The organism is Ruegeria sp. CDSC068 (assembly GCF_059610545.1).
Window position 1 is genome coordinate 850,971 of record NZ_JBXWNV010000001.1, and the last position, 57,671, is coordinate 908,641.

Annotated in this window: 50 protein-coding genes and 2 tRNA genes (2 of these 52 cut by a window edge); 25 read left to right on the forward strand and 27 right to left on the reverse strand. The window is 58.2% G+C overall.

All coding sequences use genetic code 11. The features are described 5' to 3' along the window. Together AC2FID_RS04130 and AC2FID_RS04135 are read right to left on the reverse strand one after the other, a co-directional pair. Nucleotides 1-257: the 5' portion of a hypothetical protein gene (locus AC2FID_RS04130; protein ID WP_058271760.1), read on the reverse strand. It extends 4 nt beyond the left edge of the window; 257 of the gene's 261 nt are visible here — the first part of the coding sequence; its start codon is at nt 255-257; its stop codon lies beyond the left edge, outside the window. Nucleotides 258-370: 113 nt separating this feature from the next. Then, nucleotides 371-1,690 (reverse strand): ATP-binding protein, encoded by a 1,320-nt coding sequence (locus AC2FID_RS04135; RefSeq protein WP_282118343.1) that lies wholly within the window; start codon nt 1,688-1,690, stop codon nt 371-373. Between the two features lie 44 nt (nt 1,691-1,734). Between AC2FID_RS04135 and AC2FID_RS04140 the strand changes: the two genes are divergently transcribed. The 3 genes from AC2FID_RS04140 (at nt 1,735) to AC2FID_RS04150 (ending at nt 3,006) form a co-directional block, all read left to right on the forward strand. After that, nucleotides 1,735-2,649 (forward strand): MBL fold metallo-hydrolase, encoded by a 915-nt coding sequence (locus AC2FID_RS04140; RefSeq protein WP_496835511.1) that lies wholly within the window; start codon nt 1,735-1,737, stop codon nt 2,647-2,649. Between the two features lie 77 nt (nt 2,650-2,726). Then, nucleotides 2,727-2,801, forward strand: a tRNA-Asn gene (locus AC2FID_RS04145). Nucleotides 2,802-2,931: 130 nt separating this feature from the next. Next, a tRNA-Asn gene (locus tag AC2FID_RS04150) sits at nt 2,932-3,006 on the forward strand. Between the two features lie 20 nt (nt 3,007-3,026). On the opposite strand, the gene AC2FID_RS04155 is transcribed toward AC2FID_RS04150, so the two are convergent. The 4 genes from AC2FID_RS04155 to zwf form a co-directional block, all read right to left on the reverse strand. Further along, nucleotides 3,027-4,646: a long-chain-fatty-acid--CoA ligase gene (locus AC2FID_RS04155; protein ID WP_496754199.1), complete on the reverse strand. Its 1,620-nt coding sequence runs from the start codon at nt 4,644-4,646 to the stop codon at nt 3,027-3,029. A 185-nt stretch (nt 4,647-4,831) separates the two neighbouring features. Further along, the gene (pgi, locus tag AC2FID_RS04160) at nt 4,832-6,445 is read right to left on the reverse strand and encodes a glucose-6-phosphate isomerase (protein ID WP_472723858.1); all 1,614 of its coding nucleotides are present in this window, start codon (nt 6,443-6,445) and stop codon (nt 4,832-4,834) included. A 5-nt stretch (nt 6,446-6,450) separates the two neighbouring features. Beyond that, nucleotides 6,451-7,122, reverse strand: a complete 672-nt coding sequence (gene pgl, locus AC2FID_RS04165; protein ID WP_496696534.1) for a 6-phosphogluconolactonase — start codon at nt 7,120-7,122, stop codon at nt 6,451-6,453. Continuing rightward, entirely contained in the window at nt 7,119-8,573 is a 1,455-nt protein-coding gene (zwf, locus tag AC2FID_RS04170) for a glucose-6-phosphate dehydrogenase (protein WP_496835512.1), read from the reverse strand. The genes pgl and zwf overlap by 4 nt, the downstream gene beginning before the upstream one ends. A 161-nt stretch (nt 8,574-8,734) precedes the next feature. On the opposite strand from zwf, the gene AC2FID_RS04175 reads away from it, so the two are divergent. Next, on the forward strand, nt 8,735-9,688 hold the full coding sequence (locus AC2FID_RS04175; protein ID WP_496835513.1) for a radical SAM protein: 954 nt from the start codon (nt 8,735-8,737) through the stop codon (nt 9,686-9,688). On the opposite strand, the gene AC2FID_RS04180 is transcribed toward AC2FID_RS04175, so the two are convergent. Beyond that, nucleotides 9,689-10,384: a lipid-binding SYLF domain-containing protein gene (locus AC2FID_RS04180; protein WP_282168214.1), complete on the reverse strand. Its 696-nt coding sequence runs from the start codon at nt 10,382-10,384 to the stop codon at nt 9,689-9,691. A 91-nt stretch (nt 10,385-10,475) separates the two neighbouring features. Then, a complete protein-coding gene (locus tag AC2FID_RS04185; protein ID WP_058271768.1) occupies nt 10,476-10,745 on the reverse strand; it encodes an usg protein in 270 nt (89 codons plus the stop codon). Nucleotides 10,746-10,938: 193 nt separating this feature from the next. On the opposite strand from AC2FID_RS04185, the gene gyrA reads away from it, so the two are divergent. After that, a complete protein-coding gene (gene gyrA, locus AC2FID_RS04190) occupies nt 10,939-13,668 on the forward strand; it encodes a DNA gyrase subunit A (protein ID WP_282118322.1) in 2,730 nt (909 codons plus the stop codon). A gap of 28 nt (nt 13,669-13,696) precedes the next feature. On the opposite strand, the gene AC2FID_RS04195 is transcribed toward gyrA, so the two are convergent. From AC2FID_RS04195 to AC2FID_RS04210, 4 genes are all read right to left on the reverse strand, one after another. Beyond that, nucleotides 13,697-14,896: a DsbA family protein gene (locus AC2FID_RS04195; protein WP_496835514.1), complete on the reverse strand. Its 1,200-nt coding sequence runs from the start codon at nt 14,894-14,896 to the stop codon at nt 13,697-13,699. A 174-nt stretch (nt 14,897-15,070) separates the two neighbouring features. Then, nucleotides 15,071-16,540, reverse strand: coding sequence for a carboxypeptidase M32 (locus tag AC2FID_RS04200; protein ID WP_496835515.1), 1,470 nt, complete (start codon nt 16,538-16,540; stop codon nt 15,071-15,073). A 5-nt stretch (nt 16,541-16,545) separates the two neighbouring features. Beyond that, on the reverse strand, nt 16,546-17,691 hold the full coding sequence (ctaA, locus tag AC2FID_RS04205; protein WP_058271772.1) for a heme A synthase: 1,146 nt from the start codon (nt 17,689-17,691) through the stop codon (nt 16,546-16,548). 62 nt (nt 17,692-17,753) lie between these two features. Next, complete coding sequence (locus tag AC2FID_RS04210) at nt 17,754-18,497, reverse strand: RNA methyltransferase (RefSeq protein WP_113790160.1); 744 nt, start codon at nt 18,495-18,497, stop codon at nt 17,754-17,756. 153 nt (nt 18,498-18,650) lie between these two features. Between AC2FID_RS04210 and AC2FID_RS04215 the strand changes: the two genes are divergently transcribed. The 4 genes from AC2FID_RS04215 to AC2FID_RS04230 all read left to right on the forward strand — a co-directional run bounded on the left by AC2FID_RS04215 (nt 18,651) and on the right by AC2FID_RS04230 (nt 21,875). Next, on the forward strand, nt 18,651-19,271 hold the full coding sequence (locus AC2FID_RS04215; protein ID WP_496835516.1) for a thiamine phosphate synthase: 621 nt from the start codon (nt 18,651-18,653) through the stop codon (nt 19,269-19,271). A gap of 54 nt (nt 19,272-19,325) precedes the next feature. Then, nucleotides 19,326-20,219, forward strand: coding sequence for a PfkB family carbohydrate kinase (locus AC2FID_RS04220; RefSeq protein WP_113790158.1), 894 nt, complete (start codon nt 19,326-19,328; stop codon nt 20,217-20,219). After that, on the forward strand, nt 20,216-21,130 hold the full coding sequence (locus AC2FID_RS04225) for a pseudouridine-5'-phosphate glycosidase (protein ID WP_496835517.1): 915 nt from the start codon (nt 20,216-20,218) through the stop codon (nt 21,128-21,130). The genes AC2FID_RS04220 and AC2FID_RS04225 overlap by 4 nt, the downstream gene beginning before the upstream one ends. A 67-nt stretch (nt 21,131-21,197) precedes the next feature. Further along, a complete protein-coding gene (locus AC2FID_RS04230; RefSeq protein ID WP_113790156.1) occupies nt 21,198-21,875 on the forward strand; it encodes a DUF502 domain-containing protein in 678 nt (225 codons plus the stop codon). Here AC2FID_RS04230 and AC2FID_RS04235 read toward each other — a convergent pair whose 3' ends face one another. Together AC2FID_RS04235 and AC2FID_RS04240 are read right to left on the reverse strand one after the other, a co-directional pair. Beyond that, entirely contained in the window at nt 21,876-22,901 is a 1,026-nt protein-coding gene (locus AC2FID_RS04235) for a patatin-like phospholipase family protein (protein ID WP_496835518.1), read from the reverse strand. Nucleotides 22,902-22,965: 64 nt separating this feature from the next. Continuing rightward, entirely contained in the window at nt 22,966-23,739 is a 774-nt protein-coding gene (locus AC2FID_RS04240; protein WP_472723868.1) for a 3-hydroxybutyrate dehydrogenase, read from the reverse strand. A gap of 293 nt (nt 23,740-24,032) precedes the next feature. Between AC2FID_RS04240 and AC2FID_RS04245 the strand changes: the two genes are divergently transcribed. Together AC2FID_RS04245 and AC2FID_RS04250 are read left to right on the forward strand one after the other, a co-directional pair. Then, nucleotides 24,033-25,847, forward strand: a complete 1,815-nt coding sequence (locus tag AC2FID_RS04245; RefSeq protein ID WP_496835520.1) for an extracellular solute-binding protein — start codon at nt 24,033-24,035, stop codon at nt 25,845-25,847. 469 nt (nt 25,848-26,316) lie between these two features. Then, a complete protein-coding gene (locus AC2FID_RS04250; protein WP_058271932.1) occupies nt 26,317-26,553 on the forward strand; it encodes a hypothetical protein in 237 nt (78 codons plus the stop codon). Here the strand turns inward: AC2FID_RS04250 and AC2FID_RS04255 are convergent. Continuing rightward, nucleotides 26,542-27,165, reverse strand: a complete 624-nt coding sequence (locus AC2FID_RS04255) for a helix-turn-helix domain-containing protein (RefSeq protein WP_058271780.1) — start codon at nt 27,163-27,165, stop codon at nt 26,542-26,544. The genes AC2FID_RS04250 and AC2FID_RS04255 overlap by 12 nt on opposite strands. 65 nt (nt 27,166-27,230) lie before the next feature. On the opposite strand from AC2FID_RS04255, the gene AC2FID_RS04260 reads away from it, so the two are divergent. The 5 genes from AC2FID_RS04260 to AC2FID_RS04280 all read left to right on the forward strand — a co-directional run bounded on the left by AC2FID_RS04260 (nt 27,231) and on the right by AC2FID_RS04280 (nt 33,063). Next, nucleotides 27,231-28,748: a class I adenylate-forming enzyme family protein gene (locus AC2FID_RS04260; RefSeq protein ID WP_496835523.1), complete on the forward strand. Its 1,518-nt coding sequence runs from the start codon at nt 27,231-27,233 to the stop codon at nt 28,746-28,748. Beyond that, the gene (locus AC2FID_RS04265; RefSeq protein WP_058271782.1) at nt 28,745-29,404 is read left to right on the forward strand and encodes a DsbA family oxidoreductase; all 660 of its coding nucleotides are present in this window, start codon (nt 28,745-28,747) and stop codon (nt 29,402-29,404) included. Before AC2FID_RS04260 ends, AC2FID_RS04265 begins: the two co-directional genes overlap by 4 nt. Nucleotides 29,405-29,479: 75 nt before the next feature. Next, nucleotides 29,480-30,688: an MFS transporter gene (locus tag AC2FID_RS04270; protein ID WP_496835525.1), complete on the forward strand. Its 1,209-nt coding sequence runs from the start codon at nt 29,480-29,482 to the stop codon at nt 30,686-30,688. A 57-nt stretch (nt 30,689-30,745) separates the two neighbouring features. Beyond that, nucleotides 30,746-32,410 (forward strand): tetratricopeptide repeat protein, encoded by a 1,665-nt coding sequence (locus AC2FID_RS04275; protein ID WP_496835527.1) that lies wholly within the window; start codon nt 30,746-30,748, stop codon nt 32,408-32,410. Then, the gene (locus AC2FID_RS04280) at nt 32,407-33,063 is read left to right on the forward strand and encodes an SH3 domain-containing protein (RefSeq protein ID WP_496835529.1); all 657 of its coding nucleotides are present in this window, start codon (nt 32,407-32,409) and stop codon (nt 33,061-33,063) included. Before AC2FID_RS04275 ends, AC2FID_RS04280 begins: the two co-directional genes overlap by 4 nt. On the opposite strand, the gene mfd is transcribed toward AC2FID_RS04280, so the two are convergent. Continuing rightward, a complete protein-coding gene (gene mfd / locus AC2FID_RS04285) occupies nt 33,060-36,518 on the reverse strand; it encodes a transcription-repair coupling factor (protein ID WP_496835531.1) in 3,459 nt (1,152 codons plus the stop codon). The genes AC2FID_RS04280 and mfd overlap by 4 nt on opposite strands. Before the next feature lie 19 nt (nt 36,519-36,537). Further along, on the reverse strand, nt 36,538-37,065 hold the full coding sequence (locus AC2FID_RS04290; protein WP_058278078.1) for a hypothetical protein: 528 nt from the start codon (nt 37,063-37,065) through the stop codon (nt 36,538-36,540). A gap of 119 nt (nt 37,066-37,184) precedes the next feature. On the opposite strand from AC2FID_RS04290, the gene hemB reads away from it, so the two are divergent. The 4 genes from hemB (at nt 37,185) to AC2FID_RS04310 (ending at nt 42,037) form a co-directional block, all read left to right on the forward strand. Further along, nucleotides 37,185-38,183, forward strand: coding sequence for a porphobilinogen synthase (gene hemB, locus AC2FID_RS04295; protein WP_496835532.1), 999 nt, complete (start codon nt 37,185-37,187; stop codon nt 38,181-38,183). A gap of 142 nt (nt 38,184-38,325) precedes the next feature. Then, nucleotides 38,326-38,898, forward strand: coding sequence for a lipid-binding SYLF domain-containing protein (locus AC2FID_RS04300; RefSeq protein WP_058278080.1), 573 nt, complete (start codon nt 38,326-38,328; stop codon nt 38,896-38,898). Between the two features lie 172 nt (nt 38,899-39,070). Beyond that, nucleotides 39,071-41,533 carry a penicillin acylase family protein gene (locus AC2FID_RS04305; RefSeq protein ID WP_496835534.1) on the forward strand — a complete coding sequence of 821 codons (2,463 nt, stop codon included), beginning with the start codon at nt 39,071-39,073 and terminating at the stop codon, nt 41,531-41,533. A 108-nt stretch (nt 41,534-41,641) separates the two neighbouring features. Then, nucleotides 41,642-42,037: a nuclear transport factor 2 family protein gene (locus AC2FID_RS04310; RefSeq protein ID WP_058278082.1), complete on the forward strand. Its 396-nt coding sequence runs from the start codon at nt 41,642-41,644 to the stop codon at nt 42,035-42,037. A gap of 12 nt (nt 42,038-42,049) precedes the next feature. Here the strand turns inward: AC2FID_RS04310 and AC2FID_RS04315 are convergent, their stop codons facing one another. The 5 genes from AC2FID_RS04315 to trkA form a co-directional block, all read right to left on the reverse strand. Further along, the gene (locus AC2FID_RS04315) at nt 42,050-42,334 is read right to left on the reverse strand and encodes a putative quinol monooxygenase (RefSeq protein WP_282168198.1); all 285 of its coding nucleotides are present in this window, start codon (nt 42,332-42,334) and stop codon (nt 42,050-42,052) included. An 18-nt stretch (nt 42,335-42,352) separates the two neighbouring features. Beyond that, entirely contained in the window at nt 42,353-43,624 is a 1,272-nt protein-coding gene (gene hflX / locus AC2FID_RS04320; protein ID WP_108858469.1) for a GTPase HflX, read from the reverse strand. Then, nucleotides 43,624-43,863, reverse strand: coding sequence for an RNA chaperone Hfq (gene hfq / locus AC2FID_RS04325; protein ID WP_005982826.1), 240 nt, complete (start codon nt 43,861-43,863; stop codon nt 43,624-43,626). Before hfq ends, hflX begins: the two co-directional genes overlap by 1 nt. Before the next feature lie 126 nt (nt 43,864-43,989). Then, nucleotides 43,990-45,528, reverse strand: a complete 1,539-nt coding sequence (locus tag AC2FID_RS04330; RefSeq protein WP_496754231.1) for a TrkH family potassium uptake protein — start codon at nt 45,526-45,528, stop codon at nt 43,990-43,992. After that, nucleotides 45,528-46,904: a Trk system potassium transporter TrkA gene (gene trkA / locus AC2FID_RS04335; RefSeq protein ID WP_109311769.1), complete on the reverse strand. Its 1,377-nt coding sequence runs from the start codon at nt 46,902-46,904 to the stop codon at nt 45,528-45,530. Before trkA ends, AC2FID_RS04330 begins: the two co-directional genes overlap by 1 nt. Nucleotides 46,905-47,000: 96 nt before the next feature. Here trkA and AC2FID_RS04340 point away from each other — a divergent pair, with 96 nt between their 5' ends. Continuing rightward, nucleotides 47,001-47,483 (forward strand): hypothetical protein, encoded by a 483-nt coding sequence (locus tag AC2FID_RS04340; RefSeq protein WP_113790140.1) that lies wholly within the window; start codon nt 47,001-47,003, stop codon nt 47,481-47,483. Nucleotides 47,484-47,495: 12 nt separating this feature from the next. Here AC2FID_RS04340 and ntrX read toward each other — a convergent pair whose 3' ends face one another. The 5 genes from ntrX to dusB all read right to left on the reverse strand — a co-directional run bounded on the left by ntrX (nt 47,496) and on the right by dusB (nt 54,740). Beyond that, nucleotides 47,496-48,905: a nitrogen assimilation response regulator NtrX gene (gene ntrX, locus AC2FID_RS04345; RefSeq protein ID WP_108858466.1), complete on the reverse strand. Its 1,410-nt coding sequence runs from the start codon at nt 48,903-48,905 to the stop codon at nt 47,496-47,498. Continuing rightward, complete coding sequence (locus tag AC2FID_RS04350; protein ID WP_496835539.1) at nt 48,902-51,190, reverse strand: sensor histidine kinase NtrY-like; 2,289 nt, start codon at nt 51,188-51,190, stop codon at nt 48,902-48,904. The genes ntrX and AC2FID_RS04350 overlap by 4 nt, the downstream gene beginning before the upstream one ends. A 99-nt stretch (nt 51,191-51,289) precedes the next feature. Beyond that, entirely contained in the window at nt 51,290-52,657 is a 1,368-nt protein-coding gene (locus tag AC2FID_RS04355) for a response regulator (protein ID WP_113790137.1), read from the reverse strand. A 38-nt stretch (nt 52,658-52,695) separates the two neighbouring features. After that, on the reverse strand, nt 52,696-53,760 hold the full coding sequence (locus AC2FID_RS04360) for a two-component system sensor histidine kinase NtrB (protein ID WP_496835541.1): 1,065 nt from the start codon (nt 53,758-53,760) through the stop codon (nt 52,696-52,698). Further along, the gene (gene dusB, locus AC2FID_RS04365; RefSeq protein ID WP_496733469.1) at nt 53,757-54,740 is read right to left on the reverse strand and encodes a tRNA dihydrouridine synthase DusB; all 984 of its coding nucleotides are present in this window, start codon (nt 54,738-54,740) and stop codon (nt 53,757-53,759) included. Before dusB ends, AC2FID_RS04360 begins: the two co-directional genes overlap by 4 nt. Nucleotides 54,741-54,924: 184 nt before the next feature. Here dusB and AC2FID_RS04370 point away from each other — a divergent pair, with 184 nt between their 5' ends. The 4 genes from AC2FID_RS04370 to AC2FID_RS04385 all read left to right on the forward strand — a co-directional run. After that, nucleotides 54,925-56,055, forward strand: a complete 1,131-nt coding sequence (locus AC2FID_RS04370; RefSeq protein WP_496835542.1) for a bifunctional 2-C-methyl-D-erythritol 4-phosphate cytidylyltransferase/2-C-methyl-D-erythritol 2,4-cyclodiphosphate synthase — start codon at nt 54,925-54,927, stop codon at nt 56,053-56,055. Continuing rightward, the gene (locus AC2FID_RS04375) at nt 56,052-56,549 is read left to right on the forward strand and encodes a phosphatidylglycerophosphatase A family protein (protein WP_496835543.1); all 498 of its coding nucleotides are present in this window, start codon (nt 56,052-56,054) and stop codon (nt 56,547-56,549) included. The genes AC2FID_RS04370 and AC2FID_RS04375 overlap by 4 nt, the downstream gene beginning before the upstream one ends. Beyond that, the gene (locus AC2FID_RS04380; RefSeq protein WP_496835545.1) at nt 56,546-57,022 is read left to right on the forward strand and encodes a CinA family protein; all 477 of its coding nucleotides are present in this window, start codon (nt 56,546-56,548) and stop codon (nt 57,020-57,022) included. The genes AC2FID_RS04375 and AC2FID_RS04380 overlap by 4 nt, the downstream gene beginning before the upstream one ends. A gap of 160 nt (nt 57,023-57,182) precedes the next feature. Then, nucleotides 57,183-57,671 carry the beginning of an ammonium transporter gene (locus AC2FID_RS04385; protein WP_496835547.1) on the forward strand. The gene runs 693 nt beyond the window's last position, so only the first 489 of its 1,182 coding nucleotides appear in the window; its start codon is at nt 57,183-57,185; its stop codon lies beyond the right edge, outside the window.

Sequence of the window (57,671 nt, forward strand, 5' to 3'; positions counted from 1 at the left end):
GCTTCAGGATCTGTCGCTTCAGCCTTTTGGAAAACTGCCAAGGTGACAAACAACCCGCCGATCAGCAGCAAATGGCCCAATGCGGTTACACCGAAAACAAAATAGCTACCAACCATCAGCGAGAAGATTGCGCTCCACATCCATGCCAACATCTGCATCAGCATGTGTGCTGTGGATAGCGAGTATTTTTTTAGTGGGTTTTTCGTTTCATCCATTACCGATACCCACGATGATTTTACGTCGAAACTATTGGTCATGACTTCCTCCCATTCTAAAGGTTGTACGGGGTGATCGGTGCTTTAGACCAAAGAAAAATCTTACGCGCCGCTTGTGGCTGCGACATAAATCATGAATTCCGGTCCTACCAAAATCATCGCCCAACAATGATATCTGCGCAAAGACCGCCCAGCCTTTCACTTTTACCAAGCCGCAGAACACCGCCATGTGCGCGGGCAATATCCGCAACAATCGCCAACCCAAGACCAACGCCACTGCCCTGATTCTGGTTGCGTGCAGGATCAAGACGCGAGAACGGTTTTACAGCCTCAGTGCGCTGCTCTACCGGAATGCCTGGTCCGTCATCTTCGACCCGGATGCGCGTGGTTTTGGGCGTCAGGGACAAGCTGACCTCGGCGCGGTTGCCGTATCGCACCGCATTGCCAATCAGGTTCTCGACCGCGCGGCGCATGGCCATGGGGCGCAGCATCGCCGTGCCGTCACCTTCGACTGAGACCAATTCAGCCTGATGACCTGCCCGTCGCGCGTCTTCGACGATCTGACGCAACAACACTGCGGGTTCGATCGCCTCGGCTGGCCCCTCGGCGACACCACGTGAGAAATCAAGGAACGCATCCAGCAGCAATTGCATTTCGTCCACGTCCTGTTTCAGCGGTGCCGCCTCATCCTCGGGCAACATGGAAAGTCCCAGCTTCAGGCGCGTCAGCGGTGTTCTCAGGTCGTGGCTTACACCCGACAGCATCATAGTACGCTGTTCCATCTGTCGCTCGATTCTAGCCCTCATTTCCAGAAACGCACTGCCAGCAGCGCGCACTTCAATTGCGCCCCCTGGCGTGTATGGCACCACCCTGCCCCGACCAAAGGCCTGCGCAGCGTCAGAAAGGCGGGTAATAGGCCGCAGCTGATTGCGCATATAGAGGAATGAGATCGTCGTCATCACAACGGCAAAGAACATCATGGTCACAATCAACTGATGCGGCGCCGTGGGCGACAGGCGGCGGCGATCTATCGTCAGCTGAAGCAGCCCCAGATCGGTTTCAAGGTACAACCGAGCTTCATCACCCGAAGGCAAAGCGACGGCGGCCAGATCGGGCAGCCCCGCACGCAAATGGGATTCGACCTGTGGTGCGATAAAATCGTACCACCGACGCCTGTCCGTCATCGGGTCTTCGTCGCCGTCAACAAAACGGGCTTTCATATCAAGAACCGATAAATCCAGGCGTATCGCTGCCAGCGCCTGCTGTTGGGTCTCGGCCTTTTTCATGGTTTCCAGCACCAACGTCACTTCGCGCGTGGCGGTCTTGGTCATCTGCGCGGTGACGTCCTCGAGATGCTTTTGCAAAAAGGCAATCCCCACCACCAACAGCAGCACGACAACAGGAAGAACCAGAATTAGTGCGGCCCGGGCATAAAGGCTGCGCGGCATATATTGTTTGAGCCATCGACTGAACATGCGCTAAACCTAACGGGCTGATCCGCCAAGAGAAAGAGCTCAGAATGCAGGCGCCTGACGATTTCAACCCGCCCCCCGGTCTGGCGATCGACTTACAACCCGGGCTGCGGCGGATACTGGCCCCGAATCCGTCCGCGATGACCTATCGCGGTACGAACACGTACCTTTTGGGAGAACGTAATTTGGCGGTCATTGATCCCGGTCCTTTGAGCGATGCTCATCTTGAAGCGATTCTGGATGCGGTGCGCCCCGGACAGCGGATCAGCCATATTATCGTCACGCACAGCCATCTGGACCACTCGCCGCTTGCGGCACCATTGGCAGCACGCACCGGCGCGCCAATTCTAGCCTTTGGCGGACCGCAGGCCGGACGCAGCGCAGTGATGACACAACTGGCGCGGCAGGGTCTGGCCGGAGGTGGCGAAGGAATCGACACCGCGTTCCGCCCGGATTTCGAGGTGGCAGATGGAGAGATGATCGAAGGCGATGACTGGCAGCTTGAGGTCATCCATACACCTGGTCACTTGGGCAATCATATCGCTTTGGGCTGGGGTGATGTTTGCTTTACTGCCGATCATGTCATGGGATGGGCCAGCTCGCTGGTTTCTCCACCGGATGGGGACCTGACAGACTTTATGCAAGCCTGCCACAGGTTGCGTGCGGGGGATTGGGCCGTGTTTCACGCGGGTCACGGTGCGCCGATCACCACCCCTTCTGAACGGTTGGACTGGCTGATCACTCACCGACTGTCCCGCGAAGCGCAGATACTGGCGGCGCTGGAGGAGCAGCCCGGAAACGCCCGCCAACTTGCCGAACGCGTCTATACCGACACGCCAGCCGCACTTTTGCCCGCGGCTGAACGCAACGTATTCGCACATCTAGTTGATCTTTATGGTAAATCTCAAGTTTACACTTCCGACGCACTTTCAGTCGATGCCATGTTTTCAAGGGCAGCCTGAAGAGGCAGAACTTTTTTTCCGTTTGATGCAGTTCCCCTCTGGACGGGCAAAAAACGGGTTGTTATACGCCCCTCAGTTCCGGCGTAGCTCAGCGGTAGAGCAGTTGACTGTTAATCAATTGGTCGTAGGTTCGATCCCTACCGCCGGAGCCAAAATCCCCTGATATCAAGACCCTCATACGGCGCCAAATTTGGTACTATTCGGATTGATGTCATTTTAGCGAAAAAAATTCTGCCCCCCACTGGACGCCGTAGAAACAGGTTGCTATACGGCGCGAACCGTTCCGGCGTAGCTCAGCGGTAGAGCAGTTGACTGTTAATCAATTGGTCGTAGGTTCGATCCCTACCGCCGGAGCCATTTCCAACAATATCAGGCGCTTAGCCGATCAAGGCACTCTCGAAGTCTGCGCGCAGGTTGCGCTTTAGGACCTTGCCGGTCGCGTTCAGTGGCAATGCATCCACAAATACTACCTTATCGGGCACCTGCCACTTGGCGATTTTACCGTCGAAGAAAGCTAGCAACTCCGCTTCACTCGGGTCCGCGCCTTCGGCTTTGACAGCCACCAACAAGGGGCGTTCGTCCCATTTGGGATGCGGCACACCAACAACGGCTGCAGTGGCAAGTTGCGGGTGGGCTACGGCGATGTTTTCCAACTCGACCGAGCTGATCCACTCGCCCCCGGATTTGATGATGTCCTTGGACCGGTCGCGGATAGTCATGTACCCGTCGGGGTCCAGCGTTGCCACGTCTCCGGTCGCGAACCATCCGTCCTGCAGTAGGTCTTCATCCTGCATTTGGAAATAGCTGTCCAACACCCAATGACCGCGCACCAGCAGATCGCCCTGCGTAACGCCGTCATGCGGCAGATCATTGCCGTCATCATCGACGATTTTCAACTCGACCCCATAGGGCGGACGACCCTGGCTTTCGCGCAGCTTGTGTTGTTCTTCAGGCGGAAGGTCCAGATGTTTGGCCAGTGGGTTGTTCGTGCTTCCCAGCGGACTCATCTCGCTCATGCCCCAGGCGTGAACCGTATCGACACCATAGGTCTCGCGGAAAGTTTCGATCATCGAGGGCGGGCATGCAGCACCGCCAATCACAGTGCGGTTCAAGCTGGCCAGTTTGCTACCTGACTTCTCGGCATGTGCCAGCAAGCCTTGCCAGATCGTCGGAACCCCCATTGCCAGCGTCACGCCATATGTATCGACTAGATTCACCAGTGCTTCGCCATGTAGACCCGGCCCGGGCAGCACCATGCGTGAACCCGACATGGCGCAGGCATAGGGCGACCCCCAGGCGTTGACATGGAACATTGGAACCACCGGCATCACGACATCCATAGCAGAAAAGCCTATGACATCTCGCGTGTTCGATCCAAAACTGTGCAGGACTGTGGAACGATGGGAATACAGAACGCCTTTGGGATTGCCCGTCGTGCCCGAGGTGTAACACAGGCTGGACGCTGTGTTTTCATCGAAACTCGGCCACTGAAAATCGCCATCGCCAGTTTCGATCAGGTCATCATAGAACGCGACGCCAGGGATTTGAGCAACGGCGTCTTCATTCCGTGGGCCCATCAAAACGAAATGGCGCACTTCGGTCAGGTGTTCGTGCAGGGCCGCGACCAGAGGGATGAATGTCGCATCAAAGAACAGAACCCGGTCTTTGGCGTGGTTGATAATGTAAGTCAGCTGTTCCGGGAAAAGCCGGGGGTTCACCGTGTGGCACACAAAGCCCGCGCCGGAGGTGGCATAGTAGATCTCCAGATGTCGCCGGTTGTTCCAGGCCAACGTGCCAATTCGATCCTGCGGCTCCAACCCCAGCTTGGTCAGCGCTGATCCCAGTTTTCGCGCGTTTTGCGCCACTTGCTCCCATGTGGTTTCGGTGACCGATCCATCGGTTTCGACCGAGTAGATCTCGGTCTGGCCATGATAGCGTTCGGCGTGATCAATCAGCGACGAAATCAGCAAAGGCTGCGTCATCATCTGTCCCAGCATGGACATCCTCCCATTATCAGCGTCGCCTCTATTGGGCAGTGCTGTCTGCTTGCCTGATGCCACTCGCCAGCGTGCGCAAAGCAAAGTGTTCAGGGCGTTCCCTAAGAACAGACCCTGCCAATCATTTAATTGTCTGACAATAAAAGAATGCAGCCTGCCTTCACGGCAGACTGCAAAAAACCGCGTTAATAATCGCGGTGGCGCATTGCATAGGCAACCAGGGCAGCGGTCGAGCCGTCCTTGCCAGTCGCGCTTTCTTCTCCGTCGACGATCGGGCCGAGAGATGTCGCAAGTTCCTTGCCCAGCTCAACGCCCCACTGGTCGAACGAGTTGATGTCCAATAGGACGCCCTCGACAAACACACGATGTTCGTAAAGCGCGATGATCTGGCCCAGAACAAACGGCGTGAGCATTGGATACATCAACGTTGTCGAAGGACGGTTGCCCGGAAAAACACGGTGACGGGCTTGCCGTTCCAGCTCGTCCCCTTCCAGCCCCTTCTCCGCCATCCGTTGCCGTGCTTCACCCAGCGACCGTCCGCGCATAAGCGCCTCGGACTGCGCCAGGCAATTGGCCAGCAACAGGCGGTGATGGTGGGTCAATTCCGGTTCGTGCCCTTCGGCCGCAACCATGAACTCACAGGGGATCACGTCGGTGCCTTGGTGGATCAACTGATAGAATGCATGCTGCCCATTGGTGCCCGGCTCACCCCAAACGACGGGGCCCGAGGGAATGGTCAGAGTGTTGCCGTCCATGGCAACAGATTTGCCGTTCGATTCCATCTCGAGCTGTTGAAAATACGCTGGCAATCGCAGCAGGCGCTGATCATAAGGCAGCACGGCCCGGCTAGCGTGGCCCAGAACCTGACGATGCCAAATGCCGACCAAAGCCAGCATAACGGGCATATTTTCGACCCAGTCGGCGGCGCGGAAATGTACATCCATCGCCTGCCCGCCGCGCAAGAATGCGTCAAAAGCATTCGACCCTACGGCGATCATTACCGGCAGGCCCACTGGGCCCCAGACCGAATAGCGCCCGCCAACCCAATCGGCAAAACCGAAAACGCGCTCTTGGGGAATACCAAAGGCTTGGGTTTTGTCCAACGCACTAGACACGGCGGCAAACTGCTTGCCCGGATCGCCGCCGCCATCTTCCATCCAAGCTCGCGCGGTTCGGGCATTGGTCATCGTCTCGATGGTCGTGAAAGTTTTGGAGGCAACAATCACCAGTGTCCGCGTTGGATCAAGCTGGCGCAGCGTATCGGCGATATGTGCGCCGTCCACATTCGAGACATAGTGCAGTCTTGGTCCATCATGATACGGGGACAGCGCATGCGTCGCCATCACTGGGCCCAAATCCGAACCACCGATCCCGATATTGACCACATCGGTAAAGGCGCCCCCTGCCCCGGTGACCGCCCCGCCGCGCACCTCTTCTGCGAAGACACGCATCCGTTGCAGAGTGTCCAGAACATCAGGCATGACGTCCAGACCATCGACCTCAACCGGGCCACCATCCAGATTACGCAGCGCTGTGTGTAGAACGGCACGGCCTTCGGTTTCGTTGATCTTTTCACCATCGAACATCGCCGCGCGGCGCGAAGCCAGGCCAGCCTCATCACACAACGCGATCAAGGCCTTTCGGACGTCATCTGTGATCTGGGTTTTGGAATAATCAAACAGCAGATCTCCGGTGGACGCGGAAAAAGTCTGAGCCCGGTTCGGATCGCTTTCAAACAGCCCGAGGATGGCCTCGTCCTGCACTTCGGATGCTAGATTTTTGAGCGGGTCCAACTGCATCTGTGTCACTCCGCCCAATGAACCGTCATGCCGGTCAGCGCGGCAGCGATCGGGGCCTCTTCCGGAGGCAGAGACATGGCCTTATCCAACGCATCGCGCTTGGTGGCGCCAAAGATAATCAGGTGTTTGGATAGCGCTCCATCCAACACGGGGCCAGTCAGCGTGATCCGCGCCTCTGGCTGGGTTTCGGGACGGGCGACTGCAAGCGGTGGCGCGTGACTATCCAGCGCGTCTTCAAGCCCCTCCATCCCCGGAAACAGAGAAGCTGTGTGCATATCCTCGCCCATTCCAAGAACCAGAACCGAAAGCGGCAAGACTGGTGTAATCAAGGATTCGATTTCCGGCAGGACATCGTCCGGTTCTTTACCTTCAACATACAGCGGCACGTATTGAGCAGCCGAAGCACGGTTTGTCAGCAAGCGCTGCCGGATCAGCCGTTCGTTCGAACGGTCGCTATCACCCGGAACACAGCGTTCGTCCGTGGGTAAAACCCGCACACGGTCCCATTCCAGATCAGCCGCGCACAGGCCATCGAATACCGGCCCGGGGGTCGTGCCGCCCGGCACGGCCAACGAAACCATGTCGTGATGCAGCAAGGCAGCCTCCAACTCTCCGGCCAAGGCGTTTGCCACGTCAATCGCCAGCATGTCGCGATCGGCATATTCCTGAATCTTCATGGGTTTATTCCTTGCCAACGGCGACCATCTCGTTTCATCAACAGCTCGGCGTCGCCCGGACCTGTGCTGCCGCTTTCGTATGGTTTTGGTACGTCACCGCGCGCGTGCCAGCCGGCAATGATCGGGTCGGTCCAGGCCCATGCGGCCTCGACCTCATCCCCGCGCATGAACAGTGTCTGGTTGCCCCGGATCACGTCCATGACCAGCCGTTCATATGCATCCGGGGGGTCATGATTTCCTGACCCTAGCGCCTCGGCAAAACTCATGTCCAAGGGCACATCGACCAGACGCATACCACCCGGGCCCGGTTCCTTGATCGTCACCTTCAGCGTTATTCCTTCGTTCGGCTGCAGCCGGATCGACAGGACATTCGCGTGGCGTCCAGCCTCTTCGCCGAAAATTGAATGCGGCGCGTCTTTAAACATCACATTGATCACCGATGACCGCGCAACCAGACGTTTGCCCGTGCGTAGATAGAACGGCGTGCCCGCCCAACGCCAATTGCTGATATGCGCTCGCAGCGCCACATAGCTTTCGGTGGTCGAACGTGGGTTGCCCACAATTTCGCGGTATCCTTTTCGGCCGCCGCGGCCATCGAACTGTCCACGCACGATGTGGTGCGGTTCAACTTGATCAAGGGCACGAATAACCTTGAGCTTTTCGTCCCGCACGGCATCCGGATCAAACTTCGCCGGCGGCTCCATCGCGATTAGGCACAGTAACTGCATCAGGTGATTCTGCATCATGTCGCGCATGGCACCTGCGCGCTCATAATACTCTTCCCGCCCGTCGATACCTACGGATTCGGCCACCGTGATCTGGATGTGATCGACATACTGGCTGTTCCACAGCGGTTCGAACAGCATATTGCCAAAGCGGACGGCCATCAGGTTCTGGACGGTTTCCTTTCCCAGATAGTGATCGATCCGGTAGATCTGGCTTTCCCGAAAATGCTCAGCCAAGGTCGCGTTTAACGCCCGCGCACTCTCCAGATCGTGGCCAAAGGGTTTTTCAACGACGATCCGCGTGCTTGGCGTTGCAAGATCATGCGCTTTGATCCTTTCGGCCAAAGGCCCGAACAGGCGCGGACCGACCGAGAAATAGAACGCCCGCACCCGGTCATGGTTCAGTTTGTCGGCAAGCTGTTCCCAGCCCTCATTCGAATACCCGTCGAGTGTCACATAGTCGACGCGGTCCAGAAACGCGCGCAATGCGCCCTCGTCCTGGCATTGCGCAGCAGCATGGGTTCGCAGCGATTCGGCGACCATTGCCTGAAACCCCACGCGATTGTGGACCGTGCGCGCAGCGCCAATGATTTGGACGCCTTCGGCCCACTGCCCTGAACAAAAGCGCCGAAACAGGGCCGGTAGAATCTTACGTTGCGCCAAGTCGCCGGTCCCGCCAAAAATGACGAGATCGAACGGATCAACAGGTATGACGCGAGAAACCATGGTTTTTCCTTATCTTGCCCCGCCGGGCATGTCCAATGTTAGCGCAATCGGTCAGCGTAAATCCCCCATCATCAAAACTCTGTCAGGTCGCACTTGCCTGACTTAACTAATCCGAGTCGAGCAGCTACATCAGAAGTAACTTCAAAGAACCGGATACCGGAATGAAAGACAACGCGCCTCAGACCGCCAATATCGGCAAGTTTCAGAACAAATTGGTGACAGCAGATGGGCAAACCCGCGCTTCCGTAGCGCTGAAAAACCCCGAGACGTTGTGGTTCAATACCGGCACTCTTTGCAATATCGAATGCGTCAACTGCTACATCGCCAGTAGTCCAACCAACGACGCGCTGGTCTATATCACCACCGAAGAGGTGCGCGACTACTTGGACCAGATCGAAGAACGCGACTGGCCGGTGCGTGAGATTGGGTTCACTGGGGGCGAGCCCTTTATGAACCCGGAAATGATCGACATGACTCGTGAAACGTTGGAACGCGGCTATGAAGTTTTGATCCTGACAAATGCAATGCTGCCGATGATGCGCCGCAAGATGCGCGAGGGTTTGCTGGATCTGAAGCGCAATTATGGAAACAAGCTGACACTTCGAGTTTCCGTGGACCACTATCGCCCCGAACTGCATGACGAGGAACGCGGAAAAGGCAGCTTTGACAAGACGATCACTGGAATGGAGTGGTTGCGCGACAACGGGTTCAATATCGCCATCGCAGGCCGCACGGTCTGGGGTGACAGCGACGCCGACAGCCGCGCCGGGTATGAGGCGTTCTTCAAGCAGCACAGCTTTGACATCGACGCACAGAATCCCGGCCAGACCGTTTTGTTCCCCGAGATGGACGAAACCGTCGAAGTCCCTGAAATCACAACCGCTTGCTGGGGCATTCTGGATAAAGCACCCGAGGCTGTTATGTGTTCGAATGCCCGCATGGTGGTAAAACGCAAAGGCGCGGATCGCCCTGCCGTTCTGGCCTGCACCCTACTGCCGTACGAGCCTGAGTTTGAAATGGGCACCACACTGGCCGAGGCCGAGGCCGACGTACACCTCAACCACCCACATTGCGCAAAGTTCTGTGTTCTGGGCGGCGCCAGCTGCTCGGGCTGATCAGTTCAGCTCGGGCGACTTCCAGTATTTTGTGCCTGACGCCCCAGCCGAAACGCGCCAGCCCTTTTTGCTGAGCACAAAAAACGACCGCCCGTCTATGAACCTGAGCGTCTCATCGGTGCGCTCATCTCCATACATTGCGCCGGATTCCGCAGTCGCGTCGTAACCTTGCGTGATAAAACTGTCCAAATCTGCTTGGGTTTCAAACAGGATCACGAATTTGGTCTCGAACCCGCCGATACCGATCGCCGCGCCCACGCCGCCGGTTCCCATATTCATGTAGGTGTGCTGACCAGTTTCTTTGTTCACGGCAACACCGCGCCCGTACCCTGCGGACACCGGGAAAACTGTCACCTTGCGGGAATCGAACGCAGCATATCCCGCACTGACATCATATAGCGCTTGTGCTTGGGGATTTTCGGCAAGCAACTGCGCCAACACATCGACGGCCATGACATCCAGCTTGGCGCGTGTCTCTTCGGGCGTCGCCTCGTTGGACAGCAAATCAGAGGTGGACGTGATGGTTTCGTCAACCGCGTTCGCCCCTTTTTCGAGTGTCTGCCCGACGGTTTCTGCCCCGCGTCCGACAGCATTAGCCGTATTTTCAGCGCCCTTCTTGATTTTATCAAGGACACCTTCGGCCGACACCGGCCCGGCTAGGCAGATGGCAACTGCAATCAATAAAACTCTGGGCATTCCGTGTTTCCGCTTGTGGCCAATGACTTCGCCGCCACGATACCGGATGCACCGGAAATGTATATGGGTTTGGGCCTGATGCGCCCCGGCGTCAATTCACTCGGAATTCGCCTACCACGTTGCGCCATTCCCCAGGCGCGATCATCTTGCGATGTGTAAACCGCACGGAATGCAGCGGTCCTTCAATCTCTCGCTGCCAGAATTCAATAAAATCGAATAGTTTGGGATGATCCGGCGCAAGGTCGTATTCCTGCCAGATAAATGTATTGAGCACGTGAATATAGTCGGGCATGTGATAAAAAAATTCGGCCGTCGTCAGCCCATACCCCTTGAGCATCAGTTCTGTTTCGCTTTGCTCCATGCAGACCTCCAAAATTGTTGCAAGGTCTCTTCAGCATAACACAGAAACCACCTAACCCTTGGTTAACAATATGTTACCCCAGTGTTACGGGTGTTTTTTGCCCAGATTGCGCTGCTTGCTTGCACCTTATGTGCCGGGTCTGATAAGGTACATCCACAAGATATAGACCCAGCACAATAAACGGGCAGGTTACGTGAGCGATACGCCAGAAACCCCAGAAAACATGGATGAAACACCGCCCCAGCGTCCCGTATATGACGGCCCGACGGTATCCATCGAATCCGAGATGCGCACGTCCTACCTGGACTATGCGATGTCGGTCATCGTGTCCCGCGCGATCCCCGATCTGCGGGATGGCTTGAAACCGGTGCACCGGCGCATCCTCTATGCCATGCACGAGACGGGCAACACCCACGACAAGTCATACCGCAAATCGGCCCGTCCGGTTGGCGATGTCATGGGTAAATACCACCCACATGGTGACAGCGCGATCTATGACGCGCTGGTGCGGATGGCGCAGGATTTCTCGATGTCGCTGCCGCTGCTGGATGGTCAGGGCAACTTTGGCTCGATGGACGGCGATAACCCGGCGGCCATGCGCTATACCGAAGTGCGGATGGACAAGCCGGCCGCATCTCTGTTGGCCGATATCGAAAAAGAGACAGTCGATTTTCAGGACAACTACGACGGCAAGGACCGTGAACCGACGGTTCTTCCCGCCCGTTTCCCGAACATGCTGGTCAACGGTGCCGGTGGTATCGCCGTCGGCATGGCAACCAACATCCCGCCGCACAACCTTGGCGAAGTCATCGATGCAACGCTGGCGCTGATCGATGAACCGGATCTGACATCTGAACAGCTGATCGAATATATCCCCGGCCCTGATTTCCCAACCGGTGGTGTGATGTTGGGCCGTTCCGGCGCGCGCAAAGCTTATCTGGAAGGGCGCGGCAGCGTCATAATCCGCTCCAAGACCCGCGTTGAGGAAATCCGCAAGGACCGCTATGCCATCGTCGTGGACGAGATCCCCTATCAGGTGAACAAGGCCTCGATGATCGAAAAGATCGCCGAAGCCGTTCGCGAAAAACGCATCGAAGGCGTCAGCCACGTTCAGGACGAATCCGACCGCAATGGGGTGCGTGTCGTGGTCGAACTCAAACGTGATGCGACGCCCGAAGTTGTTTTGAACCAGCTTTTCCGTTTCTCGCCGATGCAGACCTCGTTTGGCTGCAACATGTTGGCGCTGAATGGTGGCCGGCCCGAGCAGTTGACCCTGCGCCGGTTCCTGACCTCCTTTATTGACTTCCGTGAAGACGTCGTCGCCCGTCGCACTGCGTACGACCTGCGCAAAGCCCGCGAACGCAGCCACATCCTGTGTGGTCTGGCCGTGGCCGTGTCGAACGTGGATGAGGTGGTCGCCACGATCCGGTCATCCGCTGACGCGGCGCAAGCGCGTGAAAAGCTGATGACCCGCCGCTGGCCTGCGGCTGAGATTGAAAGTTATCTGCGCCTGATCGACGATCCTCTGTCCAAGATGAACGACGACGGCACCTATAACCTGACCGAAGTTCAGGCCCGCGCCATCCTCGACCTGCGTCTGCAGCGACTGACTCAGATCGGTGTCAAAGAGGTTACAGACGAGCTGGAAGAACTGGCAGGTAAGATTCAGGAATACCTCGATATTCTGTCCTCGCGAGAGCGCATCATGTCGATCATCGGAGATGAGCTGCGCAGCGTTCGTGAACAGTTTGCCGTGCCCCGTCGCACCGAGATCGTCGATTGGTCCGGCGACATGGAAGACGAGGATCTGATCGAACGTGAGGATATGGTCGTGACCGTCACGTCGGGCGGCTACATCAAGCGTACGCCGCTGGCCGATTTCCGAGCACAAAAGCGCGGCGGCAAGGGGCTGTCGGGGATGCAGACCAAGGAAGAGGATGTTGTCACCAACCTCTTCGTGGCCAATACCCACACGCAACTGCTGTTCTTCACGACGGATGGCATGGTCTACAAGCTCAAAACCTGGCGTTTGCCGCAGTCGGGGCGCACAGGTAAGGGCAAGGCAATCGTCAACATCCTGCCGATCCCGACCGGTGTTTCCATCGCCGCGATCATGCCCGTGGATGTACCCGATGAAGAATGGGAAAACCTGCAAATCATCTTCGCCACCAGCGCGGGCGACGTGCGTCGTAACCGCTTGTCAGACTTCACCAATGTCCGGCGCAACGGCAAGATCGCAATGAAACTGCCCGAAGATGTTGAGCTGGTGAACGCCCGCATCTGCTCGGAAGATGAAGATGTGATGCTGGTCACCAATTCGGGCCGCGCGATCCGCTTCCGCACCACCGATGTACGGGTGTTCAATTCGCGCGAATCCACCGGTGTGCGCGGTATCAGGCTGTCCAATGGCGACCGCGTGGTTTCGATGTCGGTGATCCGCCATTTCGAAGCGACCCCCGAAGATCGTGTGGCTTACCTCAAAATGCGCCGTGCGGTTGCAGGGCTTACCGAAGATGACGCTGGTGACGACGAGGAAGCCGCAGCAAGCAGCGATTTCAACCAGGAAAAGTATGCCGAGATGTCGGCCGCCGAAAACCTGATCCTGACAATCACGGCGGGCGGCGCAGGCAAGCTGAGCTCCAGCCACGACTATCCTGTACGCGGACGCGGCGGGATGGGTGTGGCCGCCATGGACAAGGCGATGCGTGGTGGCGAACTCGTCGCCTCGTTCCCGGTCGATATGGAAGATCAGATCATGCTGGCGACGTCCAAAGGCCAATCGATACGAGTGCCGGTTGATGGGATTTCGTTCCGCTCCCGCTCGGCCGGTGGCGTGAAGGTCTTCAACACCGGCAAAGGCGAAGTGGTCGTCAGTGTTGCCTGGATCGCCGATCAGGGCGACGAGGACGAAGCGGAAGAGTAACCGACAGATCCATAACATTATTCAGGCGTTACACTTTCGGGTGTGGCGCCTTTTTATTTATCAAAAGGTCTTCGACCGCCCAAAGGCGATCCTGTCCCCAGACACTTTCCCCGGCGACACGGAAACTAGGGACACCCCATAGCCCGATCTTTTGCAGACGGTCCTGATTGACCGCTACCCGATCTCTCCAACGATCTGAGCTAACGTGCGGTTTCGCACTTTGCCAATCCAACCCCGCGTTTTCGATGATAGTCCGCAGCCCCCGATCAGTTGCTGCATTCACTCCCTCGGACCAAACGCCGCGCAGGAAGGCGGAACAGAAATCAGGCAGTTTTTCCTGCGCTTCGGCATAATCCAGTAAGGCATAGCCACGCTCGACCCCTTTGCCCAAAGGATCACAGATACGCCCAACCGGGATCCCCAACCGCCGCGCTTCGCGCACGCAATCATAAAGGATGTAGGAGGACTTGGGTGGAGGGACGGGTAAACCTCGCATCAACATTGGCAAAACCGGCCTCAGAACCAGCCGTGCGTTGTAGTGGCGTGCCAAGTCGACGGCCCGGTCAAATGCCAGATAAGAATAAGGGCTGCGGAAAGAATAGAAGAACTCAATCTCCTGATCCTGAGACTTCTCTTGGTCCAATTGCACTGAAGGCAAAGACACTATCGGTGACGACCCGCTTCCCAGACCCGCGTGCAGCAACCGGTCTTCGAGATAATGAAGACGATCAACGCCCCAATACCATTCGTCATCGTAGTGAAATGTTCCGCCGAGATAGTGACCCAAATCGGAAAGTTGTTGGTCCCCATCCTCGATCAGCGCAGCCGGTAAGGGGTGATCTGAGGACGAAAAACCCTTTCCCGACCAAAGATCTTCGCTGATATCTCGAACATTTTTAACAAAGCTCTCATTCGTCAGTTCGGCTGCCATCTGGTTTTCCGCAACTGCAATGAAAGCCTCGTCAGGAACTGAGCCTTCAGGAGGGCTGAGACCAAGCTTTCGGGCCAGTCTTGCCGCATCTTTGATGGCATTTTGCCGATGTGCTGCCGGGTCCGGCAAAGCCTCGGCCGGAGGGCCCGAAATCAGATGCGGGCGCAGCTCGACATCATAGGTGTCTCGAAACTGCTGCAAGACCTGTGCGGTGAGGTGACAGTATGGGTCGGAAACATCATGGAAATAATGGACAACGCGCGGGCGGTTCAGCACGTGATGCTTTGCCTCCAGCACGCGCCTACGCGCCACCAGGCGCGTGTTGCTGGTCAGAATTGACGCTAAGTGTGGTTTGACATGTGTTGCAAAGAACAAGGTGGTTCCTTTGGTAAAACCGTTCGAACCACCCTACCCTCATTCAGGTCAAAACCAATGCACCTACACGGCAACTTGACGAAACGTTTTCTGACCTCAGAGCCCGTATAACCCGCCAAATTTCTGTTCCAGATACCCGAGTAACGGGTCAGGTCCGGGTTCCATACCGCTTGCACGCTGAATGGTCTCGCGTGGAGCGTAAAGCCCGCCATGTTGCTGCACATTCTCGTGCAGCCAATCGGTTGCGCCTGACGTGTCACCTGCTGCCAGTTGCGCATCCAGTTCCGGCACAGCGTTCCGCAACGCTTGGTAAAGGCATCCTGCATAGACATTGCCCAGCGAATAGGTTGGGAAATAACCAAACAGACCCACTGACCAGTGCACATCCTGCAGACATCCGTTCGAAGGTTTGTCGACCGCATATCCGAAATCCGCCTTGAAACGGTCGTTCCACGCGGCCTCAAGATCATCCACTTGGAGGTCACCGGCCATCAGCGCGCGTTCCAGATCAAAGCGCAGCATGATGTGGAGGTTGTATTGCACCTCATCCGCCTCGGTGCGGATATAACCGTTGTGAACACCGTTGACCGTTGCATAGAACGTATCCGCGTCGGTGATGCCAAAATCGCCAAACGCGTCTTTCATTTGGCCAAACAGCCAACCGGTAAAGGCTCGGGATCGGCCCAGTTGGTTCTCGTAAATCCGGCTTTGGCTTTCATGCACACCCATCGACACACCCCGCCCCAAAGGCGTCAGGGCGTAGGCTGGATCAATCCCTTGTTCATAGGCGGCATGGCCGACCTCGTGAATCGTCGAATAGAAACAATTGAACGGATCGGTTTCACTTGTCCGGGTGGTGATCCGAACATCCGAGCCACTGCCCGAGCTGAACGGGTGAACAGCCTTGTCGATGCGGCCTGTATTCAGGTCATACCCGAAAGTGGTTGCCAGTTTTTCCGACAATTGCATCTGTTTCAGCTCATCGAAACTCCCCGTCAAAGCCTGAGGCGCAGATTTTTCCAGAACAGCGGCGCGCAGTGCTACCAGACGCGGGCGCATCTGGTCAAAGATTTCGGCGATTTGCGATCCGGTTGTGTAAGGCTCATAATCCTCGACCATCGCGTCGTAGATATTGCCACCCTGCGCCAGTGCAGCGCCTTCTTCACGCTTTAGCGCCACGACCTCGCCCAAAACGGGCAAGAAAGCGGCGACATCTTCGTCTGCGCGGGCCTGCGCCCAGGTTCCCTGTGCTGCTGACGTCACGCGCGCAATGGCCGTTGCCAAATCGGCAGGCACCTTGACCGTCCGTTCATAGGACCGGCGGATTTCGCGCAATTGCGCCTGACCGACCTGGTCCTGAGGGTCGGCTTGTTCCAGCCATTCAGCCACACGGGAATCGGATCGGCGCGCGTGCAAAACCGCTTCAATCGCTGCCATTTCCTCGGCCCGCTGCGACGCGGCCCCCCGGGGCATCACCGTTTCCTGATCCCAGCCCAAACGCCCGGCAATTTCGCCAAGAGCTGAGGTTTCGCGCTGAAATGCCGTCAAATCGTCATATGCACTCATGGAATTCAGGCTCCGCGCAAAGAGGTTGCTATTGGGTAAGCGGTCAGGAACCGCGCCCGCAGGATAAGGGTCCAGACGACGACGGCCATGAACTGGTGGAAGATGGCGATCTGCCACGGGGCTGCGTAGATCACGGTCGCGATCCCAATCACCACCTGCAGCGAAAGCGCTGCGAAGGCCGCGTTGAAGGCAAAGCGAGTTTGCGGATGTGCACTAGTGCTGCCGCGCCGCCAGACGACGATGCCGAAGATGAACAGCAGATAGCCCGCGCAACGGTGGATGAACTGGACCAAACCCGGGCTTTCAAAGAAATTGCGCCACATCGGTTCGAGCATCGTCATGTCAGGCGGCAGAAGCTGACCACCGATCAGCGGCCAATCGGTATAAGACCGCCCGGCGTCGATCCCGGCGACAAGCGCACCAATGAGTATTTGCAAAAAGGCGAAATGCATCAACCCGGTGGATAGCGAGAACAATTTCGCCTCTTTGGCGCGTCGGGCCTGCATCAGGTCACGTTCGTCGCGGCCCAGCTCAAAGATGTACCATGCAAGGAAGCCGAGAATTACAAAAGCCAGCCCCAGATGAATCGCCAGACGATAGCTGGCCACAGCAATCATCCCCTCGCCCTGTGTCACGCCCGAGGCGACCATCCACCAACCGACTGCACCCTGAACACCGCCCAAAAGGCCCGGAATCAACAACTTACCGGTCCAGCCGGTTGGTATTTTCCGCGCGATAAGGAAGCCAAAGAAGCCAAGAGCCCAGACCAGTCCAATCACGCGCCCCAGCTGACGATGACCCCATTCCCACCAGTAGATGGATTTGAAGTCACCCAGCTCCATCCATTGGTTCTGGATGCGCCACTGGTCGATCTGTTTGTATTTGTCGAACTCGGCCTGCCAGTCCGCCTCGTTCATCGGCGGGATGGCCCCGGTAATCGGCCGCCACTCGGTGATCGACAATCCGCTATCGGTCAGGCGTGTCAGCCCACCCACTGCGATCATGACGACCACAAGGGCAAACAGGATCATCAGCCAGGCGCGAATGGCCTTACGCGCACCCCCGCGGCCACGATCGATCATACCCGGTTGAACGGCTTGTTGTTTTTCAGTGTCTGAGACGTCTTCGAAGATGCTGCGCTTACCGCTCATGCTGTCCTCTTGTGCCTTGGATTTTGTCGCAAGCTAGGGTGAAGCGGAACATAGGTCCAGCCTCAGCCCTTGTCTTTCCAGCGGACCATCTGCCGCATGACCCCATGCAGCATCTGCACATCCGCCCGCGTCATGCGCATCCGCGACCACAGGTTGCGCAGGTTGGTCTTCATACCCTCGGCCTTTTCGGGCGGATAAAAGAACCCCGCTTCTTCCAGCCGGTCCTCATAATGTTCGACCAGTTTCTCGACCTCGATGCCCGTGGCCCAGTCGCCCTTGCCCAGATCGGTGGCCTCATGCACCACATCGCCGGTTTGGCGCATCCATTCATAGGCGGTCAGAAGCACGCATTGGCCAAGATTCAGCGAGGCGTATTCCGGGTTCACCGGAACCGAGATGATGGCGTTTGCCTTAGCGATGTCTTCGTTTTCAAGCCCTGCGCGTTCCGGGCCAAACAGAACACAGACCTTTTCACCAGCAGCAACCTTTTCGGCAGCCAGTTGCATTGCGCGTTCCGGGCTGTAGACCGGCTTTGTCAATCCACGCTGCCGCGCCGTGGTCGCAAAAACAAAAGTGCTGTCGGATAGCGCACCGGCCAGATCGTCGTATAGCTGCGCCTCATCCAACAGACGCCCGGCGCCGCTGGACATCGCCACAGCCTTGGGGTTCGGCCACCCATCCCGAGGCGCCACAATGCGCATCCGATCCAGCCCGAAATTCCACATCGCCCGCGCGGCGGCACCGATGTTTTCACCCATCTGCGGGCGCACAAGCACGAATGAGGGCTGAGATTTATCGCTGGGCATGGCTGTCTCCGAAAGTTCCGCCTGCTCTAATCTGCGCGCACAGGCAGGGCAAGCCATCCGCGCCTTCATTTGGGCCGGAAACCAGCATAAAAGTTTGCTTCCCCGCCGCAATCCGCTAAACCGCGCAAAAGACTGAAAGCGAAGGACGCGCCAATGGACACCCCCGAGCAGCCGCAGATTTACCTGATTACGCCACCGACCATCGAACTGAGCACCTTTACGAACCGTTTGGCCAGCGTGTTGGACGGGGCAGAGATCGCTTGTATCCGATTGGCGCTGGCTGGTGGAGATGAAGACACGATCGCCCGCGCGGCGGATGCCTGCCGTGAGGTTGCGCATGCGCGCGATGTGGCGCTGGTGATCTCGAACCATGTTCTGCTGGCGCAGCGGTTGGGGCTGGACGGGGTGCATCTGGATGACGCCGCGCGCTCGGTCCGGTTTGCACGAAAGGAATTGGGCGCGGAAGCCATCGTTGGCAGCTTTTGCGGTGCGTCCAGCCATGACGGCATGTCTGCTGGCGAGGCCGGTGCGGACTATGTCGCCTTTGGACCAGTGGGCGCGTCAACGCTGGGTGATGGCACAATCGCCGAAATGGATCTGTTTCAGTGGTGGTCTGAGACGATCGAAGTTCCGGTCGTTGCCGAGGGTGGCCTGAACCCCGACCTGGTTCGCGATCTGACCCCCTGCACCGATTTTTTCGGTATCGGGGACGAGATCTGGTCTCAGGAAGACCCTCTGGCCGCGCTGAAGGGTCTGACCGACGCGATGCGCTGATCGGTGCGAGCGTTAACGCTTGCACCTACGCCGGGGCTGCGGCATGACGACGACATGACACAAAACAGCGACATCCTTTGTATCGGATCGGTTCTTTGGGACGTGATTGGCCGGTCCGCCAGCGCCATGCGGCAAGGGTCGGACGTGCCGGGGCGGATCACCCGCCTACCGGGTGGCGTGGCCATGAATATCGCCATGACTCTGGTTCGTTTTGGCATGACCCCCACGCTGCTGACCGCCATCGGGCGCGATCCTGAGGGTGATGAGTTGGCAAACGCCTGTTCCCGACTAGGCATGGTGACGGATCACATTTACCGTTCGCAGGATTTGCCGACCGATCGTTACATGGCGGTCGAAGGGGCCAACGGCTTGATAGCAGCCATCGCTGATGCGCATTCGCTTGAAGCCGCGGGTGCCAAAATCCTGCGTCCACTGATGCACGGGCCGCTAGGGTACGAAAACGAGCCGTTCGAAGGCCCAATCGCGCTGGACGGGAACCTGACCCTGAACTTGCTTGAGGAAATCGCCCAAAGCCCCGCCTTTGCGCGCGCCGATCTGCGTGTGGCACCGGCCTCGCCCGGTAAAGCCGAACGTTTGCTGCCGTTCCTGAAACATGCGCGGGCCACGCTGTATGTGAACCTCGAAGAAGCCGGCATCCTGTGCCAGCGCGAATTCAAGGATTCCGAAAGCGCCGCCAAAGGCCTGCTGGATCGCGGCGCGCTGCGCGTGTTGGTCACCGACGGCGGAAGCTCGGCCACGGTTGGTAATGCGGATGAAATCCTGACCCAAACACCACCGTCCGTTCTGGTTACCCGCGTAACCGGCGCAGGCGACACATTCATGGCGGCCCACATCGCCTCAGAATCCGACGGAGCATCCAGCGAAGAGGCCCTGGCCCGCGCTTTGCACGCCGCCGCAACATACGTATCCGGAGAAACCCCACTGTGATCGACATTCAATATTCCGCCGAAGTCCGTGCTGCCAAGGACGCAGGCCAGCCTATCGTGGCGCTGGAAAGCACCATCATCACCCACGGGATGCCTTACCCTCAGAACATCGAGGTTGCGGCACAGGTCGAACAGGACATCCGCGACGCGGGCGCAATTCCGGCAACCATGGCCGTGATCAAAGGCAAACTGCATGTGGGCCTTGAGGCTGATGAGCTGAAAGCGTTGGGTCAGGCGCAGGGCGTCGCCAAGCTGTCGCGCGCTGATATGGCAGCCTGCATGGCAACCGGCGGCACTGGCGCAACCACAGTCGCTGCGACGATGATTGCCGCCCATTATGCCGGGATTGAAGTGTTTGCCACCGGTGGCATTGGCGGCGTTCATCAGGGTGCCGAGACGACCTTTGATATCTCAGCCGATCTGCATGAGCTGGCCCAGTCTCCGGTTACAGTTGTGGCTGCGGGCGCAAAAGCCATCCTCGATCTGGCAAAAACGCTCGAGGTTCTGGAAACGCTGGGCGTTCCTGTCATCGCCTACGGGCAGGACGAATTCCCGGCCTTCTGGTCGGCCAAATCTCCTTATGCCGCGCCCCTGCGTATGGACAGCGCCGAAGACATCGCCACGGCCCACGCAACGCGCCGCGCGCTTGGCCTGCCTGGTGGTCAGTTGGTCGCCAACCCGATCCCGACTGCCGATCAGATCCCGGCCGAAGAACTAGCACCCATCATTGCATCAGCACAGGCCGACGCAGACGCGCACCGGATCAGCGGCAAGGGCGTCACGCCTTACCTGCTGCAACGGATTTACGAACAGACCGAAGGGCGTTCGCTGACGGCCAATATTGCCCTGGTTCGTAATAACGCACGACTGGCGGCCGGAATTGCTCGGGCGCTGTCCGACCGAACCGATTGACATAAGCCTATTGTACCAAGGCACCCAACTGCTTAACTAATTTGGCAGAAAACCGCTCAGGACCGCAATGAACACGCCATTTGACGAAGAACCACAACGCCGCCCGGGCCTGTTTTCGCGACTGCGCGCGTCATTCCTGACGGGCATCGTCGTGATTGCGCCTGTGTGGCTGACCATTTGGCTGATCTGGTCCGTGGTCGGCTGGATCGACAGTGCGGTACTGCCCATAATTCCACAACGGTTCCAGCCGCAGGAATACGTGGGCATCAACCTGCGCGGTGTCGGCGTTGTCATCTTCCTGATCTTCACTGTTCTGGTAGGATGGATCGCCAAAGGCATTCTGGGCCGGTCCCTGATCCAAATTGCCGAAAGTCTTGTCAGCCGGATGCCCGTTGTCCGGTCTGTCTATTCCGGGATCAAGCAGATCTCGGAAACGGTTTTTGCGCAGACTGAACGGTCGTTCGAAAAAGCCTGCCTGATCCAATACCCGCGCCGCGGCATCTGGGCGATTGGTTTCGTCTCTACCGCGGCAAAAGGCGAAGTCAGCGAGCGGGCTGAAACCGGGGGTGAACTGCTGGGTGTCTTCGTCCCGACCACGCCCAACCCGACCTCTGGCTTCCTATTGTTCTTCCCGGCCGAGGACGTGATCCTGTTGGATATGACAATCGAGGACGCCGCGAAGTTGGTGATTTCCGCAGGCCTTGTTTACCCCAACGAAAAAGACCCGACGCAGCCGCCCGAGTGATCAGCCAAACATCTCGGGCAGGTCGACGGTGCTGCGTGCGCCAAGATCGGCTTTGTGATCGCCGATGAACCGATGCGCCGCGGCGCGCCCGGCTTCCTTCAGCTTGTGCAGGATCACAGGGTTGGGAACCGTCTTGGTCGCCACAGACAGATCATTCATCAATTCGTCATCCGCAATCATGTGGACAAATACGCGGCTCATCTCTCCGGCCGTCAACTTGCCGTCCGCCAACAGACGCTGAACAAAATTGATCGCCCGCAGCTCGCGAAACAGGGATGAGTTAAAGCTGATCTCGTTGATCCGGTTCTGGATCTGCTGCGGAGTTTTTGGCACCTCATCACGCTCAAGCGGGTTGATGTTCACGACCACGACGTCTTCAGGCAAATCACTGTTAAACAAAGGATAAAGCGCCGGGTTTCCAGTGTAACCACCATCCCAATATGCCTCGGTCCGGCCCGAGCTGGGGTCAAATATCTCGACGGCCTGAAACAGGCTGGGCAGGCAGGCCGAGGCCAAAATGGCATCCGTTGAAATCTCTTCCCCGGTGAACACCCGGATCTTGCCGCTGCGCACACAGGTCGCGCAGACAAACAACTGGGGTCCCTGATCCGTGCAAATCTCATCAAAGTTGAACCGATCCACAACCGGTTCCAGGGGATTGCGGTAAAACGGACCATAAGCATAAGGCGACACCATTCGCGACCAGGCATCACCAATCGAGAATGGCAGTGAATACTCCATCGACTGGGCAATCTGTGCGGGCTCCAGCGCCTGCATCCAGTTGGCAAGGCGCATATCCCCCACCGCACCCATCCGTGCCCATAGCCCGTCCAGACAAGCCCGCGCGCCGTCGCGTCCGTTGTGCACCATCCCGGATTTGAACGCAGCGCCATTCAGCGCCCCGGCCGAAGTCCCAGTGATCGCCGCAACCTCGATATCTTCTTCGTCCAGAATTCGGTCCAGAACGCCCCAAGTGAAGGCACCGTGCGCGCCGCCACCCTGCAAAGCCAGATTGATCGGTTTCACCGTCCTGCCCCTTCATCTTTTCCAAAATACTCCGGGGTTACGGGGGCAGCGCCCCCGTCAAAACTCACAACGCTGTCCAACCGCCATCGACCGAGATCGTGGTCCCGGTGATCTGCGCTGCCGCATCCGAGCATAGGAAGATCGCGGTGCCACCCAATTGCTCGACCGTTGCGAATTCTTTCGAAGGTTGCCGTTCAAGCATCACGTTCTTGATTACGTCCTCACGGCTCATGCCGTATTCCTTCATGGTGCCTGGGATCTGTGCCTCGACCAATGGTGTCAGGACGTATCCCGGGCAGATCGCGTTGCATGTGATTGGCTCCTGCGCGGTCTCCAGCGCCACGGTTTTGGTCATACCAACCACGCCGTGCTTTGCCGCGACATAGGCCGCCTTGAACGGAGACGCCGTTAACCCATGAGCCGAGGCGATATTCACAATACGTCCCCACCCGGCCTTGCGCATCATTGGCAAAGCGGCGGCCATCGTATGAAAAGTCGAGTTCATGTTGATTGCGATGATCGCATCCCACTTTTCGACCGGAAATTGATCAACCGGCGCAACATGCTGAATGCCCGCGTTGTTCACCAGAATATCACATGCCCCCGCCTTTTCGATCAGCGCGCGGCATTCTTCACCCTTAGACATGTCCGCCTTGATATAGCGTGCGCTGGTCCCGGTCTCTTTCGAAATCTCAGCGGCCAGCGCATGATCTTCGTTGCGGTCGGTAAAGGAATTCAGCACCACGTTAGCCCCGGCCTTCGCCAACTCGCGCGCGACGCCCAATCCGATCCCTGAATTCGAACCGGTGATAATGGCTGTTTTTCCCGAAAGGCTCATGGCCGAACTCCCACAAAATCAACTTTGGCAACACAGTGCCATGCTGCAGCTGCAAAGAAAACGGGGAAACATCCGGGCGGCGCATCCATTGAAAGACCCGCACAAAAAAAACGCCCGCACGAAGCGGGCGTTAAGTTATTGAGGCAGGTTTCATACAGGCAAGAAACCTATCGAGCAGTGCATCCTTTATAAGCAATTCCGTGCCTTCGTCCAAGCTAAAAGTTTGAAAATAAGAAAAATCATCGCTACGATGAATCCCAACAAAATAAGGCCAGAGCAGGATTGTTTCCAAAATGAGCCCCGATTTTCTACGCCCCGTTCGCCCATTGATCGCGGGAATCACTGCACTTTTGAGCACGTCAATTGCTTATGCAGAATCGACCCATGGCATAGCTATGTATGGTGACCCCGCCTTACCACCGGATTTTGTGTCCCTGCCCTACGCAAATCCGGACGCGCCAAAAGGCGGGAAAGTCGTGTTCGGAAATACGGGCGGCTATAACAGTTTGAACCCGTTCGTGCAAAAAGGCAGCTCGCCCTGGCAATTGCGATTTTGGACCCATGAGGGCCTGATGGGTCGATCCTGGGACGAACCTTTCACTCTTTACGGGCTGTTAGCCGAATCAGTTGAGACCGCGCCGGACCGGTCTTGGGTCGAATTCACCCTGCGTGAGAACGCCGAATTCTCGGATGGTACACCAGTCACAGTGGATGATGTCATCTGGTCGTATGAGACTTTAGGCACCGAAGGCCACCTGCGATATCGCGGGTTGTGGGGCAAGATCGACAGCATCGAACAGACCGGTCCCCGCTCGGTGCGCATCACCTTCAACGAGCCCGACCGCGAGCTTGCCCTGATCGCAGGCCTGCGCCCGATCCTGCAGAAAGCCCAGTGGGAAGGTAAAGATTTTGCCAATGCCGGATTGCATGACATTCCGGTCGGAACCGGGCCCTACGTCGTCGACAGCTATGAGGCCGGTAGATACGTGAACCTCAAGCGGAACCCGGATTATTGGGGCGCTGACATCCCCTTCCGTAAAGGCACCATGAATTTGGACGAAATGCGGATCGAATTCTACGGCGACGGCACTGTTCTGTTCGAGGCATTTAAAGCCGGAGAACTGACCGCGGTACGTGAATTCAATGCCGACAAGTGGGCCAACCAATACAATTTCCCGGCCGTCCAGCGTGGTGATGTGGTCAAGACCGAGATCCCGCACGGCAAGCCTTCGGGCATGACCGGGTTTGTCATGAACACCCGCAAAGCACCGTTTGACGACTGGCGTGTCCGCGAGGCGCTGACGCTGGCGTTCAATTTCGAATTCATCAACGACACGATTACCGGTAACGCGCAGCCGCGTATCTCATCCTATTTCTCGGGCTCGGACCTTGCGATGCAGCCCGGCCCGGCAAGTGATCGCGTCGAAGAGCTGCTATTGGAGTTCATGGACGACCTGCCCCCCGGAACGCTTGAAGGCTATACCCTGCCGGAAAGTGACGGATCGGCCCGCAATCGTTCGAACATCCGCGCTGCAACCAAACTGTTGGCTGAGGCTGGTTGGACCATCCAGGACGGCGTGCTGCGTAACGAAAACGGCGATGCTTTTACGCTGACCGTATTGCTGCAACAGGGCGACACCGAAAGCGAAACAGCAATCGAGATCTACACGCGCGCGCTGGAACGTCTTGGCATCGCTGTGAACACCGAACAGGTCGACAGCGCCCAGTTTACAAGCCGAACGTCGGCGCTGGATTTCGACATGACCTATTTCCGTCGCGCATTGTCCCTGTCACCCGGTAACGAGCAGCGCCTGTATTGGGGCAGCGAAAACGCGGACACTCCAGGCACGCGCAACTTGATGGGGGTGGCTTCACCCGCTGTGGACGGAATGATTGACGCCATGTTGGCATCGGAAAGTCATGAGGATTTCGTCGCTGCAACGCGCGCGCTTGATCGTGTGTTGACCGCCGGGCGCTATGTCATTCCGATTTGGAACTTTGATGTAGGCCGGATCGCCCACGCCAAGGAACTCAAGCAGCCGGAAAACTTGCCGATCTATGGCGATGGGCCCGAGTACATGCCGCAGGTTTGGTGGTACGAAGAGTAACCGGTCACGCGCGGCTCCAAAAGGACGTAGGCGGAAAACGGCACACAGCCATATGGCACCGCATATTGCGGGTCGAATTTCCGCCGCGCCGACATGTTGCAACTGTCCCTACGTTAAGTGTTCCCTAAAAAAACTCACACAAAAAGCTTTACTGAACGGGCTTTGGCGATATAGCTTGTACATATACTGCAGTGCGCTGCACGAATTGATTATTGCTTTGAAATTCAAAACGTAACTCTTCGTCCGGTGCGCAGCACATCGAATCTACGGACCGGCCTCCACTCACTCAAAAATCAGGTCCGTCTGCCCGTTGCGGATAGGCTGCAACGGGCACTTTCGACCCCGCCAAAAATCTTTCCGCCATCCGACCCCGGGTGCGACATTTTGTCATGCCCGAACGCCCCCATCACATACGTACGCTGGTTCTGGGGACGAGCGGTTTGAAACCATGAATACGGAAAGCTGTCTAATGTTGAAATGGACCGATCTGACGCAAGACTGGAGTGCAATGTATACCCGCGCCAAACGGCGCTTTCCAAACCTGCGGGATCAGGACATGGTGCGGTTAAGCCAAGACCGCAAATGTTTCGAAGCGTATCTGGCTGAACGCCATCAACTGACCATGAACGAAGCCCACGAAGAGCTTGAGGACTTTTTGTTCACGGAAGGTTTGAACCGGGAATTCAGCCGGTCGTTAAGTAAGTGATGTCACCCACAGGATCATTGCATCTTCGTCGCTGACCGAGATTACATTGTGACCCATGCTCCCGTCGTAATAGGCGCTGTCGCCGCGGCGCATTTCGACTGGTTCATAAAACTCGGTATAAAGGCGCACAACACCCGTCAGGACATACAAGAACTCTTCTCCGTCGTGGCGGACCCAGCCGTCGAACTCATCCATTGACCGCGCGCGGACACGGGCCCGATAGGGCAACATCTGCTTTTTTGTCAGCGTTTCGGCCAGCAGTTCATGTTCATAGGTGGTTGTGGGATGGGCAGACCCTTCGCCCATGCGCGTCACGGCCATCCGACCGATCACCTGGTCCCGCTGTGGCGCCGTAAACAGCTGCGGCACCGAAATCTCAAGACCGGTCGCGAGCTTTTTCAGCGCGTCATAGGTGGGCGACATCTGACCGTTTTCGATCTTGCTGAGCGTTGAACGCGCCAGACCGGCCTGCGTGGCCGCCTGTTCAAGCGTCCATTTCCGCGCTTTCCGCAGCTCGCGCACACGCGCTCCGAGGTCCAATGGTTCAACTTCCGTATGTTCGCCCGAGTCCCGGGCAATGCGGATTAAAGATGTCTGGTCTTGGGTGCTCATGCGTCATTCTATAGGCGCAGCCTGTCGTGCTTGCAACGCAGCAGTGGTCGCGCTAGCCAGTTGCCATGCTTTCTATTTTTGATCAGGGGCCGCCGCCGGCCTGCCCGTCTCCGTTCAATCTGGCAGCGCATGTACTGCGCTGTGCAGACAGGCTTTCGGACAAGACCGCCCTGTCTGTTCTAGGGTCCTCGGATACCGAGCATTGGACGTATAGCGAGTTGCAGCAGGCCATTCTGGGAACTGGCACAGGGTTGTTGAATGCCGGTTTGAAGCCCGGCGATATCGCGTTGATGCGGCTTGGAAACACGGTCGATTTCCCGATTGCCTATCTCGGAGCGATTGCTGTCGGCATCGTCCCGGTCCCAACGTCATCGCAGCTGACCGAGCCGGAAACAGAGCGCATGATCAAGGATCTCAGACCTGCCGCCATTCTGCGTGACCCACAGGTTGCGTGCGCCGCGCACCCGGTTCAGATTGACCTGTCCAATTTGGCCGGAATGCGTGATCTGCCTGCTGCTGAGTTTCAAATGGGTGACCCGGAAAGGATGGCCTATGTCGTCTATACTTCGGGCACATCGGGAAAACCGAGGGCTGTGGCCCACGCCCATCGTGCCATCTGGGCGCGTCAGATGATGGTGGATGGCTGGTACGGGCTGCGTGAAACCGATCGCCTGTGTCACGCGGGCGCGTTCAACTGGACCTATACCTTGGGCACCGGTCTGATGGATCCGTGGACCATTGGCGCAACGGCTCTTATCCCCGCGCCTGGCACCGATCTGGACGCACTACCTGCCCTGCTACGCCATCATCAAGTCACCATCTTTGCTGCAGCACCGGGCGTATTCCGTAAGGTGGTGAGCTCAACAGACGACCTCGACCTGCCGGAATTGCGGCATGGGTTATGCGCCGGAGAAAAACTGTCACGGCATCTGCATGAACAGTGGGCGCAAGCGACCGGCACTGAACTCTACGAAGCTTATGGCATGTCCGAGTGTTCGACTTTCATTTCGTCCAGCCCGGCGCATCCAGCGCGATCCGATGCATTGGGCCAGCCGCAGCCTGGCCGCCGTGTGGCCATTCTGGGACCTGATGGTCCTGTACCTCAGGGTCAGGAAGGCACCATTGCCGTACACAGGTCCGACCCCGGCCTGATGCTGACCTATCTTAACGCCCCGGACGAGGCCGAAGCCCGGATGCAGGACGACTGGTTCCTTACCGGCGATCAAGGGGCCATGGCCGTGGATGGCCAGATCACCTATCTGGGCCGCGATGACGATATGATGAATGCAGGCGGCTATAGGGTGTCACCGGTTGAGGTCGAGGCCGCGCTGTCCCGATTTCCCGGCATCGCGCAGGTCGGGGCTGCGGCAGTCGAGGTTAAACAGGACACATTTGTGATAGCAGCCTTCTATACAGGACCGGAAAAGCTGGACGACGACGCCCTGCGCACCTATGTCGAGGCAAATCTGGCGCGCTATAAGCAACCGCGCGCCTTCATCCATCTGCCTGAACTGCCCACCGGCGGGAACGGGAAACTTCTGCGCCGGGCGCTGCCGGCCTATTTCAAGGCGACCAACCCATGACCGAGACCGTCAAGCTTGATATCATGTCCGACCCGATCTGCCCTTGGTGCTATATCGGCAAAACCCATCTGGACAAGGCGCTGGCGGCGATCCCGGACCATCCGTTTGTGATCGAATGGCATCCATTCCAATTAAACCCCGACATGCCGGATGCCGGGATGGATCGCCGCGAATATCTCGAACGCAAGTTCGGGGGCAAGGACGGTGCTGTGCGGGCCTATGCACCGGTTGTTGATCATGCCGAGAACGCAGGCCTTAAGATCGACTTCGAAGGTATGAAGCGCACGCCCAACACTCTGGACGCGCACCGCCTGATCCATTGGGCAGGGATTGAAGGCAAACAGAACGCCGTGGTCGATGCACTGTTCGATGCCTATTTCGTACAGGCCCGCGATATCGGCGATCATGAGGTTCTGGCGGATATTGCCGACAATGCGGGCATGGACGCCGCAGTCGTTCTAAAACTGCTGAAATCCGATGCCGATCGCGAGGATATCAGCAACCGTGACAGCCATTCCAGGCAAATGGGCGTCAGCTCTGTCCCGACGTTCATCGTTGCCAATCAACATGCCGTCCCCGGGGCGCAACCCCCTGAAATGTGGGAAAAAGTGATTGCTGAAATCATGTCTCAACTTGAGGCTTCCCCTGCAAATTAGCACAGACCTCTGTGCAATTTGACACCTAGCGTCAACTGATTTGCCGTGATAGCGCGAACAGATCAGGAGGGCGTTATGGCCAATCGCATGTCACGGGGTGAGTTCGTAGCACTTGTCGCAATGATGTTTGCGACGATCGCGTTTTCGATCGACTCCATGTTGCCGGCGCTGCCAAATATCGGCGCGCAACTCAGCCCCGACGACGTCAACAAAGCCCAGTTGATCCTGACCTCGTTTGTGTTGGGCATGGGGATTGGCACATTTTTCACCGGTCCGCTGTCCGACGCCTTTGGCCGCAAGCCAGTGATCTATGTCGGATCGGCACTGTATATCATCGCAGCGGCGGCTGCCTGGGCCAGTTCATCACTCGAAATGCTATTGGTCGCCCGTATCTTCCAGGGGATCGGATGTGCGGCCCCGCGCGTGGTGGCCATGGCAATTATTCGCGACCTGTATTCGGGTCGCGAGATGGCGCGGATTGTATCGATTGCGATGATGATCTTCACCTTGGTCCCGGCGATTGCGCCAATGCTTGGTGCCGGCGTGATCGCACTGACCGGGTGGCGGGGTATCTTTGCTTCATTCATCCTGTTCTCACTGATCACCATCGTCTGGATGGGCCTGCGCCTTCCGGAACCCTTGTCGGTCGAGAACCGTCGCCCGCTGCGCCTGCCCCTTATACTGGACGCCGCACGCCAGATGTTCACACATCCAACTGTCCGACTGTCGATCTTGGTTCAGACACTGTGTCTGGGCATGTTGTTCACCATGTTGACGATGGTTCAACCGGTCTACGATGTCATCCACGACAGTGCCGACAGTTTTCCGTTCTGGTTCGGGTTCGTGGCGTTGATGGCGGGCTCAGCCAGCCTGTTAAACGCGGCACTCGTTATTAAATTGGGCATGCGCCGGATCGTGACATGGGCGTTAGGCGCGCAGGTCCTCTTTACCACAGCCGTCATCGCCCTGAATGCCGCAGACCTTTCGCCCACGCTGTCCTTCGCCGTTTTTGTAAGCTGGCAAACGGCGGTTTTCTTTATGGCAGGCATGACTATGGGCAACCTGAACGCCATCGCGATGGAGCCAATGGGTCATATCGCGGGCATGGCGGCCTCGGTGATCGGAGCGATCTCGACCGTGTTTGCTGCCGCGATTGCGGCGCCTATCGGGCAGATGTTCGACGGGTCTATCACCCCGCTGGCTGTTGGCATCCTGGCCATGAGCGCCGCGGGCTTCGGCCTGATGCTGCATATGGGGCGGATCGAAAACAGGCTTCCAGCCTGATCTGTGCAGGAACGGTGAATCAGGCTAACATCTGCTCAATATGAGTGGAGTTTTTCAGTGAGCGACTACTACGATCTTGGCGCATATTCCTGTCCGATAACGACGGCCTCAGCAGACGCACAGCTTTGGTTCGACCGAGGGCTGAATTGGACCTACGGCTATAACCACGACGAAGCGGTTGTGTGTTTTCAGCGCGCGCTTGAGTTTGACCCCGACTGCGCGATGGCCCACTGGGGCGTGGCCTATGCGGCAGGGCCAAACTACAACCTGCCATGGAACCTGTTGGATGACCGTGGGCAGCGAAAAGCGCTGGCGCTTGCCTTTGATGCCACGCAGAAAGCCATGGCTCTGGTCGATAGCTGCACATCGGTTGAACAGGCCCTGATCCACGCCCTGCCCGCGCGGTATCCTCAACGCGATCCCGTCGACGACATGCACACCTGGGACCATGACTTCGCCGATGCGATGCGCGTGGCCTTTGCAGAGCAGTCGGACTACCTTGATCTGCGCACTATTTATGTCGAGGCGTTGCTCAACCTGACTCCTTGGCAGATGTGGAACTTGAGAACCGGTGAGCCCGCTGAAGGCGCAGCCACGTTGGAGGCGCAAAAAACCCTGGAAGACGTAATAGCAGGCGACCCGGCAGCCATGTCGCACCCGGGCTTGCTGCACCTCTATGTTCATCTGATGGAGATGTCGCCGACACCAGAAAAGGCGCTGAAGGCTGGGGATGTCCTGCGCACACTGGTTCCAGATGCAGGGCACCTGGTGCACATGCCCACCCATATCGATGTCCTGTGCGGGCATTATCAGAACGTCGTCCATTGGAACGAAAAGGCGACCGAGGCCGATCTGAAGTATTATGAGCGCGAAGGTGCGTTCAACATCTACACAGGCTATCGCCAGCACGACTATCACTTTGCTATCTACGGCGCGCTGTTTCTGGGTCAGATGGAACCCGCCCTGCGTGCCAATCAGGGCATCTGGGACACCACCCCCGAAGAGATGCTGCGCACCGAAAGCCCGCCCATGGCGGATTTTTTCGAAAGCTACATGTCGATGGGGCCGCATATCCTGATCCGGTTTGGCCGATGGGAAGAAGCAAAGGCCCTGCCCTTGCCCAAGGATCAGGACCTCTACCGTACTGTCACCGCAACCACCCATTACGCACGTGCAATCGCCTATGCGGCCACAGGTCAGGTGGCCGAAGCAGAGGCCGAAGAGCAACTGTTCCTTGCCGCTAAGGATCGGGTTCCGGAAACCCGGCTGCTGCACAATAACCGCGTGATCGACTTGCTGGACATCGCCCGCGAAATGCTGCGCGGAGAGATTGAGTATCGCAAAAGCAACTATGACGCCGCATTCGCGCATCTTAGGCGCTCGGTCAAATTGGACGACACGCTGCCCTACGACGAGCCTTGGGGTTGGATGCAACCCGCGCGCCACGCGCTTGGTGCGTTGTTGTACGAACAGGGCCACGTGCCCGAGGCCGAAGCAGTGTATCGCGAAGATCTAGGGCTTGGCGGCACTCTGAGCCGCGCCTCAATCCACCCCGACAATGTCTGGAGTTTGAAGGGCCTGCATGATTGTCTGAAAGCACGCGGTGAGACAGTTGAGATCAAATTGATCAAACAACGTCTTGATCTGGCGCTTGCCCGCGCTGACCGGGCCGTCGGGGCCTCGTGTTTTTGCGCGCAGGCAGCAATGAAGGCCGCAGAATGACCCGTGCACTGCTATTGTCTTTGTTGATTTGCGGCCCAGCCCTGGCTGACCGCCAGTCTTTTCCGCCGGTCGATGAAGCAGACCGCGATCCTACCCTCGTGGCCTTTCGGGAGAGTTTGTTGGCGAGCGTGGCCGAACGGGATACCGAGACCGTGATCGCAGCCGCTTGCTCGGACATCTACCTCAGCCATGGCGGAAATGGCGGGCCCGGGGAATTTCTTGAGTACCTCGCCCCGGAAACCAGCGACTCTCAAGAAGATCAGATCCGCCAATCCTATTGGAGCGATCTGGAAACCACCCTGTCCCAACCGGGCTATTTCGACGACGAGGGCGAGTTTTGGGTGCCGCATCAATGGCAGATCACTTTGCCTGCCTCATTGGACCCTTACGTGGCCTACTTTGTGACCGGTGAGGACGTGACCCTTCGGCAAGCTGCCGAACCAGGCTCCCCAGCGCTGAGCCTCATCAGTTACGAGATCGTCATCGTCCCGAACTATCGCGACGGTGCCGACTATCAACCGGTGATGCTGACCGACGGCACGCGGGGATTCATGCACGGCGACTTTCTCTGGCCCATGACTGGCCACCGTGCCGCATTCGTAAAATCCGACGCGGGCGAATGGCAATTGTGCACTTTCGTCAGCGGAGACTAGGCTTTCGCCTTTTTCTTCTTCGCTGCCATGACCTTTTCCGCCAGATCGCGGGCGATGGCGAATGCGCCTTTGATCTTGTCGCTGTCCTTCTTCCAATCGCGTCTGACGACGATCTTGTTGTCCTTGACCTTGGCCAAACCGCGCTGGTTCTGAATGAACTCGACCAAACCCTCTGGCGAGGCGAACTTGTCGTTGTGGAACTGGATTGTCGCGCCTTTCGGCCCGCCATCCAGCTTGGCGATCCCTGCCCGCTTGCACATCGCTTTGATACGCACGACCAACATCAGGGTGTTCACCTCTTTCGGTAGCGTTCCGAACCGGTCAATCAGTTCTGCGGCAAAACCTTCCAGCTCGACCTTGGTCGAAAGCGATGACAGGCGACGATAAAGCCCCAGACGCACATCCAGATCGGGCACGTAATCTTCGGGGATCAGAACCGGCACGCCCAGGTTAATCTGTGGCGCCCATTGGTCGTCGGCTTCCGACAGGCCTTCCATCTCACCGGCTTTGATCTTGGCAATCGCCTCTTCCAGCATCGATTGATACAGCTCATAGCCGACATCGCGCATCTGGCCAGATTGTTCCTCGCCCAGCAAGTTGCCCGCACCACGAATGTCCAGATCCTGCGATGCCAGCGTGAACCCGGCCCCCAGAGTATCCAGCGAGCCCAGAACCCGCAGGCGCTTTTCGGCTGTCGCCGTCAGTTTCTGACGCGGCTTGGTGGTCAGGTACGCATAGGCACGGGTTTTAGACCGCCCTACCCGACCACGGATCTGATAGAGCTGCGCCAGCCCGAACATATCCGCCCGGTGCACGACCATCGTGTTCGCGGTGGGAATATCCAGCCCACTTTCGACAATCGTCGTTGCCAACAACACGTCGTATTTACCGTCGTAGAAGGCGTTCATGCGGTCGTCGAGTTCACCCGCCGCCATTTGCCCATGTGCCACCATATAAGTCAGCTCGGGCAGCTGTTCTTTCAAGAACTCTTCGATCTCTGGCAGGTCGGAGATACGGGGAACAACGTAAAAGCTCTGCCCGCCACGATAGTGTTCGCGCAGCAGCGCCTCGCGGACAGTGACCGCGTCGAATTCGCTAACATAGGTACGAATGGCCAGACGATCGATCGGCGGTGTGCCGATGATCGACAGATCGCGCACCCCTGTCAGTGACAGTTGCAGTGTCCGAGGGATCGGTGTGGCGGTCAGGGTCAGAACGTGAATGTCGCTGCGCAGCTGCTTAAGTCGTTCCTTGTGACCGACGCCAAAATGCTGCTCTTCGTCGATGATCAACAGGCCCAGATTGTTGAACCGGATACCCTTGGCCAGCAACGCATGGGTGCCGATCACGATGTCGACGGTCCCGCGCGCCATACCATCACGGGTCTGCTGTGCATCTTTCGCGGACACAAACCGCGACAGCTGCCGCACCTCCAACGGAAAGCCCCGGAACCGTTCCTTGAAGCTGGCTGCATGCTGACGGGCCAGCAAGGTGGTCGGTGCGATCACGGCCACCTGAACACCGGACATCGCGGCGACAAAGGCCGCGCGCATGGCAACCTCGGTTTTGCCAAAGCCCACGTCACCACAGATCAACCGATCCATCGGCGCGCCGGAATGCATGTCCTCCATCACCTCGGAAATCGCGCGCAACTGATCATCGGTTTCCTGATATGGAAAGCGCGCGCTGAACTCCTCCCACGCGTGGGGCGGCGGATCCATGACCGGAGCTTTGCGCAAAGCGCGTTCCGCGGCGATACGGATCAGCTTGTCCGCCATCTCGCGGATGCGTTCTTTCAGCTTGGCTTTCTTAGCCTGCCACGCACCTCCACCCAAGCGGTCCAGCAGACCTTCGTCATGGCCGTATTTCGACAGCAGCTCGATGTTCTCAACCGGCAGATACAGCTTGGACTGTTCGGCATATTCCAGCAGCAGGCATTCATGCGCAGCACCGGCCGCCGTGACCACTTCCATCCCTATGTATCGCCCGATCCCGTGGTCGACATGCACCACCAGATCGCCCGGGCTAAGCGATTGGGTTTCGGTCAGGAAGTTCTCGGCCTTGCGGCGCTTCTTGGGCTGACGGATGAGGCGGTCACCTAGCACGTCCTGCTCGGCGATCACGGTCAGACCGGGCGTTTCAAACCCGTGCTCAAGCGCCCAGACAGCCAGATGCAATCCGCGTTTGCCAATCCGGGTGCCATCGGTGACAGGGACGGCTTCGGCCAGGCCTTCATCCTCGATCAAGCCTGTTAGACGCTCTCGCGCCCCTTCAGAATACGACGCAATCAAGACGGGCCCCTTGGCCATCTTGTCGGTGATATGGCTTGCCAAAGCACCAAACAGGCTGATGTTTTCCTGCTGCCGCTCTGGTGCGAAATTGCGGCCAATCCGCCCGCCTGCATCGATCACACCGGGACCGCTGGCCTGAGGCAGCGGGCTGAACTGCATCACCCGCCGGTCCCCGACCGCCTGCTCCCACGCGGCATCGTCCAGATAGAGCAATCCGGGCGGTGTAGGCTTATACACCGTATCCATGCGCGAACGATTTTCCAGCGCCAGACGCCGCGTTTCATACTGATCGGCTATTGTATCCCAGCGGGCAAGCCGCGTGGGTGTCACCTGATCATCCACAGTGATCGTCGCATCCGGCAGATAATCAAAAAGGGTTTCCAGCTTTTCGTGGAAGAACGGCAGCCAGTGTTCGATGCCCTGATGCTTGCGGCCCGCGCTGATCGCCTCATACAGCGGATCATCGGTACCCGCCGCGCCAAATTCGATGCGATAGTTTTGGCGGAACCGCGTGATGGCGGCGTCATCCAGAATGACCTCGGAAACCGGAGCCAATTCGACAACATCCAGCTTTTCGGTCGTGCGTTGCGAAACCGGATCGAACCGGCGCGCGCCGTCCAGCACGTCTCCGAACAGATCCAGACGTACGGGACCGGATTCGCCCGGTGGGAAAATGTCGATGATACCGCCGCGAACGGCATAGTCGCCCGGCTCCATCACTGTCGGACTTTGCGTGAACCCCATGCGTACAAGGAAGTTCCGCAGCGCCGTTTCGTCGACGCGATGGTTCACGCGGGCGGTAAAAGCAGCCTCGCGCAGCACATCCCGCGCAGGCACGCGCTGGGTTGCCGCGTTCAGCGTGGTCAGCAGGACAAACCGATCCGGCATCTGATGCACCAGTGCCGCCAAAGTCGCCACACGCGCCGCTGCTATGTCGGCGTTGGGCGACACCCGGTCATATGGCAGACAATCCCACCCCGGAAACACAAAGACCGGCATATCGGGGGCGAAGAAAGCCAGTGCGGCCCGCATCGCCTCCATCCGTTTATCGTCACGCGCGACGTGGCAGACCGGCCCGCCAACGCGCGTGATCTCATTCAGAACAAGCTGTGCGTCAAACCCTTCGGGAGCGCCGCCAACCGTCACATGGTTCGGAGCTGTCATCGCCTTGCCTTTCTGATTTTCATCCCCCGAGAACGCCGATCGAGACGTTCTGGTACATACCCCAAAGTGACGTGATGACAATTGAGATCATGCCGATGATCTGGGTGTAAATCCTGCAGCGCACAAGGATCTTGGACACGCTTCCAAGCACCGGCTCGATGCCTTGCAACTTGCGCGCGGCGCGAATGTTGATCAGCATTACTAAACTCACCGGGAACAGCAACAAAAACACGGCCTGTGCAAATTCAACGCCATAATAGAAACCCAGCATCGCAAGCCCGGTAAAAAAGAAACAACTCAAGGCCAGTACAACGAGACCTGACATATCAACGATGTAAAGCAGCCTGTTGCCGTTGATCCGAACGATATCCAGCAGGTCCTGCTCGGACTGTCCGCCAACACGACGGGCACGCACAAGCAGATCGTAGGGAACCCCCATCGCCCAGTGACTGGCCGACGACCAGAGCACCGCCAACACAATCCAGTACCACAGATTCGAAAAGCTGCGCATGTCGATGAGTTCGAAAATCGAAGAGTGCAAATCCACGCATCAGCCCTTTGTTCATTGTCCTTGGGGCGTTCTTCGCGCAGGCGAGTCCAATGTTACCCTTGAGACCATCGGGAATTCATGCCACCCAATGCACGATTATTCAAGGAGAGCGCGACATGAAACCGACCATCGCACCCTGCCCCCTTACGCGATTTCGCCGGGCGCGCCAATCCAACGCCATTCGTGGGTTGGTGCGGGAAAACGCGCTGACGACAGACGATCTGATCTGGCCGGTTTTTGTGCGCGATGGCGAAGGCATTGAAGAACCCGTTCCTTCAATGCCCGGCGTTGTGCGGCGCTCGGTCGATCTGATTGCCAAAGCCGCAGTCGAGGCACAGGCTATGGACATCCCGGCGATCTGCATCTTTCCCTATACTGATCCCAGCCTGAAAACCGAAGATTGCGCCGAGGCGTGGAACCCAGACAATCTGTCCAACCGGGCCATTCGGGCGATCAAATCTGCGGCCCCCGATATCGCCGTGATGACCGACGTGGCGCTGGATCCATATAACATCAATGGCCATGACGGCTATGTCGTTGATGGCGAGATCGTGAATGATCAGACCGTCGAGGCGCTGGTCAAAATGACACTTGCGCAGGCTGAGGCCGGGGCCGACATCATTGGACCTTCAGACATGATGGATGGCCGCATCGGCGCAATGCGCCGCGCGCTTGAGGGCGCCGGGCACCACAACGTGATGATCCTCAGCTATGCCGCTAAATATGCCAGCGCATTCTACGGCCCCTTCCGCGATGCAGTGGGCGCGTCCGGTGCGCTGACCGGAGACAAGAAGACCTACCAGATGGACCCGGCCAATTCGAACGAGGCCCTGCGCCTGATCGAACGTGACCTGACAGAAGGCGCAGACATGGTGATGATCAAACCAGGCATGCCCTATCTGGATATCTGTCGCCGCGTGAAAGACACGTTTGGCGCGCCAACCTATGCCTATCAGGTGTCCGGTGAATACGCGATGATACAGGCAGCTGCGCAGAACGGCTGGATTGATGGTGAGAAGGTCATGCTGGAAAGCCTGCTGGCCTTCAAACGTGCGGGTTGCGACGGAATCCTGACCTACTTTGCACCGCAGGTTGCACGCATTCTTCAAGGCTAAAACCCCGGGCGGTCGCGATTTTTCGCCGATTGTGAACGCTGTTGAGCCAGCTTTCCCGTGACACACAGGCGCAATCGGCGTATTCTTGCACACAAGATCGGGAACACCCGACACTTCAGGCAGTTTATACAGAGAAAAAAACATGAGCAGTTCCAACTCTCCCCGACTAAACCGTCGTGGCTTTGCGCTTGGCATGGCCGGGCTCACACTGACCGCTGCATGCGGAAACGGTGTAGGCAATTCCAATGCGGCCCAAATCGACGCCCGTGTGAACGTGACGCTGAACGAAATGTTCAGCAAGTACCCCAACACCGTCGAGATCGCCGAAAAAGCCGACGGCATGCTGGTGATGCCGTTGATCACCGAGGCCGGTTTCATCTTTGGCGGTGCCTATGGCCAGGGCGCGCTGCGCATCAACGGCGCAACGGTAGACTATTACTCGGCCCTATCCGGCAGTGCTGGTCTGCAGATCGGCGCGCAACAATATGCGCATGTCCTGTTCTTTATGACGCAGGACGCCCTAGATGACTTCCGCCGTTCCAGCGGTTGGACCGCAGGTGCGGATATCGGCTACGTCGTCGATGCCACCGGCGACTCGCTCTCAACCGACACAACCCAATTGCGCAAACCGGTACTTGCCGCCGTTTTCGGACAGGCCGGTTTGAAATTCGGCGCGACCGTCGAAGGCACCAAGTACACGCGCATTATCCCCTGATACCGAATACCACCCCCCCTTTGCCACGGACCCCGCCACATGTTCAAAACCATGTGGCGGGGTTTTTCATCTCAACATGTTAACTCAACGTTCGCGCGGCGTTCCTCTTTCGGTTGCCCGGTCCTTCCAGTAGGGTTCAGCCAATAATTTCTTATGGTGATATGGGGCGTTCATGGGTCTTGTCTTTCGCTGGCTGGTTCGGATTGCTACGGGCCTGATCCTGTTGGCCGTTGCGGCTGTGGGTCTTGTCTACTTCCTGGCCAGCCAGTCCCTGCCGGATTATGACCAGACCGTCGAAGTCAGCGGGCTGCGTGCGCCGGTCGAGATCGTGCGTGACACCGCCAATGTTCCGCATATTTTAGCCGAAAGCGACCCGGACGTGTTCTTTGGCTTGGGCTATGCCCATGCGCAGGATCGCCTGTGGCAGATGACCGTGATGCGACGCACTGCACAGGGCCGTTTATCCGAAGTGTTTGGCAAGCGCACAGTCACCATCGACAAGCTCTTGCGCCGTTTTGACCTTTACAGTCTGGCCCACCGCTCGGTCGAGGTGCAGGACGATTACACCAAAGCTGCGCTGCGCGCTTATTCTGCAGGCGTCAATGCCCGGCTGGATGAGATCAATGAGAACGCATTGGGACGCGGCGCGCCCGAGATGTTTCTGTTCAACGCATCTGTATCGCCGTGGCAGCCCGGCGACAGCATTGCGATCATCAAACTGATGAGCCTGCAACTGTCTGGCCATTTGAAAGATGAGGTCCTGCGCGCCCGCACATCCCTGATGCTGAACGATCCTCAGCGGCTTGTCGATATCCTGCCAGACGTACCGGGCGCGGGTATCGCGGCGCTGCCGGAATATGCGTCTTTGTTCCCAGAACTGCCGCGCTATGCCGAAGGCACCCCGATGCCAGACTCGCCTCTGTCACCATTCCCTAAACGCGGCTTGGCCGGGGCGTCGAACGCGTGGTCGGCTGCGCCTTCGCGTTCCGCGATCGGGGGCACCCTGCTGGCCAACGACCCCCATCTGGGCCTGACCGCACCCGGCATTTGGTACCTGGCAAGGCTTGAGCTGGCCAAAGGCGGTGTCATCGGTGCGACCATTCCGGGCGTTCCAGCGATCATGACGGGCCGCAGTGACCGGCTAGGCTGGGGTCTGACGTCGTCTTACCTGGACGATCAGGATGTTCACATCGAACAGCTGAACCCTGAAAACTCAGAAGAATACCTGTCGCCCGAAGGTTATAAACAGTTCCGCTCGCGCCCCTCGATCATCGAGATCAAGGACGAAGCCCCCATCACCCTGACCCTGCGCTGGACCGAGAACGGACCCGTCTTGCCCGGCAGCCATTACGATCTGGAAACGATCACCCCGCCCGGGCACGTTGCCTCATTGGCCTGGACCGCACTTAGCCCGCGCGACACGTCGATGACGGCTTCGATGGCTTTAATGAATTCGGACAGTGTGCGGGAAGCCATCGATGTGGCCGAGCTGTTCATTGCGCCGTCGCAAAATCTGTCGCTGGTCGACAAGGACACGATCGGCATGAAGCTGATCGGCGCAATGCCTAACCGAGATCTTCGCAACCAAAGCCGCGGCCGTATCCCAACGCCCGGTTGGTTGGCCGAGAACCTGTGGCAAGGCCGCTTGCCTTATGCAAACAACCCCGAATTCGTGACTCCAGCAGGCGGGATTCTGGGCAATACAAACAACAAGATCATCGACCGCCCCTTTCCCAACCACGTCTCATACGAATGGGGTGACACCCAAAGGGTGCACCGTTGGGAACGCCTGATGCAATCGCGCGAGGTTCACACCCGCGACAGCTTTATCGAAGCGCAACTTGATACCGTCAGCTTTACCGCCCGTTCGCTTCTGCCGCTAATCGGCGCCGATCTTTGGTTTACCGGAGCCTCTGCGCCCGAGGGTACACCGGAACGCCAGCGTCAGGTCGCGCTGGCCCTGCTGGCCGAGTGGAACGGTGAGATGAACGAGCACCTGCCTGAACCGCTGATCTATGCCGCATGGTTGCGCGCGCTGCAGATCCGGCTGATCTCGGACGAGCTGGGGCCGCTGGCGGCCGAATACAAACATGTTGAGCCGCTGTTCATCGAACGGGTGTACCGCGATATCGACGGCGCGTCGGTCTGGTGCGACGTGCGCCAGAGCGCACCCGTGGAAACCTGCACCGACATGGCACGGCTGGCGCTGGACGATGCGCTGATCTGGATCAGCGAGAAATACGGTGGTTCGCTGGAATCCCTGCGCTGGGGAGACGCCCATCAGGCCACGCATGACCACCCGGTTCTGGGCACGGTTCCCGTTCTGCGGTTCTTCGTCAACATTCGCCAATCCACCAGCGGCGGCGACAACACCCTGCTGCGCGGGCGGACATCGGGCGAAGGGCCCAACCCTTTCCAAAACGTCCACGGTGCGGGATATCGCGGTGTCTATGATTTTGCCGATCCCAACAGCTCGGTCTTTATCACGGCAACGGGTCAGTCGGGGCATTTCCTGTCGCGCTACTACGACGATCAGGCCCAGCTTTGGCGGCGAGGTGAGTATATCCCCATGTCACTGGACATGGATCTGGCCCGCGCGGCAGCGGTCGGCGTAACCAACCTGACCCCGCGCTGATTTCACTGCTTCGGCAGGACCTTGCCCTTTTTGCAAGCTGCCGTGGACGCGCGCAGGTGTTTTCGCCTACGATCTGCAAGCCGACAATTCGGGACCTTGGGGGTACAGATGGCCAGTTTTCGGGATATGTTGAACAATCTCGCACGCGATTACGCAATCGCGTGGAGCTCGGGCGACCCAAATGCAGTTGCCAGCTTTTTTGCACCCGACGGGCAGATCACGATCAACCGGGGTGAACCAATTGTCGGCCGTGCCGCCGTCGCAGACATGGCGCGCGGATTCTACGCCGACTTCCCGGATCTGGAAGTGCGCTGCGACATGCTGCGTTGGGCCGGATCACACGCGATTTTTGTCTGGACGCTGGAAGGCCATCACTCAGAGACCGGCAACCACGTCGTCACGCGTGGTTGGGAAGAATGGGAATTGACCGCTGACAACAAGGTGCAAACGTCGCTGGGTTGGTTCGATGCTGACGACTATCAGCGCCAGATAGACGGGCAGTAGCGGACGCCCCGCCTAAACGCGCGTGATCTGGTAGTCGCGCGGAATGCCTTCTGTCACCTTGAACCAGGTCGAGGCTTTGGTTCGCGCTTGATGGGCGTCAAAGGCCGCTTGGTTTTCAAAAATTTCGTGTACGTTGAACCGACCGGGAATATCCGCGTTTTCTTTAACGTCGAATGTGATGCAACCCGGTTCGGCCCGAGTCAGGGCGATGTGGTCCGGCAACGCCTCCCGCACCTGTGTGACACGGTCGGCAGGCACCGAAATATGACCACGCAGAACCACCTTAACTTTTGCCATCGTGACCTCGCTTGTCGATCAAAGCGCGGCGAACTGCGCCGCTTGCTTGTCGGTCCACAATACGGTGATCTGAAATCCGTCATCCGTCTGCTCTTCGGATTGAACGACATCCTGACGGAACAGCCACGCACGCTTGTTGCCTTCGGCAAACGCCAGCGTCAGAACTGTCTCGTGCCGAACCCCTTGCAAATTAACCGCGATCTCGGCCAGCAATGGTTCGATGCCTTCGCCCGTCACGGCGGAAATGGCAAAGATCGACGGGTCGCGGTCGGCCCGGGCAAACGTGGCCTCGCGCTCATCTTCGTTCAACAGGTCGATTTTGTTCCAGACCTCAAGCCGGGGCCGTTCATCATCAACGCCCAACGAGGTCAAAATGGTTTCGACATCCCGGGCTTGCGCCTCGGTGTCTTCATGGCTGATGTCGCGCACATGCACGACGATATCTGCGCCCAAAACCTCTTCAAGTGTGGCGCGGAAGGCCGCGACCAGTTCGGTCGGCAAGTTAGAAATGAACCCCACCGTGTCCGACAGAATCACCTCGGGACCATCGGGCAGTTCAACCCGCCGCATGGTCGGATCCAGCGTGGCAAACAGCATGTCCTTTGCCATTACCTCGGCCCCGGTGAGGCGATTGAACAAAGTTGATTTACCAGCGTTCGTATAGCCCACCAACGCAACAATCGGATATGGCACCTTGGCCCGAGCAGCTCGGTGCAAGGTCCGGGTCTTGATCACCTTCTGCAATTGACGGCGCAGGCGCACAAGCTGATCGTCGATGGCCCTTCGGTCAGCCTCGATCTGGGTTTCACCGGGACCACCGACAAACCCCAATCCACCCCGCTGACGTTCAAGGTGGGTCCAGGCGCGAACCAGACGCGTACGCTGATAGCTGAGCGCGGCCATCTCGACCTGCAGCACACCTTCACGGGTACGAGCGCGGTCGCTGAAAATCTCCAAAATCAACCCGGTCCTATCGAGGATTTTAACTTTCCAAGCCTTTTCCAGATTGCGCTGCTGAACTGGGGTCACGGGACCATCGATCAGAACCAGCTCGACCTCGGCGTCATGAAACCGTTCGCCCAGCTCCTCGATCTTGCCAGTCCCGAACAACAGCCCCGGCTGGGCACGTGGCAGACGCACAATATCGGACCCGATCACATCCAGATCGGGCAAAGCGGCAGCCAGCGCCACCGCCTCTTCCAGCGCCGGTCCAGGGACACGGCGCTGTTCATCTGATTTGATTTCCGGATGCAGCACCCAAGCCCGGGTGCGCGTCCTGTCGTGTTCCATCAAGAGGCGTCTTCGCCCTCATACAGGTTGATCGGCTGCGACGGCATGATCGTTGAAATTGCGTGTTTGTAGACCAGCTGCGACTGTCCGTCGCGGCGCAACAATACGCAGAAATTGTCGAACCAGGTGATGACACCCTGCAATTTCACACCGTTGATCAGGAAAATTGTGACCGGGACCTTTGCTTTCCGTACATTATTCAGGAACGCGTCCTGCAGATTCTGTCTGTCCGAAGCCATATTATTATAATCTCGCCATTGTTCTTGCTACGCGCTGCGGACCAACGCGCTCCCTCTGGCAGAGTATGGAGTGTCGTTAACCGATATTCCAGATGAAAAATAAGGTGTCGGCAAAGGTGAGGATTCTTAGTCTCGCCAGAGGGTTGGCGTAATCAGCGCAATGATCGCCAATGTTTCCAACCGTCCGATCACCATCGCCGCACACATGGTCAGCTTTGCGCCCCAGGGCAAATCGACCAGACGGATGGGAACATCGGTGGCCAGTTCAATCAACGGCCCGGTGGTGCTGAGCGCCGCGACGCTGAGGACCATCGCCTGTTCAAACCCCGACCCCATCGCGGCCAGCAGCAGATTGAACAGTGCTGCGGTCAAGGCGAACATCATCAGGAATATCCACGCAATAAAGGCTCCGTCGCTTTGAATGCGACGGTTACCGCCGCCAATGCCACTAACGGATGAGGGATAGATCAACCGATCAATCTCGCGCGCGCCATTGAGGTACAGGGCAAAGACCCGCAACAGTTTGACCCCACCCGCCGTTGTGGCCACCCCCCCTCCGATCAGGGCGAGACCCATCAGGATCAGCCCTGGCGTGCCAAGACCGGACAATTGCTGCGCATCGTTCCAGTTTGCGCTTTCGAATCCGGCTGTGGTCAGGAAGGACAACGCCGTAAAGATCATGCCCCAGATCACGCTAAGTGCCTGAAGCGGTTCCAACTGATTGCCGATTTCCAGAACGCCGGCCCAGACGCGCGCGAACAACAGTGCCGCGACGACACCCACAATCATCAGCCCAATCCGGAATTCGGGGTCTTGGTCCAGCCGGGAATAGCCTGTGGTTGCCGTATCGGTCGAAAAAGTCAGCCGCGACAAGGCGAAGAACAGGAACAGAAACAGGATCGCCTCGCCCGTTATTCCGGCCTGCGCCCCCTCCAGCCCGCCGACCGGAGATATCCCCGACGTGGCCATGGTTGACATGGCGTGACACACGGCAGTCAGGCCGTTTTCTCCGGCGATCAGCAGCAGGATCCATATGGTTGCGGTCAGACCGGTATAGACTGGTGTCAAAGTCCGGGTCACACGGATCAGACGGCCGCGGGGGTCGACCTCTTCGCTTTGTGCAACGCCCGACACCGGGCGACCGGGCTGGCCGCGCGCTGTAATCTCGAACCCACCCAGCGACAAGGGCGCCAGAATTGCAGCCGCAGCAATCCACATTAGCAAGCCACCCATCCAGCCGACCAAAGCACGCCACAGGTGCAGCGGTGCGGTCAGGCGATCCGGGTCTGGAAACAGATCTGCACCGGTGGTGGTCACAGCACTGACCATATCAAAATACGCATTCAAAAAGGTGGTGGTGCCCAAGGCATCATGCAGCGGAATCGCCAGAAACAGCGGCAGGACGGTAAAACACCCCAGCAACACGGCCAGTTGCCCCAGCGTCCCACGTCGCGGCACCCGGTTTGATGCTGCCACAGCGATCGTTGATACCACGAACAGTCCCAGAAGGCCGGAGTAGAAAAAGGATCGCGACGTGTCGTGATCATCCAAGGCCAGCGCGTAAATCGCTGGAATCCACATCGACAACGCAGCGATTCCCGAGATCAACAGAAACAGCGGCAGCCGCTGTATCAAAGTGATCTGTTGTCTCCGAGCGCGCGCCATCAGAAGAAATCGATTGAAACCTGCATCAGGCGCTCGACCTCGGGCACGTCCTTAGCCATCGCAAAGATTGCCACCACGTCCTTTTCATCGATCCGCAGGCTGCCGGTCGGGCGCAAAAGCTCATCGCCTTTTCGGACGGCACCTACCAGAACGCCTTCGGGAAAATCGATATCCCGCAGCTTCTGCCCTGCCATGGGTGAAGTCGACAGCACCTCGGCCTCGATCACTTCTGCCTCGGCATCCCCGATAGAATAGACCTGCCGCACACGACCGTGGCGAATATGGCGCAGGATCGAGCTGACTGTGGTTGCACGCGGGTTAATGTAAGCGTCGATCCCCAGCGGCCCCATCAAGGCCACCATGCTGGGATCATTGATCAAGGCAATTGCCAAGGCACAACCTTCGGCCTTGGCCCGCACCGCAGCCAGCATGTTGGCACGGTCGTCATCGGTGACTGCCAGCATCGCGTCGGCGCGTTCGATCCCGGCCTCGCGCAACAAGGCGGCATCCAGCCCGTCGCCATTCAGGACAATCGTCCGTTCCAGTGTTTCGGCCGCTATTTCAGCGCTTTGGCGATCACGCTCGATCACCTTGGCGCGTACCCGGCTTTCTCGCTCTTCCAACGTCCGGGCCACTTCCAACCCGACATTTCCGCCGCCCACAATTACCACGCGGTCCTGCTTTTTGTGGGTCTTGCCGAAAACCTCCATCGTGCGATCCACGTCTTTGACATTGGTAAAGACATAGCATTCGTCGCCGACAAACAGCTGATCTTCGGATTCAGGCGCAAACAGCGTGCCATCGCGCCGAACACCGACAACGATTGAGCTGAGCGTCGAAAACAGGTCCGTGAGCTGCCGCAAGGGTGTGTTCACGATGGGGCAATCTTCGTCGATGCGAATGCCCAGAAGCTGCGCCTGTCCATCCATAAACATCTCAGTATCAAAGGCGGACGGGGCCGAAAGGCGGCGCATGGCAGCGGCTGCGACTTCGCGTTCAGGGCTGATCACGACGTCGATGGGCAAGTGGTCACGACGGAACAGATCCGAATGGATCGCCTGCAAATACGATTTCGCCCGCAACCGCGCGATCTTGCGCTGGATGGAAAAGATCGAATGCGCCATCTGACAGGTGACCATATTCACCTCGTCCGAATGGGTCGCTGCGATGATCATATCGGCATCACGCGCGCCTGCCCGTTCCAGCACGTCAGGATAGCTGGCAAATCCGGCAATCCCCTGAACATCCAGCGTTTCCGTCGCCCGGCGCACCAGATCGGGATTGTTGTCCACCACCGTTACGTCATTCAGTTCGCCCGACAAGTGACGTGCGATCTGCCAGCCGACCTGACCGGCACCGCATATGATGACCTTCATGTTTCTGGCCCTTCTGCCTGAAATCCTTGAATGACAGATGCCCCTATAGCGGTCAATTGAATTGTCATTCAGACAAAGCTGGGGCAAGATAACCCTATGAAATCAGTGCTTCACTTACTAATTCCGCTGACTGTCCTGTCCGCTTGCAGCGGCCCACTTTCGCTGTATTACCGCGAAGGTGAAAGCGTGTCGCGCGCGCAGTCCGAGACCACGCAATGTCAGGTCAAGGCAGTGAATGACGTTCCCGTCGCCAATCAGGTGCGGCAAAGCCCGCCCACATACTGGCCGGGACGTACTTATTGCGACAACCGGGGACACTGCTATCGCTCGCCTGGTTGGTGGGAACCCGGGCGCGTTTATACGGTCGACGTGAATGCCGGTCTGCGCAATCAGGTCGAGGCCCAATGCATGGCTAAAAAAGGCTTTCGTCCGATCAGCTTGCCACCCTGCAAACAGAGCGTAAAGTCTCAGGTTCCACCTGCGCGCACAACGAAGCTGCCGCCGCTGGGAACCCAATCCTGCTATGTGAAGTTCGACGACGGCTCATTTCAGATAATCAACCCGGGTCAGGCAGGGTAATGTCCCGGCGGATTACTCCGCCGGTTCCGGTTCGTCGATCTGCGCCACCCGCGCCCCGGATTTGTTCGAGGTCACAACACCAAGCGATTTCAGCTTACGGTGCAGCGCGCTGCGCTCCATGCCAACAAAGCTGGCGGTTCGGCTGATATTGCCGCCAAAGCGGTTGATCTGGGTCAGCAGGTACTCACGCTCGAACGCCTCGCGCGCTTCGCGAAGCGGCAGGGTTGCCAGCGCACCGGACAATACCACGCGGCCCGAGTCGTCGGTTTTCTCTTCTTCGGTCGGCAATTCGCGGGCTTCAATCGGGCCCGTTCCATCGCCCAGGATCAGGACACGCTCGATCAGGTTCTTCAGCTGACGCACATTGCCCGGCCAAGTCATGGTCTGCAACAATGCCACCGCCTCTTCCGAGATCTCGCGAATTGGCAAGCCTTGGGATTCGTTGCACATTTCGATGAAATGCTGCGCCAGAACCGGAATATCCTCGCGCCGGTCCTCCATCGAAGGCACGGCGATCGGCACAACGTTCAGGCGGTGATACAGCTCTTCACGGAACCGGTCGGCTTCGATTTCGGCATCCAGATCGCGATTTGTCGACGAGATGACCCTGAGATCCACACGCACCTTGTCAGACCCGCCTACCCGCTGGAATTGCTGGTCGACCAGAACCCGCAGAATCTTGGATTGCGTACCCAAAGGCATGTCCGCCACTTCGTCAAAGTAGATCACGCCTCCGTGGGCCTCTTCCAGCAAGCCGGATTCGATCCCGCGTTCCGTTGACTCGCGCCCGAATAGCACCTCTTCGACGCGTTCAGGCTCAATCCCTGCGCAGTTAACGGTGACGAATGGCGCGTTTGCGCGGTTGGAATGGGCGTGGATGTAACGCGCGGCAATCTCTTTGCCCGACCCGGCTGGCCCGCTCAACATCACACGGCCGTTCGACTTGGTGACCTTGTCCAACTGGCTCTGCATCGCCCGGAACGAGGCCGATTTGCCGATCATGTCCGAGTTGGTGACCTCACGCCGTTTGAGCGAGGCATTCTCGCGGCGCAAGCGCGAGGTCTCCATGGCGCGGCGGATCACGACCATCAACTGATCGATGTTGAACGGCTTTTCGATAAAATCATAAGCGCCCTGCTTGATGGCGGCCACAGCAATTTCGATGTTGCCGTGACCGGAAATAATCACCACCGGCACGTCAGGGTTGTCGCGTTTAACCGACTTCAGGATATCGATCCCGTCCATACGGCTGTCTTTCAGCCAGATATCAAGGATCAACAGACCCGGTGGCTCGGAATTGATCGACGACATACACTCGTCCGAGTTTGCCGCCAGCCGGGTTGAATAGCCTTCGTCCTCCAGAATGTCGGACACCAGTTCGCGAATATCGCGTTCGTCATCTACGATCAGAATGTCGCTCATCTTTGGCCTGCTTTCAGTTTGTTAGTATGAATTGCCTGCTTTTGTGGCGCTGCAGTCTGGGAAATTTTGCCCCCCGGCAAACGGATCACGGCCATCGCACCGAAATGGTCCTGTCCGTCAAAAACGGGCGCGTCTTCCAGGGTCAGCGCTCCGCCATGTTCTTCTATGATTTTCTTGACTATGGGCAGGCCCAGACCCGTGCCCTCGTCGCGTGTAGTGACATAGGGTTCAAACAACCGCGCCCGATCTTCGGGCAGCCCTATGCCATTGTCCGCTATTGTAATGACCGTCCCCGCATCATCGTTGGAAATGTCCACTTTGATCTGTGGCTTCAAATTTTCTGGCGGGTCTTTTTTCTTAAGTGTTTCAATGGCCTCGCCCGCGTTCTTTATCAAATTCGTCAGCGCTTGGTTCAACATCGTCGCGTCTACATCCGCTAGGATGGGCTTGTCCGGTAGGGTCGCGTCGATCTGCACATCCGGCTGTCCGGCTTGCTGCAACAGAACAGCTTCGCGCACCAAGCCGACGACGTCTTCCTCACGCCGATCGGGTTCAGGCATCCGCGCGAATTTTGAGAATTCGTCCACGATCCGCCGCAGATCGTTGGTTTGCCGCACGATCACATCGGTCATGGATACAAGGCTGTCACAATCCTCTTCGTCCAGTTTGCGCGAGAATTTGCGCTTGATCCGTTCCGCGCTGAGCTGGATGGGCGTCAGCGGGTTCTTGATCTCATGGGCAATACGGCGGGCCACATCGCCCCAGGCCGCCATGCGCTGTGCACTGACCAGATCGGTCACGTCATCGAAGGCCACCACGTAGCCCTCCAGCCCTCCATCTTCGCCGCGCCGGATCGCCATGCGCACCAGCAGATTTTCCAACCGCCCCTTACGCGTGACCTTAACCTCACCCTGCACGGCTTCTTGACCGCTGGCTTTCAGATTTTCGAACAAGGGAAGGAATTCGGGGACCGCGATGCCGATGGCTAATTGTTCTTCACCGCGCGACCAATCCAGAAGACGCTCGGCTGAACGGTTCACGAATGTGACGCATCCATCCGAATCGACGCCGACCACACCAGACGTCACCGAACTAAGCACCGAATCGAACAAGCGGCGGCGGCGTTCGATCTGACGCGTATTTTCCAATAACGTGTCGCGCTGCCCTTTAAGTTGCCGCGTCATCTGATTGAAATAACGACCTAACATGGCGATTTCGTCATCGCTGGCCTCTTCGATGACCTGAACGCTCAGATCCCCGGCGCCGACCCTTTGTGCGGCTGTAGTCAGACGGCCAACCGGGCGCGACAGGCGTTCAGCGAACCACATCCCCAACGACATCGCGGCAAGGATCAGGATGACCGCAAAGCCCAGGTACAGGAGCCCGAACTCGAAAAGAACCCGGCCCCTTTCACTTTCAAGCTGTTGGTAGAACTGAACCGTTTCCTTGGTGTCATCCAGCAATTTCAGCAGTTCGCCATCCACCTCGCGGCTAACATACAGATACCGGTCCAGATAGGCCTGCAACGGCGCCAGCGCGCGGAACTCGTTGTTTTGCCAATCGGCAATGATCAGAAGGCCGCTGTCGGTTGCTTCAACCATCTGCTCCGGTGTCGGCGGTTCATAGTTGAACAGGTAAGACCGGTCGCCACGGGATTTGATTTCTCCACTGCCATCAATGACATAGGCCTCGCGCAAGCCCCGCTGAATCTGCGATTGTCCCTGTGCCAGAACCTCGCGCAGTTCGGCGTCCGAGATGTAGAAGTCCAGTGTTCGCGCATTGTCGAGGAAACGGGAAAGAACGATAGCGTCCTGTGTCAGGCCGCTGCGGTGCTCGAGCTCATAGGCCTCGGCCGCGGACAGGGATGATCCGACAACCTGACGGACCCGATCCGAAAACCATCCTTCAAGCCCGATATTCACTGTAAGGCCGGCAAAGATTGCAACGGTCACTGTCGGCACCAGAGCCAGCAAGGTGAACGCACCGATCAGCCGCAGGTGCAGACGAGACCCGGCAGATTTTGCCCGGCGCGCAGCGATCAGACTGAACACCTGCCCCAAAACAAGTGCTGCAACGACCAGCACATAGACCAGATCCGCCAGCAGAATCAGTCGCAGCGTGGGCGCTGCCGAACCCAAATCAAACGGACCGATGACCAGATACGTGGCCAACGCCAGAAGCGGCCCCAAAAGGACCAGCCCCAAGGTGCTAAAATTGCGCAGCTTTCGGGATTTCCGCCACCGATCAATCGATAGGATCAGCCCGCTCTGTGCTCGGGTTGCCACCGTCTGCCCTCATCCTGATGTGCCGCTTACGCGGCGTACCGCCATATCTCGTGGTCGTTGCCGGGCATGTACCCGGATGCCACGCTTTGTGTGGCGATATTACATCAGTTTGCGTCGGCGTGTCACCTGAATATCGAGATCCGTGATTTTTTTGCGCAGCGTATTCCTGTTGATCCCCAGCAAATCCGCACATTTCGCCTGATTTCCGCCGGTTGCGTCCAGTGCCTGCTCGATCAAGGGGCCCTCAACCTCGCGTAGGATGCGCTGATACAGGCCCGGAGGTGGCAACAAATTGCCGTGCAGATCGAAATAGCGACGCAAATGACGGGCCACAGAGGCCGAGAGTTTCTCCCTTTCGCCGTCACCAAGAATCGGTTCCGCTTCGGGCTGACTGCCCAAAACCATCTCAACCTCGGCTTTCGATATTTCTTCGGCCCGGCTGGTCAGGCTTAAACGTCGAATCGCGTTTTCCAGCTGTCGCACATTACCGGGCCAGGAATACCGACGCACCAGCTCTACCGCCTCGGGGCTGAGCCAGCGCTTTGTGCCATGTTCCCGTTCCTCGCGGGCAAGGAAGTGATCAACCAGCAGGGTGATATCGTCCACCCGCTCGCGCAGCGCAGGCACATGGATCGTCGCGCCGCACAGTCGATAATACAGATCCTGACGCACCCGCCCGCTTTCCATCGCTTCGGTCAGATCCGATTGGCTGGTCGCCATAAAACGCGGAAGATGATCGCCGGGCGTGTCCATCATCCGGACAATACGTGCCTGGACCTCATCTTCGATATCAGCGATTTCATCAATCAACAGAGTACCGCCCCGCACCCTGGCCATAATGCGCGCGGGCCCTTCGAGGTCACGCAGATCACCGGCAGTCGCAGTGACGAAGGGCAGCGTGCGTCGGTCCGAGAAATCATGAATAGCGCGTGCTATCAATGACTTGCCGGTGCCACTTTCACCGGAAATCATGACCGAAAGATCGGTATTCATCACGCGTGCCACAAGGCGATACAGCGCCTGCATCCCCGGAGTGCGCCCAACCAGAGGCAGCTCCTCAGGACGGTCTTCGGCCGGTACGACCGCATCCGCCTGCACGCGTTGCTTTTGCTCCAAGGCCCGTGCGGTCCGCTTCATCAGGTCCGGCAGGTCAAAAGGCTTGGGCAGATAGTCATATGCGTCCGCTTCAGCCGCCTGAATGGCGGTCATGATCGTGTTCTGCGCCGAGATCACGATGACCGGCAGCCCCGGACGGTCCTGCGCGATTTTTGGCAACATCTCGAGCCCGTTGCCATCCGGCATGACGACGTCAGAGATTACAACATCCCCTTTGCCCTCGCCGACCCAGCGCATCAGAGTGGTCAGCGAGGATGTCGCATGCACCTTGCACCCCGCCCGCGTCAGGGCTTGGGTCAGTACGGTTCGGATTGTGCGATCGTCATCTGCGACCAGAACTGTGCCATCCATCAGGTGCTCTCCTTACTATCTCTGCCCGGTTGTCCATCTCAGGTCGCGGCGCGCGGCGCGCGTCTGAGGGACAGGCGGAATACGGTGTGTCCCGGAACCGACTCGGCCAAAATCCAGCCGTCGTGGTCCGAGATGATTTTACTGACCAGCGCCAGCCCAAGACCGGTGCCGTTTTCCCTGCCCGACACGAACGGATCGAAAATGTCGCTGCGGATCTTGTCCGGCAGCCCTGGACCGTCGTCGATGATTTCGATCTGCAGGGGCAAAGAATGCCCCGAACCGTCGCTGCGGCGCAGCCGGAAGGAATGTTCGAAATACGTCCGCAGGCGGATTGTCCCGCCTTTAGGGGACGCCTCGGATGCATTTTTGAGCAGGTTCAGCACCACCTGCAAAAGTTGATCCGGGTCACCATAGGCCAGCGGCAACGAGGGGTCGTAATCTTCGATGATTGTCATATGCGCGCCAAAGCCCAAGAGTGCCGAGCGCCGCGCACGGTCCAGAACGTCATGGATATTGACCGGTTTGAAATCTGGCTGGGTCAGGTTTCCAAACTGCTCGACCTGCTCTAACAGCTTTACGATCCGACGGCTTTCAGCAACGATAAGATCTGTAAGCTCAAGGTCTTGTTGGCTAATATTCATGCTCAGAAGCTGAGCGGCCCCGGTGATCCCCGCCAACGGGTTCTTGATTTCATGCGCCAGCATTTCAGCCATGCCAATCGCCGATTGCGCCGCAGATTTCACCGTGTTGCCCCGCGTCATCCGCCCCGCCAGTTCGCGTGGGGACATGGTCATGATCATTGACCCCGGATGCCCAAGCAGCGGCGCAATTTGCAAAGCGCATTGCAGCGGCGCCCGATTGCCCGATCCCACATCCACGTCATTCACGAACAGCGGAGTGCCCTGTTGGCGCGCACGCAAAAACGCTTCTTCCAGTGGGGCATCCACGGCGATCTGGTCCCAGACCGGGTGACCGATAACTGCGTTGCGGGAGGCGTTCAGGAACCCCTCTCCGGCGGAATTCACATCGGTGATCCGGTCATCGGCATCAATGATGAAGGCCGGAACCGGCAGCGACGCCCAGATGTTCTGGTCCGAGGTCATGCTGCTGCCTCTGCGTCGCCGTGCAGGGCATCGCCCAACAGGCGCAGCACCTCGGCGGTATCCCGCGAGGTCAATACCGCACGGCGAAGGGTTGCCGGGGTCGCGGCCTCATCCATGTACCAGCCCAGATGTTTACGTGCCACGCGCAGCCCTAGATCGGTGCCGTAAAAGTCCAGCATCGCCTCATAATGACCGCGCACCATGTCGATCAAGTCGCCATTGGCGGGGATGACCGGCGCTTGTGCGCCATATAAATCGTGGCACATCTGGGCCAGAAGCCATGGCTTACCCTGTGCCCCGCGTCCAACCATGACGCCATCGGCGCCTGAGTGGTCCAAAGCCGTGCGCGCTGCATCAGTATCTACGATATCCCCGTTCGCGATGACGGGGATCGAGACCGACTCTTTCACCGCACGGATCGCTTGCCAGTCCGCGCGTCCCTTGTAGAACTGGCATCGCGTACGCCCGTGGATTGTGACCAGTTGGATGCCCGCACCTTGCGCCCGGCGCGCCACATCCGGTGCGTTCAGCAGGTTGTCGTCCCAACCCAGACGAGTTTTCAGAGTGACCGGAATGTCGACAGCCTCGACCACGGCCTCAATCAGCGTCAGCGCGTGGTCCGGCGTCTTAAGCAGCGCCGAACCGGAATAGCCGTTCGTGACCTTTTTTGCCGGGCAGCCCATATTGATGTCGATCACCCGCGCGCCACGATCGGCCACCTGACGCGCAGCCTCGGCCATCCAATGCGCCTCGCGCCCGGCAAGTTGAACAGCGGTGTTTTCAACGTCAGCAGACAGCTCGGCCCGTTCCCGCACGCCCGGTTTGGCCTGCACCATTTCCTGACTAGCGACCATTTCGCTGACGACCATGCCCGCGCCAAAGCGCATCACCAGATCGCGGAATGGTCGATCGGTGATCCCGGCCATCGGGGCCAGCATGACCGGCGGATTTAAGGTTTTGTCGGCGAGGTGCAGGGTCAACGTGCTTAATCCTTGGGCAGTTGCGTCTTAGATATCGAATTCGGCGCATATGAACAACAAAACGGCAGGAAACAAGCTTGCAAAATCACCACTTGCCTATTTTTTAAGCAACTTGACGCGGGTGATTGCCTCTACATTCACCGCAGCTTAAACACTGCGCTCAAATCATCGGAGAATTCGCCCAATGACCACCGCCGCCATCATCGTCGCCGCAGGACGCGGATTGCGCGCCGGAGGCGGCATTCCCAAGCAATGGCGACCATTGGCCGGACGCAGAGTTGCGGATTGGACCATCGACCGGTTTCGCCATCAGGTCGATCATATTGTTCTGGTGCTGTCCGAGGATGATCAAAACGCTTGGGATGAGTTTTTAGGCTCTGATCTGCTGCTGGCAAAAGGTGGCAGCGATCGTGCCGGGTCGGTACGGAACGGGCTGGATGCATTAGATGGGCTGGGGATCGAACATGTCCTGATTCACGACGTCGCCCGCCCCTGCTTAAGCAGCCAGACTATTGCGGACGTCCTGACCGCCCTGACCAAGCATGAGGCTGCGGCACCCGGTCTGGCTGTTACAGATGCGCTCTGGACCGGTGACGAAGCCGCTGTGACCGGAACGCAGGACCGGACGGGTCTTTTTGCGGCGCAGACCCCACAGGGTTTTCGCTATGACGCGATTGTCGCGGCGCACGCGGCCCATTCTGGCGGCGCGGCGGACGATGTCGAGGTCGCCCGCGCCGCTGGCATGAACGTGGTGATCGTGCCAGGCGATGCCGATAACATCAAAATCACAAGACCCGAGGATTTTGCCCGGGCGGAACGCGTATTGGGGACGGACATGGATGTGAGACTGGGCAACGGCTATGACGTGCATCGCTTTGGCGACGGGGATCACGTAATCCTGTGCGGAGTGAAGATTCCGCATGATCGGGGGCTACAGGGCCATTCGGATGCGGATGTCGGCATGCATGCGGTTACAGATGCAATCTATGGCGCGCTGGCGCAGGGCGATATTGGCCAGCACTTTCCGCCCTCGGATCCGCAATGGAAGGGCGCAGCAAGCGAGATATTCCTCCGCCACGCGGTCGAGCTGGCGGAGCAGATGGGTTACAGCATCTCAAATGTCGATTGCACGCTGGTCTGCGAATTCCCCAAGATCGGTCCGCACGCACCCGCGATGCGTGAAGAAATGGCGCGCATTATGGGGCTGCACGTCGATCAGATCTCGGTCAAGGCGACCACGTCCGAACGCCTTGGTTTTACCGGGCGAAGCGAAGGCATCGCCTCATTGGCGACAGCTTGCCTGGTGAAGTCATGAACGCCGCGCGATTGATCGGGACCGTTTGCGGCGTCGGATATCTGCGCCCTGCACCCGGAACATGGGGATCTTTGGCCGCCCTGCCCCTGGCCTGGGTTCTGCATACGCTGGGCGGTTTTCCCTTGTTGGTCATCGCCACTGTGGCCGTTTTTGTCGGTGGCCTGTGGGCAACCAAAGTGATGACTGCTGGGCAGGAAGATCACGACCCGTCCGAAATCGTCATCGACGAAATTGCCGGGCAGTTCATCGCGCTTTGGGCCATTTCCTACCCATCTTGGGCACATGGAATTGATATCACAGCCCTTTGGCCCGGCTGGATCGCAGGTTTCCTTCTGTTTCGCCTGTTCGACATCACCAAACCCGGCCCAGTGGGTTGGGCTGATCGCAAAGGTGATGCGATGGGGGTGATGCTGGATGATGTGATCGCCGGCGTCTTTGCCGGGATCGGCATTCTGATTCTCGCCGGCATCTCACACGGTGTTCTGGGCCTATGAATGTCGCCAGCTTGCTTGACCGCGCCAAGTCGCAAGGCGTGATGATCGCGACAGCCGAAAGCTGCACCGGCGGCATGGTCGCTGCTGCGCTGACGGATATCCCGGGCAGCTCGGCCGTGGTGGATCGCGGGTTTGTCACCTACACCAATGACGCCAAGCAGCAGATGCTGGGTGTACAGGCCGAAACGCTAGACGCCCATGGTGCGGTGTCCGAAGAAGTGGCACAGCAGATGGCTGATGGCGCGTTAAGAAATTCAAAAGCGCAACTTGCAGTGTCCATCACCGGCATCGCAGGCCCTGGCGGATCCGAATTCAAACCCGAAGGCCGCGTGTGTTTTGGATTGGCTGCGAAGGGACAGAAGACGATAACCGAAACCGTGGAATTCGGCGCGTTGGGGCGTGACAAGGTCCGGCTGGCCGCCCGTGATCATGCCTTGGACCTGTTGTCGCGCGGCCTTTCGTCAATTGCTTAATAATCTAGCACTCCACTCATTTTGGCGCTCATTTAATCACCGGTTCACAAAAGGCCCTTAAAACAGGCGCCAAAAACCACCTCTGCCTCTTTTTTCCCCGCCTTCTCTCCGCTTCAACACCAGCTACGCAAGCTGAAGACGCCAAAGAGGAGACCGGCTGATGAACGGAGCCGATACCGCCTGGATCATAGTTGCAACTGCACTGGTCCTATTCATGACATTGCCGGGCCTCGCCCTGTTCTATGGCGGCCTCGTGCGCGCCCGCAACGTGCTGAGCGTTTTCATGCACTGCTTCTCAATCGCCTGTTTGATGAGCATACTTTGGTTGGTCGCCGGATACTCGATCGCATTTGGCGACGGTGGGTCGGGCCTGTGGGGCGGTCTGGGCAAAGCCTTCCTGAACGGAGTTGATGTCGACAGCCTGTCGGGCACCCTGCCCGAGGTTCTGTTCTTTGCCTTCCAGATGACATTCGCAATCATCACCCCCGCCCTCATCATCGGCGCTTATGTCGAGCGTGTGGGTTACGGGTTTGTCATGATCTTCTCAGGCCTGTGGATGCTGCTGTGCTACGCACCCGTCGTTCACTGGATCTGGGGCGGCGGTATTCTGACCGATGGCGGCATTCTGGGCGAGATCGGCGTGCGTGAC

Coding starts and splice junctions, on each gene's coding strand:
- AC2FID_RS04315 (WP_282168198.1), bottom strand. CDS start 42,334: ATGGCAAAAGTTAAGGTGGTTCTGCGTGGTCATATTTCGGTGCCTGCC.
- hflX (WP_108858469.1), bottom strand. CDS start 43,624: ATGGAACACGACAGGACGCGCACCCGGGCTTGGGTGCTGCATCCGGAA.
- AC2FID_RS04215 (WP_496835516.1), top strand. CDS start 18,651: ATGGACACCCCCGAGCAGCCGCAGATTTACCTGATTACGCCACCGACC.
- AC2FID_RS04200 (WP_496835515.1), bottom strand. CDS start 16,540: ATGAGTGCATATGACGATTTGACGGCATTTCAGCGCGAAACCTCAGCT.
- AC2FID_RS04175 (WP_496835513.1), top strand. CDS start 8,735: ATGAAAGACAACGCGCCTCAGACCGCCAATATCGGCAAGTTTCAGAAC.
- pgi (WP_472723858.1), bottom strand. CDS start 6,445: ATGCAGTTGGACCCGCTCAAAAATCTAGCATCCGAAGTGCAGGACGAG.
- pgl (WP_496696534.1), bottom strand. CDS start 7,122: ATGAAGATTCAGGAATATGCCGATCGCGACATGCTGGCGATTGACGTG.
- AC2FID_RS04135 (WP_282118343.1), bottom strand. CDS start 1,690: ATGTTCAGTCGATGGCTCAAACAATATATGCCGCGCAGCCTTTATGCC.
- AC2FID_RS04210 (WP_113790160.1), bottom strand. CDS start 18,497: ATGCCCAGCGATAAATCTCAGCCCTCATTCGTGCTTGTGCGCCCGCAG.
- AC2FID_RS04185 (WP_058271768.1), bottom strand. CDS start 10,745: ATGGAGCAAAGCGAAACAGAACTGATGCTCAAGGGGTATGGGCTGACG.
- AC2FID_RS04280 (WP_496835529.1), top strand. CDS start 32,407: ATGACCCGTGCACTGCTATTGTCTTTGTTGATTTGCGGCCCAGCCCTG.
- AC2FID_RS04260 (WP_496835523.1), top strand. CDS start 27,231: ATGCTTTCTATTTTTGATCAGGGGCCGCCGCCGGCCTGCCCGTCTCCG.
- AC2FID_RS04265 (WP_058271782.1), top strand. CDS start 28,745: ATGACCGAGACCGTCAAGCTTGATATCATGTCCGACCCGATCTGCCCT.
- AC2FID_RS04140 (WP_496835511.1), top strand. CDS start 1,735: ATGCAGGCGCCTGACGATTTCAACCCGCCCCCCGGTCTGGCGATCGAC.
- AC2FID_RS04310 (WP_058278082.1), top strand. CDS start 41,642: ATGGCCAGTTTTCGGGATATGTTGAACAATCTCGCACGCGATTACGCA.
- AC2FID_RS04380 (WP_496835545.1), top strand. CDS start 56,546: ATGAATGTCGCCAGCTTGCTTGACCGCGCCAAGTCGCAAGGCGTGATG.
- AC2FID_RS04370 (WP_496835542.1), top strand. CDS start 54,925: ATGACCACCGCCGCCATCATCGTCGCCGCAGGACGCGGATTGCGCGCC.
- ntrX (WP_108858466.1), bottom strand. CDS start 48,905: ATGAGCGACATTCTGATCGTAGATGACGAACGCGATATTCGCGAACTG.
- ctaA (WP_058271772.1), bottom strand. CDS start 17,691: ATGAGCGGTAAGCGCAGCATCTTCGAAGACGTCTCAGACACTGAAAAA.
- AC2FID_RS04180 (WP_282168214.1), bottom strand. CDS start 10,384: ATGCCCAGAGTTTTATTGATTGCAGTTGCCATCTGCCTAGCCGGGCCG.
- AC2FID_RS04360 (WP_496835541.1), bottom strand. CDS start 53,760: ATGACCTCGGACCAGAACATCTGGGCGTCGCTGCCGGTTCCGGCCTTC.
- AC2FID_RS04330 (WP_496754231.1), bottom strand. CDS start 45,528: ATGGCGCGCGCTCGGAGACAACAGATCACTTTGATACAGCGGCTGCCG.
- AC2FID_RS04245 (WP_496835520.1), top strand. CDS start 24,033: ATGAGCCCCGATTTTCTACGCCCCGTTCGCCCATTGATCGCGGGAATC.
- zwf (WP_496835512.1), bottom strand. CDS start 8,573: ATGGTTTCTCGCGTCATACCTGTTGATCCGTTCGATCTCGTCATTTTT.
- hfq (WP_005982826.1), bottom strand. CDS start 43,863: ATGGCTTCGGACAGACAGAATCTGCAGGACGCGTTCCTGAATAATGTA.
- mfd (WP_496835531.1), bottom strand. CDS start 36,518: ATGACAGCTCCGAACCATGTGACGGTTGGCGGCGCTCCCGAAGGGTTT.
- AC2FID_RS04255 (WP_058271780.1), bottom strand. CDS start 27,165: ATGAGCACCCAAGACCAGACATCTTTAATCCGCATTGCCCGGGACTCG.
- AC2FID_RS04220 (WP_113790158.1), top strand. CDS start 19,326: ATGACACAAAACAGCGACATCCTTTGTATCGGATCGGTTCTTTGGGAC.
- AC2FID_RS04230 (WP_113790156.1), top strand. CDS start 21,198: ATGAACACGCCATTTGACGAAGAACCACAACGCCGCCCGGGCCTGTTT.
- AC2FID_RS04300 (WP_058278080.1), top strand. CDS start 38,326: ATGAGCAGTTCCAACTCTCCCCGACTAAACCGTCGTGGCTTTGCGCTT.
- AC2FID_RS04270 (WP_496835525.1), top strand. CDS start 29,480: ATGGCCAATCGCATGTCACGGGGTGAGTTCGTAGCACTTGTCGCAATG.
- AC2FID_RS04250 (WP_058271932.1), top strand. CDS start 26,317: ATGTTGAAATGGACCGATCTGACGCAAGACTGGAGTGCAATGTATACC.
- AC2FID_RS04155 (WP_496754199.1), bottom strand. CDS start 4,646: ATGCTGGGACAGATGATGACGCAGCCTTTGCTGATTTCGTCGCTGATT.
- AC2FID_RS04355 (WP_113790137.1), bottom strand. CDS start 52,657: ATGGATGGCACAGTTCTGGTCGCAGATGACGATCGCACAATCCGAACC.
- AC2FID_RS04340 (WP_113790140.1), top strand. CDS start 47,001: ATGAAATCAGTGCTTCACTTACTAATTCCGCTGACTGTCCTGTCCGCT.
- AC2FID_RS04305 (WP_496835534.1), top strand. CDS start 39,071: ATGGGTCTTGTCTTTCGCTGGCTGGTTCGGATTGCTACGGGCCTGATC.
- AC2FID_RS04240 (WP_472723868.1), bottom strand. CDS start 23,739: ATGAGCCTTTCGGGAAAAACAGCCATTATCACCGGTTCGAATTCAGGG.
- trkA (WP_109311769.1), bottom strand. CDS start 46,904: ATGAAGGTCATCATATGCGGTGCCGGTCAGGTCGGCTGGCAGATCGCA.
- hemB (WP_496835532.1), top strand. CDS start 37,185: ATGAAACCGACCATCGCACCCTGCCCCCTTACGCGATTTCGCCGGGCG.
- AC2FID_RS04375 (WP_496835543.1), top strand. CDS start 56,052: ATGAACGCCGCGCGATTGATCGGGACCGTTTGCGGCGTCGGATATCTG.